Here is a 52,927-nt window from a genome sequence, read left to right on the forward strand (position 1 = left end):
GCGTGGCAGACGAGGATGATGTTCGAGCGGTCGCGGTTGGGCGTCCCGTACTGCTCCCACGCGACCGTGATCGGACCGAGCCGCCGCCCGCAGTCGAGCGGCAGCCCCTCCTGACACACCGTCGTGTGCTCTGTCGTGACCAGGCCTATTCCCGCCGCATCGTGCGCGTTCATCTCTCCATCCCTCCCCAGGTCTGCGCGTGCCCCCGGCGTCCCTGGCAGTTCATCCGACTGCCTACCCCACGAGCAACAACGGCCTCCGATCGGCCGTCGCCTTCTGCGACGCCGTGATGGCCTGATCGAGGTCGTCGAGGATGTCGGCGATGTCCTCGGTGCCGATCGACAGGCGCACGAAGTCGTCGGTCACGCCGGTTGAGGCGCGTTCCTCGGCCGACAGTTGCTGATGCGTGGTGGACGCCGGGTGGATGATCAGGCTCTTGGCGTCGCCAATGTTCGCGAGATGGCTGAACAGCTTCACCGAGTCGATCAGTTTCACGCCCGCCTCGAGACCACCGCGGATGCCGAAGCCGATGATGGCGCCCGCCCCGTTCGGCAAGTACCGCCTCGCGCGCTCGTAGTCGGGGTGATCGGGCAGCAGGGGATAGCTGACCCAGGACACGTGCCGGTTGCCCTTCAGCCACTCGGCGACCGCAAGCGCGTTGCGGCAGTGCGCCTTGATTCGGAGCGGGAGCGTTTCAAGTCCCTGGATGAACTGGAACGCATTGAACGGCGAGAGGCAGGGGCCGAGGTCGCGGAGCAATTGCACGCGAGCCTTGATGATGTAGGCCGCGCCGCGGAGCACCGCGCGATCGTGCAGGCCGAACGCGTCCCAGAACACCAGACCGTGATAGGAGGGGTCGGGTGCCGTGAATTCCGGGAACTTGCCGTTTGCCCAATCGAACCGGCCGGAATCGACGATGGCGCCACCAATCGAGGTTCCGTGGCCGCCGATGAACTTGGTCAGGGAATAGACGACGATGTCGGCGCCGTGATCGAAGGGCCGGAAGATCATCGGGGACACGGTATTGTCCACGATGAATGGAACGGCGTGGTCGTGGGCGATCTTCGCGATCGCCTCGAAGTCGTCGACGTTGTTCTTCGGGTTGCCGATCGACTCGGTGTAGACGAGCCGCGTCCTGCCGTCGATGGCTCGGGCGAAGGCCGACGCGTCCGACGAATCGACGAAGCGCGTCTCGATCCCGAGTCTCGCGAATGTGTGCTTGAACAGGTTGTAAGTGCCGCCGTAGAGCGCGCTCGTCGAGACGATGTTGTCGCCGGCGCGGGCGATGTTCAGGACGGCAACCGTGATCGCCGCCTGGCCAGACGACACCGCGAGGGCACCCACTCCGCCGTCGAGTCTTGCCAGCCGCTCCTCGAGCACAGCGGTCGTGGGGTTCGTGATTCGCGTGTAGATGTTCCCGAACTCCTTCAGCGCGAACAGGCTGGCGGCCTGCTCCGCCGATTCGAACACGTACGACGTCGTCTGGTAGATCGGAACCGCACGCGCATGGCTGGCCGCATCCGGCGTGTGGCCCGCGTGGATCGCGAGGGTCGAAGGGCGATAGCTGGTGGTGTCGGACATGATTCAGTGTTCCTTTCTCCGGTGTCTATTGAACCTGCGGCCAGGCGGGCACGCCGGCCGTATGCCGTGAACGGTCGCTCTGAAGGACGTTGAGGAACGATGAGGTCGAGCGGGCGCGCGCGATGGCGAGCAAATCGGAGACGACCGCGACGGCCGTGGGATCGCCGCCGGCTCCCTGGCCGGAGAACGCCGTCTCGCCGCCCAGTTCTCCGGTGACGACCACGACGTTCTGGCAGCCCTGCGCGCGGGCGACGGGGCTGTCGAGGGGGACGACGACAGGACCCACCGAGGCGCGTACGTGCGGGCGTGCGCCATCGATGCGCTCGGCACGCGAGACCTGGCGAATCGTCCGGCCGGCAGTGCGTGCGCGGGCCAGGTCGTCGGGGGTGATGTTGGCGATCGACGCGCAATCGATCGCTTGCGGTCGGACGCGGATCTTGAAGCCGACGGCGCAGAGGATGGCCAGCTTGGCACAAGCGTCCACACCGTCCACATCCGCGCGCGGGTCCGCTTCGGCGTACCCGCGCGCCTGCGCCTCGGCGAGGGCATCTGCGAACGACAGGCCCGCCCCGTCCATCCGGCTGAGGATGTAGTTGCACGTGCCGTTGAGCACCGCTTCGATCTTCACCAGGCGGTCGCCGGCGAGGCCATCCTGCACGGCGCGGATGACCGGCACCCCACCGGCCACGGCCCCTTCGAACCGCAGTTGTTGGCGATAGCGCGCTGCGAGGCCGAGCAGTTCCGGCCCGCGTTCCGCCACCAGTTGCTTGTTGGCGGTGACCACGGACTTGCCGGCCCGGATGGCCTTTTCCGCCCAGGTGCAGGCCTCGACAACGCCGCCCACCAGTTCGACAACGACGTCGATGTCGCGGTCCAGGAGGGCGTCAAATCGATCCGTCCACTCGACAGAGGATGCCAACCAGCCGGGTCGCGCACGGCCGTGCCTGGTACAGACGCGTACCAGGCGGAGTCGATGACGGTGTTCGCGGGTGAGCAACCGCGCGACGGCGCTGCCGACCGTTCCGAATCCAATCAATCCAACCCTGGTTGTCATGGCCGTGCTCCTCGTCATCCGCCCCGCATGTCGCCCAGAAAGCAAAAAGGCCGTCGCCCGCGTGTGCTGCGGATGACGGCCCCTTTGTGCTGCTTTGGTTGTGGCCCGGCTACATCATCCGCCTGCACGCCTCCGCATGGACATCGCGGCCATGCTCCGCATGCGCATCGCCATACCCATCGACACCACGGCGCTCACGGCGGTCAGCCGGGCGCTCGAAGACGATGAGTCGAAGATGAAAAGGGTCACTGGAAACGATCCGTGCGCACAAAACAAAACCCGCCGCTGGTTGTCCAGGTCGGCGGGTTCCGGTGTCGTTCGGCTGTTGGTTGGTTCTAGCTGCCGATCGCACACACCCCGCCGACACGCATGCCCATCGACATGGGCATTCGCATCGACATGGTGGTGGTGCGCGGCAACATTGGAGGCAGTATACATGGGGGATCGGGAAAAGTGCAAGGTGCTGGGTGCGAAGTGCCAGGTGCGATACTCTCGCGTATGATTGACCCGGCGACTCGATCACCGGGAGCGCCTGGACGTGCGAAGAGGCGTGGAGGAGTAGGCGATGACATCGAACGACTCAGGGATCACACGACGTCGACTTCTGACGGGCATCCTCGGGACGGCCGCCGCAGCGACGCTGGCGGGTTCGCGTGTCCAGGCGGCGCCGGCCGGCAAGATCCGAGTGGTTCGCGTCGAATCACCGAGGGTGTGGAACGGCGACAGGCGCGATCCGAAGGTCGTCGCAGCCATGCTCGAGCGCGGCATCACCGCGTTCACGGGCCAGAAGCGGGCCGACGATGCCTGGCGGCAGTACTTCAAGCCGGGCATGCGCGTGGGCCTCAAGATCAACCTGCTCGGACGCCCGCTCGTCTACACGGCGCGTGAGTTGACCGAGGCGGTGGCGGCGGGGGCGCTCTCGGCGGGCGTGAAGCCGTCGGACATCGTCGTGTGGGATCGTCACGCGGACCATTTCGGCCCGACCGACTACAAGCCGGGCACGGGACGGCTCGGCGAGCGCATCCAGACGGGCGGCCGCTACGACCAGACGAAGGTGCTGAAGGCGTCGGGAGGCCACGCGCCGCTCGACACGACGGTTGCCGAGACCGACGTCACCATCAACCTGCCCGTTCTGAAGGACCATGGCGGAGCGGGCGTGACGCTCGCGCTCAAGAACATCGCGTTCGGCTGCTACAGTCATCACCGGTCGGCGCATGGCGGCAACTGCGACCCGTACATCGCGGAGGCGTACGAACACTACCTCACGCAGACCAAGGTGCCGCTGATCGTCCTCGACGCGACGAACGGCTGCTTCGACGACGGCCCGCAGCCGCGGAATCCGGATGGGATCTGGCGGGAGAATGCGATCTACATCGCGGCCGACCCGGTGGCGCTCGATGTCGTCTGCCGGCAGGTGATCCTCGACAAGCGCCGCGCGGCCGGGCTGAGCGACAAACTGCGTCAGAGCCGGCACATCGAAACCGCCGCCGAGAAGCGCCTGGGCGTTGGCGACCCGGGGAAGATCGAGCTCGTGACGATGAGGGTCTGAGGCTGCGGTTCCGGTGCGCCACGTTCCTGTCATGACGTCTCGTCGATTCACACCGTGCCGGGGGGCCGCGAGCGGCCTCCTGGCGATCCTCGTCGTCCTCGGCGGGGCCACCGCTGCGCGGGGGGCGGATACGGTCCACCCGCTGCGTGCCTCGACGCCGCCCATCATCGACGGCCGGCTGGACGAGGTCCTCTGGCAGAACGCGCCGAGCGCGTCCAATTTCAAGACCTGGCTCCCGGACTACGGCGCCGACCTCTCCGAACGCACGATCGTCTACTACGCCTACGACGCGGAGAACCTCTACTTCGCCATCCGCGCCTTCGACCGCGAGCCGTCGAGGATCAAGGCATCGATGGCCAGCCGCGACAACACCCGTCAGGACGACTGGATCTGCATCAACCTCGACTCGTTCAACGATCAGCAGGCGCTCTACAGTTTCTACGTGAACCCGCTCGGCATCCAGTCCGACAGCCGGTTTGCCGCGAACAAGGAGGACCTCGGCTTCGATGCCGTCTGGTACAGCGCTGGTCGAATCGACGAGCAAGGGTACACCGTCGAGGTTCGCATCCCGTTCAAGAGCATCCGCTATACCCGCAAGAACCCGGTCACGATGGGAGTCATCGTCGAACGCATGATCAGCCGGAAGTCCGAGGACGGGACGGTTCCCGGGCTGGACCCGAGGATGGGGATGAACTTCGTCATCCAGACGCAGCCGATCGAGTTTGCGGACATCAGGCACTACACGCTGCTCGAGGTGTTGCCTGCGGCCACCTACAGCCGCCAGCACGCCGCACAGGCGGGCCAGTTGCGGCAGACGTCGTCAGGGGCGGACGTCGGCGTGACGGCCAAATTCGGCATCACCGCGGAGTTGACGGTTGACGGCACCTACAACCCTGACTTCAGTCAGGTGGAGGCGGACGCTGGCCAGATCGACGTCAACCTGCGAGCGCCGCTGTACTTCCCTGAGAAGCGTCCGTTCTTTCTCGAGGGCCAGGATGTCTTCAATCTCGGCGGGCCGGCGCAGACCGGGCCGCTGCAGGCGGTGGTCCACACGAGGACGATAGGGGACCCGTTGACCGGCGTGAAACTCAGCGGCAAGGTGAGCCGCCGCGACACGCTGTCCGTTCTCTACGCCGCCGACGAACTGGCGGCGACCGGAGGGTCCCCTCGACGCCCGGGTGCGGAACCCGATTACGCCCACGTGACGGTGCTCCGCTACAAGCACGCGCTGAACCAGGACGCCTACCTGGGCGGGTTCGTGACCGACCGCGAGCAAGGGTCGGCGTTCAACCGCGTGGCGGGTGGCGACGGCACGATTCGGCTGAGCGATTCGGCGGCGCTCGGGTTCTACGCCCTGGGGTCGGCCACCGGAGTCGACAACGAGCCCAGCGCCGCGGCCGGGCGCGCGGTCGGCGTGGAGTATTTCCGCGACACGCGGAACCTCGCGCTCACGTTCGGAGGAAACGACATCTCGCGTGAGTTCGCCACCGAGACCGGCTACCTGACGCGCAACGGCGTGACCAGCGTCCGTGCCATTGTCGGACCAAAGTTCTATCCCAGCCGAGGGATCGTGCGGCGCATCGAGACGTCGTTGACGACCGAGCAGACGCGCGACGCGTTCAGTGGCATCTGGGAGACGTTCAATCAGGCGTCCGCCACCGTACGCTTCCGCGGGGCCATCTCGTGGCAATCGGCCTACCACCTGTCGAGCGAAGTGTTCTCGGGAAAGAAGTTCGGCACGTCTGGATTCTCGACGACCGTGTCGGCGCAAGTGACCAAGCGGGTGCGGCTGAGCGGGAGCGTGGCCGGACGCGACGCCATCTACTACTCGACCGAGCCGTTCGGCGGGCATACCGTGCAGGCTGTCGCGGCCGTCGTCTACCAGCCGTCGGAACAATGGTACCAGCAGGTGTCGGTCACCTACGCCAACTTCGATCGCGCCTCGGGTGGCGAGCGGCTGTACGACTACGCGATCGCGCGCAGCAAGACCAGCTTCCAACTGAATCGCTTCCTGTTCTTCCGTGCGATTCTCGAGTACAACTCGTTCCGCCGGCAGTTGCTCACCGACTTTCTCGCGTCGTTCACCTACATCCCGGGAACCGTGCTCTTCGCCGGTTACGGGTCGCTCTACGAGCGGACCAGGTGGGACGGTCTCGAGAACGTGCGCGTCCAGTCGTTGCGCGAGGTTCGCCGCGGCCTGTTCCTCAAGGCATCGTACAACTGGCGCCTGTAGATCGAGGCGTCGTCGCGCCTCTCGCGCAACCGGCCACGGGCGCGACGCTCCTTCGGAAAGCCACTCGACGGACCGCCAAGGGCACGTGGACTGCACGAACACGACCGACTGGCGGTCGTCCGAACCGGCGATCGAGCCTGTGCGGCCTCTGCGGGTTCGGGGATAGAATTTCGAGTTTCCGGCTCAGGAACGCCCGGCGTCTTTCGGGGGCGCGGCCTGGAACCCCGTGGCGCGCCGCCCGAAGCCGGCGTCGACGAGGTACGGCGCCAGCGGGTGGCGCGTCGCGTCCACACCATCGATCTCGCCAATCAACATCCCATCGCGTTCGCTGCCGCCGGTGGCGAGCGCGTAGAGCATGCGGGCGACCTCGCGCGCCACGAGCGTGCGTGATGGCTCGTCCTCGGGCAGGAACGTGAGGAACTGGCGATCCGCCCTTCCGACGTACGCCGCGAGGCTGCCGTTGACGAGCGCGACGCCCGCGCCGGCCGAGCGCGTCGGACCGCGCCGCGCCTCGCGTCCCGGCTCCGTCGCCGACGGCCACCGCAGGATGGCACCATATGGATTCGCGGGATCGGTCGCAGCCAGATAGACGGTCTGCGGCACGTCGGGTTCGTCGCCTACCGAGCGCAGGAGGTCCACCGCCCCCGGCAACGCGAACTGGGTGGCGCCCAGGTTGCCCACGAAGTAGCCGCGCCGGATCCGACCGGCTTCTTCCATCGCCTTGAAGACGTCGTACACCGCGCTGAACCCGCCGGGAAGGTACTCGACCGCCACCGCCTCGCGTGTGACGACCCCGTGACGGGCGAGCAACTGCTCCGCGACGGCCGCCGCCCATTCGGTCGGTGACGCGGGCCTTCCGACGCAAGACGCGACGAGCGACCACCGCCCCTCAGCGGTGGGCGGCGTCAGCCTGCGCGACCGAAATGCGCGGGAGCCGTCTCGTCGGCGCTGACGGGGTGGGGGCTGCGTGAACGCCCGGAGCGCATGGAAGGTGTCGTTCGTCACGACGCCGCGCCAGGTGAGATCCCACAGCGTCTCGACCGTGTCCCCCGGGTATCCGCCTCCACACGCCGCGTGAATGGCTGCGAAGAAGCATGCCCCTTCGCGTCGGAGGTGCTCGATGATCGTGCGCGCCCGATCGTCGGGCTCAGCGGCGAGGCCCACGGCGGGCGGCGACAGACGGGCCAAGTGATCGGTCAGGTACAGGGCGATGCGGCCGTCGCGCTCGCCGATCGGATCGAGGCCGGTCCACACGATTTCGCCGGCGCCAGCCAGAAGGTCGAGGTCCGATGGGCGGTAGCCGTCGAGCCGCGCGGGCAGGATGTCGCGCTCGAGCAGCGAGGCGACGAGCGGCGCGCCCTGCAGTTGCTCGACGACATCGAGCAGCGCGTCCACGCCGCGGCGGCGCAGCGCCAGGCCGTGCCACGTCACGGCCAGCCGCCCGAGCGCAGCGGCACTGACCGGCTCGACCTGATGGCGAAGGCGCGCGAGCGACCGTTGTCGAATCTGACGGAGGGCGTCGGCCTCACACCACTCGTGGCCGACGCGCCCGGGGCGGAACGCGCCCTGGAGCAGGCGGCCGCGGGCGGCCAGCCGTCCCAGCGCAAGGGCGGCCGTGCCGGGCGCCAGGCCGAATCGTGCGGCCAGTTCCTCGGTGGTGAAGGGACCGTGCGTGCGCGCGTAGCGCAGCGCGAGATCGCCGAGCGGGTCGGCGACCGGCTCGAGCAGCGCGTCGGGGAGGCCGGCCGGCAGCCGAACCCCCAGCGCGTCGCGGTAGCGTGCCGCGTCTTCGACCGCAATCAGGCGGGCATGCCCCGCCACCCTCAGTTCGACTGCACGGCGTGCATCGAGGAGCGACCGGGTCGCGCGCACGACCACCTCCGACATCGCACGCGCCCGAATCTCCGGCACGCTGAGATCCCCCACACGAAGCAGCAGATCGTGCAGGCCATCCGCGTGACGCACACGATACCGTTCGTCGGTGTGCTGCAACTGCTGCTCGACCTCATCGATCACCGCGGGGTCGAGCAGTTCCCGCAGTTCGATGTTACCGAGCAGGTCCTTGAGTTGCGTCTGGTCGACGAGCAGCGCCTGCGCCCGTCGTTCGGCGAGCGGCGCGTCGCCGTCGTAGATGAAGTTGGCGGTGTAGGAGAAGAGCAACGACGCCGCGAACGGCGACGGCGCCTCGGTATCGACGACCGCCACGCGCATGGTCCGGTTGGCGACGCGGGCCAGCACGTCGGCGAGCGCCGGCACGTCGAACTGGTCGCGAAGGCACTCGCGATAGGTCTCGAGCAGCGCAGGAAACGACCCGAAACGAGCCGCCACCGCCAGGAGATCGGAGGCCCGCTTTCGCTGCCGCCAGAGCGGGGTCCGGGCGCCGGGCCGCCGTCGCGGCAGGAGCAGGGCACGCGAGGCCACCTCCCGGAAGCGCGCGGCGAAGAGCGCCGTGCCGCCGAGTTGCTGCAGCAGCAGCCGCTCCGCCTCGTCGGGAGACGGCAGCAACAACGCCGGATCCGGGGGCTGGTCCGCGTCCGGAAACCTCACGACGAAACCGTCGTCGGACCACATCGTCTCGACGTCGAGGTCGCGCTGCTCGCGGATCCTCGCCTCGGCCACCATGGCCCAGGGAGCCAGGACCTGGCCGCCGAACGGGGCCAGCAGGCACACGCGCCAGTCGCCCAGTTCGTCGCGGTAACGTTCGATCACGATCGTCCGGTCGTCCGGGACCGCCTGCGTGGCCCGCTCCTGATCGCCCAGGTACTGCAGCAGGTTCTCGGCGGCTGTGCGGTCGAGGTCATGGTCGCCAATCAGCCGGGACAGCGCAGCGCCACGAGACATCCCGCGCAGTTCCCGAACCAGGCGGCCGATGCCCAACCCGAGTTCGAGGGGCCGCCCGGGACGGTCGCCGTGCCAGAACGGCATCTTGCCCGGTTGGCCGGGCGCGGGCGACACGAGCACCCGGTCGTGGGTGATCTCCTCGATCCGCCAGGTGGACGCGCCGAGCACGAACGTCTCGCCGACGCGCGACTCGAACACCATCTCCTCGTCGAGTTCGCCCACGCGCGCTGCCTTCTTGCCGGCGCCGGCGAGGAAGACGCCGTACAAGCCACGGTCGGGAATCGTCCCGCCGTTCGCGATCGCCACACGCCCCGCGCCCTGCCGTGTCGTGAGGGCGCCGCCGATCCGGTCCCATGTCAGGCGAGGGCGCAACTCCGCGAACTCGTCCGACGGATACCGGCCGGAGAGCATGTCGAGCACGCTTTCGAACATCGGCCGGGAGAGCGCCGCAAACGGCGCCGCGCGGCGAACGACGGCGAACAGATCGGCGATGGGCCACGGTTCGACCGACACCATGGCGACGATCTGCTGCGCCAGCACATCGAGCGGGTTCCGGGGGTATCTGGTCGCCTCGACCCGCCCCTCGTGCATCGCCCGCGTGACGGCAGCGCAGGCCACGAGGTCCGCGCGAAACTTCGGAAAGATGATGCCCTCGCTGACCGCGTTCACCTGGTGGCTGGCCCGGCCGATGCGCTGCACGCCGCTTGCCACTGACGGCGGCGCCTCGATCTGGATCACCAGGTCGATCGCCCCCATGTCGATGCCGAGTTCGAGCGACGAGGTGGCCACGAGCGCCGGGATCCGCCCGGCCTTCAGCGCCTCCTCGATTTCGACGCGCTGCTCTCGGGCCAGCGACCCGTGGTGCGCCCGGGCGATCGTCTCGCCGGCCAGTTCGTTGATTGCGCCGGCAAGCCGCTCGGCCAGGCGCCGGCTGTTCGCGAACAGCAGCGTGCTGCGGTGCGCCCTGATGAGTTCGAGCAGGCGCGGGTGAATGCTCGACCAGATCGACGGCGCCGCCGGACCCTGAGCGGTCGGACCGCTCGGGATGTCGCCCGGCCTCGCGAGCTTCGCGAGATCCTCGACCGGCACCTCGACCGTCAATTTGAGCGGCTTCGGCTGCTGCGCATCGACGGTCGTGACCGGACGGTAGCGGACGGTCGGCTCGTCACCACCCGGCGCACCAGCGACATCCGCCCGGTCGCCATCCGCTCCGCCGAGAAACCGCGCGACCTCTTCGAGCGGCCGCTGCGTGGCCGACAGGCCGATCCGCTGGAGCGAACCCGCGCACACGGCCTGCAGGCGCTCGATCGACAGCATGAGGTGCGAGCCGCGCTTGGTCGGCACCAGGGCGTGGATTTCGTCCACGATGACCGTCTCCACCGATCGCAGAACCTCGCGAGATCGCGACGTGAGCAGCAGGTAGAGCGACTCCGGAGTGGTGATCAGGATATCGGCCGGCTCGCGGAGGAACCGCGCGCGTTCGGACGCCGGCGTATCACCCGTGCGGATCGAGACGGCGGGCACGACATAGGCATCCCCACGCGCGTCGGCAAGGTGCGCGATTCCGGTGATCGGCGAACGCAGGTTGCGCTCCACGTCCACGGCCAGCGCCTTGAGCGGCGAGACGTAGAGGACCCGGCAGCGCCGATCCTTCGGCGGCAGCGGCGCGAACATCACCCGGTTGATCGCCCACAGGAACGCTGCCAGCGTCTTGCCGCTGCCCGTTGGCGACAGGATCAACGTTGAATCACCGCGAGCGATCGCCGGCCAGCCGAGCGATTGTGGCCGGGTCGGCTGGCCGAACGACGAGACGAACCATCTCTGCACGGCGGGGTGGAAGAGCCCGAGCGGACGGGGCGTACGCCTGGTCACGGAGTGATCGTACAGGGACTCACCCAATCTCGAACCGGAGGCACGCTTGACCGATGTAGATCTCGTCGCCCGACTGGAGCTTGGTCCCGCGCGGGCTGCCGCTCGGGAGCGCGATCGTGCGGCCCTCGCGGAAGACTCGCGTGCCGAACGAGCTTCGATCGTCGAAGAGCCGGTATTCGCCGGACGCCGTGACCGTGATGTGAGCGTGCGCTCGCGACACGGTCTGGTTGATGCTGCTGTCGCTGTCGGCAAACACCACCTGGTTGCGGCGGACGACGCGCCTGTCCTTGTCCACCACGTCGGCAATCCGCCCGATGTTCGTGCGCTCGCCGCTGAGCAGATAGCTCCTGCGGGTCGTCTCGCCCTTGACGACCGAGAGATGCGCCGGCCCGGCGGCAACCTGCACCTTCGTCGCGCCGCGCTCCTGCTTCTGGCAGACCACGCGGAAGACGTGGCCGGTTTCCCAGTCGGATCCCGCGCGGCGGACGAACTTCACCTGGACGTCCAGGCCGTGCGGGCGCGGGCAGCCGGCCATGCGCAGCCGCTCTTCGACGGCGGCCGCCAGTCCGGCGTCCTCGCCGAGAACGGCCTCCATCGACGCGCGCTGCCGGGCGTCGCCGGCCACGACTTCGATCGTGACCCGGTCGTACGGGAACACGTGACGCGACCGGCCGGCCGGCTGTACCTGCTCCTCGACGTGGTCGAGCGCCGCCTTCCGGATCTCGATCGGCTGCAGCGCGATATTGCTGCGCGATGCGAGCCGCTCCAACCGCTTCTCGACCTTCGCCACCTTGTCCAGGATGCCCATAGCTACCTGATCACTTCCAGCTTCTTCGCGGCCGTCACGATGTTTCCCGCGATCGGCGCCGCGGCGGTTCCGCCGTGGCCGCCATGTTCCACGAGCACGGCAAACGCGATGCGACTGAACGTTCGCGGTGGAGCCGTCGCCGGTGCTGCGGTCGCGGGGGGTGCGGCGCTCGTCGCCGGCACCGCGACTGGGATGCTCGCCGGCCCGCCGAACGGCGCGAAGCCGATGAACCACGCGTGCGCCCCGGCGTCCTGCACTTCGGCCGTGCCGGTCTTGCCCGCGATGGGCGGCTGCAGGTCCTTGAGGCTCCGGCCGGTCCCTTCCAGCACCACGCGCCGCATGGTGTGGCCGAGGCCCTGCGCCAGCGGCGCCGTCAGCACCGGGCGCGGAGCATCCGTGCGACGATTGGTCTCGTCGACGATCCATCGGCCCTGCGGCATCGCACCGTCGGCGGCTATCGTCGCCGCCACGCGTGCCATCTTGAAGGGCGTGGCCAGCACCTGCCCCTGTCCGTAGGCCGCGAACGGCAGCGTGTCGCGCACCTGCTTCGCGCTCTCGGGCTGGCCGAGCGAAATCTCGAAGAGCCCGGCCGTCTCCTGCAGCGCCGGCGCGCCGAGCTGCAAGCCGAGCTGCGCAAAGTACGCATTGCACGACACGATGAGGCCGCGCTCCATTTCCGTCGTCCCGTGCGGGGTCTTGTCCGCCGGGTCGTCGCGGATCGGTCGGTTCCAACCCGGGAGCTGCTTGCCCACGCGCCCATCGGGCAGCCGCTCGCACGTGAACGCCTGGTGCGTGAGCGCCGTGTCCTTGCGCAGGGCGGCCGTGGCCGTGACGACCTTGAAGGCCGACCCCGGCGGATAGAGACCGTACCGCGCGCGGTCCAGCAGCCGCTCATCCGGGTCGGTGGTCGTCGTGTCGTTGGCGGGCTTCACGGCAAGACCCGGCGAAACCGACGGCCATGGATAGCTGACCGACGCGAGCAGGTCGCCGTCGGGCGTGAGCACGACCGCCGCACCCTCCTTCTGCCCGGCCCGGTCGACGCCGGCTTTCAGGATCGAGGCAACCTGGAGCTGCAGCCGGATGTCGATCGCGAGCCGAATGTCGCGTGGCCGCGTCAGGAGGCGCTGCACCGTTTCGTCCTGCGGCTGATACCGATGACGGAGCAGCGGCAGCAGTTCGGTGAGATCCCTCCGGATGACCTTGGTCACCTTTCCGGTTCGCGAGTCCGTCACGTCCACGACCCGGGCATGGTCGTTGTACCCGCGCAGCCGTGCGTCGCTGTCGCGTTCGATGAACGACGTGTTCCCGGCCGCCCAGTTCACCTGGCTGCGCCAGTCGCCGAGCAGATGGAAGGTCACCCCGCCGAACGGGTAGCATCGCGACGTGGTGGCCGGGCAGACGTCGGTTGGCGCGATGCCGAGCGCCGTCAGTTCCGTGGCGTGCGCCTGGAGGTCCGCCACGCGGCTCGTGGCCAGCGGAATCCCGTTGCGGTCGGTGATCGTCCCCCGCACGATCTGCTGCGCGGCGGCCAACAAGCGCGGGTTGTACTCGAAGCGCCGGACGCCGTCGGCCTGAACGGTCAGCGCGGTGGCGGCCACCGTGCGGTCGGCCGCGAACGTCTGCAGGAAGCCGACCCGAACGACCACGGCGATGAGCACCGCGGCCATGGCCCCGGCCACCCACCAGACCGGCCGCGCGAACTCCGGCTTGTCGTCGTGAACGGCGCTGCCCGCGCTGATCGAGAGCAGGATGCCGAACGCGAGGAAGTTGGCAATCATCGACGAACGGCCGTAGCTCAGGAACGGCGTCGCGACGCCCGTGAGCGGCATCAGACCGAGCAGCCCCGCCGAGATGAGCAGCAATTGCAGGAAGATGCCGAGCGTCAGGCCGAGCGCCAGGAAGCACGTGTAGTCGCCGGGCGCCCGCAGGGCTATCCGCAGCGAGCGATAGGCGAGCACGCCGTTGAGCACGAACACGACCGCGAGTCCGACGAGCCCAAGTTCCTCGCCCACCGCCGCGAGAATCAGGTCCGTGTGGCCCGCCGGAATGACGTGCGGATCGCCCAACCCGAGCCCCGTGCCAGTCGCCGCGCCGGTGCCGAGTGCCCAGAGCGCATGGGCGATCTGATCGCCGCCGCGCACGGGGTTGTCCCACGGCGACAGCCACATCTGGATCCGCTGCACGACCGTGTGCGGATAGCCGAGCGCGTAGCCGCACGCAAAACCGGCGGCGAGCAACAGCAGGCCGATGGCGACCATCGTGACGCGGCCGCGCGCGACGCCGTACATCGCCAGGAACACGCAGGCGAGCACGAGTGCCGGCCCAAGATCCTTCTGCAGGAAGAAGAAGAGCAGGACGAGGCCCATGCCGATCAGCACGGGCAGCACGTAGTCGAATCGTGGCACGTCGAGGCCGAGCCGGCCGGCCGCCCCGAGCTTCGGCTCCTTCAGCGCGCGCAGCAGTTCCCACCGGTTCGCGAAGTATCCGGCCAGGAACAGGACCACCAGCACACGAATCGCCTCGACGGGTTGCACGCCCATCAGGTTGACCTTCGCATCGCTGCTGCCCGGCCCGCTGCCGAACGCGATGAGGAGCAGCGAGAGGGCGACGGCGCCGAGGAGGGGCACGTAGCTGAGTTTGCGCAGCAGCGACCGCTGGAAGCTGAACGCCGCGGCCGCCGCCAGGACGAGGCAGCCGACGAGCGTGCCCTGAGCGAAGCGTGCGTAGAATGCCGCGTCGCGCAACGGATCGCGCATCCCGACCATCATGACGAAGCCGATCCCGCACAGGACATGGACGATCGGCAGCAGCACCGGATCGGCGGCGGACCGGCGCAGCCGGAGCCAGGCGTGCGCCAGGTAGAAGCCCGGGAAGAACAGGGCGATGGCGAGCCACAGTTGGCCGCGGTACGAGGCCGGCGTACGGACGACGAGCGCTCGACGCAGCGCCGCGAGCTGTGCCGGCGTGAGCAGGGAGATCTTGACGTCGGGCTGCGCCGGCGTCGGCGCCACGACGGCCGCCAGTTGCGCGCGGCGTTCGGCGAGACGATCGCGGAAGGAGAGCAGGCGGCGCGACGACTTCAGGTCGGTCTCCGTCAGCGCGATCGTGCCGAGCGCGTTCACGCCCTGGATCTGCCGACGCGGGCTGCCGGTCCCGTCTGGCGTGTTGAGCCAACTGGCGAGCCGGTCGGCGACGAAGCGGCGTTCGCCCGCGTCGGCCAGGACTGTTTCGAGCAGCGGGAGCAGTTGTTCCGAGCGATCGACCTCGTTGAGGTTCACGAGGCGGCCCGCAGTCAGCGCGGGCGCGGCGTCCGCCAGGGCGGATCGCTGCGCGGAGTACACCAGCCACAGGCCAGCCACGGCGACGAGCGACGCCGCCAGGAGCCCCACGAGTTCGAAGCCGCGGCCCCTCGCCCGGCGGGTTGCGACCGCCGTCTCCGCCCGCTCGGCCGCCGTGCTGTGCGTCATCCGCATCGGCAATCACACCTTCCAGCCAAAGACGGTCTCCGTGATCACGAACAACGCAGAGTCCGCAGGGGGCGCGGAGACAACGAACGCCGTGGGTTCCAGCTCCGCGTGCCCTGCGACCTCTGTGTCGAAATCGGCTTCCCGTACTTCGCCAGCCGCCTCATCGTCCTGTGTTCTTCGTTCTGCGTTTCCGGTTCAGGATGCGTCACCACACATCCACTGCTAGCCCTCCGTGGGCGCGGTCAGGCCGTCCAGGCGCTTCTGGACTTCGTCCAGTCTGGCCTGCACCTGACGCATCACCGCGCTCACCTCACCAAAACCGATCGCTTTGCCGTAGATCTCCAGCGCGTGGCGATAGTCGTCCGCCGCTTTCTGCAGGCAGTCGCGCTCCTGCGCCAGGCCGCGTACGCTGCCTGCTTCACGACGCATGCGGTCCGCACGGCTGCGATACCCATCGCCGATCTGGACGAGTTCCCGATTGCCGGGACGGTACCCGCGCGTCTCGGCCTCGTGCAACGCGGCGATCGCCTTGTCGAGATCCTCGAGGCCGTAGACATAGGTCCGCGCCAGACCGAGGTACGGATCGGGCCAACGGTTGTCGAGGCGGGCGGCGTCCTCGAAGTCGACGACCGCGTCGTGCAGCGGCTGCGCCGCGGCCTGCCTGCCGCGCTTCCGCGCTTCGCCGGTGATCCGCTGAACCTGGCCTTCGCAGTACCGCAGCCGTGCGGTCAGTCGCTTGTCGCTCGGATCGAGGCGCAACGCGTCGGTCAACCAGCCCGCGGCGTCGCGCCACTGGGCTTCGCGGACGACGGGCGCATCCTGCCGGTAGTCGCCGATCACGCGTTCCGCCTGCTCGAGGAGCCGATCCTTGAGCTGTCCGCGCACGCCGACCAGGCCGATGCCAAGCAGGCTCCGATGCGACAGGTCCTGGTATTCGTTCCAGACGCCGTGCATCTCGGGGGGCTTTGCGGTGGCGACGTCCGCTCGCAGCTTCTTGGCCGCGCTCCAGACGATGGCCTCGTTCCCGACGACGCCGATCGACCCGAGGACGACGGCGATGGCGGCGAACCGTCGCGCGCGCGTCAGGCGCAGAGCCCAGGCGGTTGGCGCGACCGGGACCGCAACCGCTTCGGCGGCCTCACCGCCCGGCCGTGGAACCGGCGGCGGCCCGGCGAGCGTTCTCCGCGTCGCCTCGCTGTCCGCGTCCAGGTCGAGGGCGTGCTCCGGCTCGATCGTCCGGCGCGTGATCTCGGCGTTGGTGTCGAGCGGCGTCCCCTCGAGCACGGTGCGCCGAGTGGCCTCGTGCTCCGACTCGGCGAGCCACTCACGATCCGCCCGTGTTTCCCGGCCTGCCCGGAATGCGTCGAGGTCGGCGCGAATGTCGCCAGCCGATTGGTACCGTCGGTGGAGATCGCCGGCCAGCAGTTTGAGCACCAGGCGGACCAGTGCCGGCGGAACTGAATCGGGCAGCGGTGGAGGAGGCTGGCGCGACCGAATGCGGGCCTCGAGCTTCGAGTTCGTCTCGGCCTCGAACGGCGGGGTGCCGGACAACATCTCGTACAGGAGGATCCCGACCGACCAGAAGTCGACGTGGATGTCCACCTCGCCGCTCTCGAGGCGTTCGGGCGACAGGTACGCCAGGCTGCCGAAGTCGTTGCGCGTGAGCTTGCGACTGAGCGCAAGGCCCTTGGCGATCCCGAAGTCCAGCACCTTCACGTGGCCGGCGAGATTCAGCCGGACGTTCTTCGGCTTGATGTCGCCGTGGATGATTCCGCGCAGCTTCCGATCGTCGAGCGTCGCCTCGAATTCGTGGGCCTTCTGGAGGAATTCGCAGACTTCCGACGCAACCCACGCCGCAGTCTCGGCCGCCAGCGGCCCGCGTTCGATGCGCTCCGCGAGGTCCTCGCCGTCCACGTACTCCATGTCGATGCAGAAATACTCGTCGATCGTCGCGTACGCGTGCACGGCCGGCACGTGGCTGTCGACGCGGCTGAACTGATCCTGCAATGCGGCTCCGCGGCACTCGGCTTCGCAGATCTCGCGCGAATCGCGGTCCGGCTTCTGCTCGACCACCTTGAGCGCAATCTCGACGTTCCGGGCCGTGTCACGGGCCAGGTAGACATCGGCCATCCCGCCCCGCCCAAGGCGGCGAATCAGCCGATACTTGCCGAAATCACGGTCGAGCATAAAGGAGGCTCAAGGCTCGAGGCTCAAGTCCTGGGAGTCCTCGCGCGGGGCGCGGGCGGTGCCGGCTTCTGCGCCGCATCGTCTGCGTTCCGCCGCACGATGTTGTCGCGGAGCACCTCGGCGAGTCTCGCCGGTTGCAGTCCCACGATCTGGTCGGGCCGATTCTGGCCGGTGACGATGTTGCCCGAGAAGAAGGCGTCGGCCCTCTCGCGGATCTCGATGCCGGGCTTGCCGGCGCCCTCCGGCTCGCGGCCGCCTCCCGGTGTCGGGCCGCTCCCGTTGGACGCGACCACGTTGTTGATCAGCCGCGGAAACGCCTCGGGTTCGACGATCACGCCGACGCCTGGATTCGACGCGATCCGACTCCCGCGCAGCACGCCGCGCGATCGGGGCGCGAACACCACCGCCGCGACCTCCGCAGCCGTCACCTCCACATCGCTGACCTCGGCTTCGCCATCCTCGATCCGCACGCCGATGCCGAGCCGGCGTTCGGGGAGGCCGGAGATTCGGAAGCCGACCAGTTGAGCCTGCTCGCGAATCGTCACCGCCGGCGTGTCGAGGGTCAGGCCAGGACGGGGCACCAGGATCGCCTCCCGGGAATCTCGGCTCACGAGTCGAATCCCGCGGTCGAGCACGATGGGCGCATCGTAGACGCCGCGTTCCACCTCGATCGCGTCGCCGCGTTGCGCGCGCTTGAGCGCCGCATCGATCGTCGCGGCGTCCGCGTCCGGCCCGGCGCCGACACGCCACGTCCGGGACCACGACGTCGGCCGCGTGGCCTCGAGCAGCCGGCCGGAGAGGCCGTCGATCGTCGACAACGCCCCGTACGCCGCGGCGAGGCCGATTCCGCACCCGACCAAGACCGCACCCGCGATCCAGCCCCACGGCCATCTCCGTGCCACACGCACTGCGGGCGCGCCAGTACCTCGCCCCGCGCCGCCGATGCGGCCGCGCCGCCGCCGGGCGGTTTCGGCGAACCGCGGTCCCGCGACGAACACCGCCGTCACGTTGTCCTTGCCGCCTTCGTCGTTCGCCGCCTCGATCAGCCGGTCCACCACCGCCTGCGGCTCGGCGGCATTCCCGTACACGATGTCCCCGATGGCCGACGAGGTGACGAGATCGGTGAGGCCATCCGTGCAGATGAGCAGCGCATCATCGTCCGAAAAGGGGCCGTCGAGGACTTCGATGAAATCGTCGTCGCCGGGCTCGTGCGGCTCGGATCCCACGTCGCGGAAGATCTCGTTGCGGCGCGGGTGGCGCATCGCATCGAGTTCGTCGAGTTCGCCCGCGTCCTCGCGCTCGCCGACCGGCGAGTGGTCGTGCGTCACCTTGGTGATCTGCCCGTCGCGGCAGATGTACAGGCGCGTGTCGCCCACGTGGCCGACGGTCAGGCGGCCGTCGCGCACGAGTGCGGCCGTCAGCACACACGCCATCCCGCTCCACGCCGGATCGGATTGCGCGAGGTGGTGCACCTCGTTGTTGGCCAGCGTGATCGCTTCGCGCAGCCGCTCGGCGGGGCTCCCGGTCTCGCGCTCGAGCCGCGCGCGGATCATCGACCGTGCCGTCTCGGCGGCTTTCTCGCCTGCCGCCTGACCGCCGACGCCGTCGATGACGGTGAACAGACCGCGTTCGGCGTCGCAGTGGAACCGGTCCTCGTTGTTCTCGCGGACGAGCCCGGCATGACTCGCGGCCGCCGCGACGAGCGGTGGGCGGGGCGCGATGGTGCTAGGCATCGTTCGACACGGCGCGGAACACGAGACCGCCGGCCACCAGGACCAGCAGCAGCAGATAGACGTAGCGCAGCCAGTGGAGCGATGTCACGATCCGCTCCCGACCTCGAACTCGAGGACGATGGCGTTCGCAAGGCCGATCCGTGCGCGGGACGGCAACGGCACCTCCACACCCTTGTCGCGTTTGCGGCCTTCGACCACCTCGACGCTCGACGGAATTGCCACGCCGTCCACCGTCGTGCCGAGGCTGCTCAGGTCCTTCAGGAAGAACTGGCCCGACACGTCGTCGCGCCGGAGCCGTACGTGCTCGCGTGACACGTCCGGTGACGCGTCCAGCTTGATGTCCACCCAGTACCCGACGCCGCCGCGGCCGATGACGATCGGGCTCCTGGTCACCGGCACCCGCTGGCGTCCCTGCTTATCCTCATACGTCAGCGTGGCATACAGGGTTCCAGCCGAACCGGGCGCGGGCGCCGCCGGCGCGACGACCTCGCGGCTGCTCGTATGCTCGCCTCGGCGCATGGTGGTGATGCGTCGCGTGCGCGAGCCTTCGAACTCCGGCTGCGCGGGCAGCGTCAACTCGGATGCGATCGCGATATCGCCGGGTGCCATCTCGCCGTCCGCGTCGGGCTCGAAGCGGATCTCCCACGATTCGGGCGGTGCGTCGATCGGCGGGTGGGCTTCCTCGCCTCCGAGCAGCTTTCGCGCGAACCCGCCGGATTTCGCCCGCTCGTTCCAGGCGCGGACCTCGTCATCCAGCGCGCGCTTCGCCTGTTCGGCGATCAGCGGGACGATGCCCTCGATCCGCTGGTGATCGGCCGGATGGAGGTAGACGAAGAAGCGGGACGGCGCCACGGTCGTGTAGAGCAGTGGCTCGAGGTTGGCCCGCATCGCACGGACGATCTCCAGGATGATCGCCTTGCCGGTCGCAAGTTTGTCGGTGTCTGGCATGGTGGTCGCTTCACGCTCCGGTCCACTACCTTACACCGTCCGTGGGGAGGAATGGCAATCGGCTCTTCCCATCGTCCCGGCGGGGACGATGCCGGTGGTCCCTCGCCGCGAAGATCCCGAACGCGATGAGCGGGATCACCACGCACGAGCAGCCCACGAACAACGTGACGAAGAGCATGAACAGCACGGACCCTCCATCCGGACCGTCGGCATCGGTCTGGCGCCGAAGCGTCTCGGCGTCCGTCCGCGCGATCGGGGGCTGTCGAGCCCGCGACCCGACACCCATCGACGGTTGAGGATGACTACGCAAGGCGGCGGCCACAATGAAGACCATCTGATCTGTCTTATTTACAGTTAGTTACGTGACTCTCTGTTCATTCGATCCTGCCTGGAACTCTCAGGAGGTGAGAAAAACTCTCAGGTGCGAGTACACTACGAGCCGCATGTCTCGCCAGATCCTGGTTCTCGATACCCCGGCATCGGTGCTGAGCGAACTCCGCGAGGCCCTGGCGACCGTGGTCGATCCGTCCGCGCAGGTGGAGGTGGTGTGCGATGGCGCCGAGGTGGTGCGCCGCCTCGAGCGCGAGCCGCCCGTCGACGTCCTGGTCGTGCCATACCCGGACGGCGATGGGCGCACGGCGGCCGTCGACGTGATTCGCCGCGTGCGCGCGATCGACACCGGGCTGCCGGTGATTGCGGTGGCGGCGCAGGGCGACGTGCGGATTGCCGCGGAGGCGGTCGAGGCCGGAGCGACCGACTTCCTCGTGCGGGGCGACCGGCTGCGCGAGCGCCTGGCGACGCTCGTTGGCAAGGTGCGGCACACGCTGGCGCTCGTCGATCGGAACCGCGCATTGAAAGAGCAGAACGTCAGGCTGCGGCAGCGAGACCGGGAGCGATCGCAAATCGTCGGCGAGTCGCCGCAGATTCTGGAGGTGCTGGAGCGCATCGTGCGGGTGGCCGCGATTCCGCGTCCGGTGCTCATCGTCGGCGAGCGCGGGACGGGCAAGGAGCTCGTGGCCCGTGCGATCCACGCGACGGCGGGCAAGGGCGAGCGGCCGTTCGTGGCGGTGAACTGTGCGGCGTTTCCCGAGACGCTGCTCGAGAGCGAGCTGTTCGGCCACGAACGCGGTGCCTTCACCGGTGCCGAACGCCTGGCCCCAGGGAAGTTCGAGCAGGCCAACGGCGGCACGCTCTTCCTCGACGAGATCTCGAGGATGCCGCTGCCGTTCCAGCAGAAGATCCTGCGCGTGGTCGAGTACGGGACGTTCACCCGCATCGGCGGGACGCAGGAATTGCGGTCGAGCGCGCGGCTGCTGGCGGCGAGCAATGTGGATCTCGAAGCCGGCATTCGGGCCGGCTGGTTTCTCCCCGACCTGTACGATCGGCTGGCCTTCGAGACCGTTCGCGTGCCGCCGCTGCGCGAGCGGCAGGGGGATATTCGCTTCCTCGCACGCCACTTCCTCCGCGAATTCCTCCGCGAAGTGCCGTCGCTCGGTGAAAAGGGCTTTGCCGAGGATGCGCTGGAACTGCTCGAACGCCATTCGTTTCCGGGGAACGTTCGCGAACTGAAGACGACCATCGAGCGAGCGGCCTATCGCGACACGACGCGCGAGATCAACATCGAGGACCTGGCGTTGCCGCTGCCGGCCGCCGCGTCGTCCGCGGGTGGGACGTTCAGCGAGCGCGTGGCGGCTTTCGAGCGCCAGCTCGTGCACGACGCGCTCGAAGCGTCACACGGCAACCAAGCCGATGCGGCGCGCCACCTGGGGCTGGCGTACCACCGGTTCCGGTACTACGCGCACAAGTACCGCTGAGTGGGACCAGACGGCCACCACCACGATCACGCGGGTCACCAAGACGAGTCAGGCTGGCTCGGACACCGGTACTGGCGCTGCCTCCGGCGAGCCCGTCCCATCGCTCTCGGCGGCTGCCGAGGCTGACTCATCCAGGTTCGCCGCGTCCGCGTCGCCCGACCTGGCTTCCTCGACGTCCGGGTCGTCCCACAGGAAGCCGATGCGGCGCCGCTTCTCGTGCGGCTGCTTCGGGATGACCTGCAACATCAGCTGCAGCGCGTCCACGTGGCAGAGCAGGCGATAGCGGCCCGGTTCGTCCGCCGGACCGTCGACGACGACGAGTTCGGAGCCGCGGACACCGATATGTTCCACGCTGAACGCACGGCCTCCCATCATCGCGACGATGTGGAAGTTCTCGTTGTCCTTCAACTGTGCTTCGAATTCCTGCAGACACTGCCGCAACCGCGCCGCGAACGTCTTGGCGGTCTGCGGGGTGGGGATGAGCAGCGCTCCCGACTCGAAACCAACCTTCGGCATATCGCACTCCTCGTCTCGACACGATGGTCGAGCCGGCCTTCTTCTGGGGCCGGTCTACAGAGCAGAGGCGTTGAAGACAATCCAGCAGCCGACGCCAAAGAGCAGAATCCACCGCACCAGTCCGCGCAGTGTGAGGCGCGAGAGCGACAGGGCACACTCGCGGACGAATGCGAGCGGCAGCAGGCCGAACGCGGCCAGCGGTGCGCCACGAAGCCCGATGGGGAATCCGTCCCAGAAGCCGGCACCACCGAGCAGCGCGAGGTAGGGTGTGCGCTGGCGGATGGCCAGGACGAAGGCCCAGCCGCCGTAGATGCCGACGGCCGCCAGCGGCAGCTTCGTCCACCAGGCCTTGAATCCGGGCGGACCGGCGAGGCGCCACGTGGCGAGCAGCGCCAGGGCCAACGTCGCGCCGGCGAGCACGACCGGCGTCGGCTGTCTCAGCACCGTGACACCAAGGCTCACGCCCCCGAGCGTCCACGTGGCCGCCACCAGGAAGAGCAGGAGCAGGAACAACGGGGCGAGCGGATCGGTCAGCCAGCCGCGGCCGCCAATGCGACCGCCCTTCGACAGCACCCAGAGGCTCAGCAGGAAGTAGACGGCCGTGGCGGCAACCACACCGATGCGAATTGGCGAGGGGGAGTTCCACGTTTCGTAGGCGGCATCGATGACGACCGCGTCGAGCGCGAGGCGAACCAGCACGGCGCCGATGCGGATCGCCAGTTGCCGGCGCTTCGATGCGGCCGGAGCGGACGAGGTCTTCACGTCGTTCATCCCAACAGTCCCTTCAGGACCTGCAGGCCGGTGGCGAGCAGGTCGGTCGAGTCCGCGCGGAGTGCCTGCCGGAATCCGTCGGGGTTCTCCCCGGCCTCGGCGAACACCCGCTCGGCGCGGACGCGTTCCATCATGACGCGCAACGGCCAGTCGGGCGCGATTGTCTTCTCTTCCTGATCCGCCGTCCGCAACTCGGCGACCGCTTTCCGCACCTGGTCGGGGTCGAGGATCGCGATCGGCGTGCGGCAGTAGCCACACGCTGCGCCGCGCTCGATGTCCACTGGCGCCCCGCAATTCGAGCAATTGACCTGGCGGATGTGCTTGCGGAGTTCATCGACCTCCGTGACCGCCAGGCTGCGGACGAAGTTCTTCGCCCGAAGGAACTGGTAGTAGGTCAGGAATCGGCCGTGCGCCTCGGGGCATCGGAAGTAGGAGAACCGCGTCGTGCGCTGGAGGTCGTGCACTTCCGTCAGGCGATGCGTGCAGCGCGGGCAGCCGAGTCGCACGGCCAGTTGCACGCGGGCCTGGCTCTCGACCCCGGCAATGAGACCGAGCAACTCCAGCGTGGCTCCCGGCGTCAACTGGAGCAGTTCCTGGTTGTCGAACCAGATGCCCTGACAACCCTGGCACAGGTCAATCGTGATCGGCGGGCCGTAGCGCCGCTCGAACACGCGTGAGGTCATGGCCGCCAGGCAACTCGGACAGTTCAGCGTGTCGCTCATGGAATCTACCGGGGGACGTCAGCTGCGAAATTCTCCCCCGAAGCGCCTCGGCGCGCAACCAGAAGCTCGGCCGAGCGGCCAACCCCTGCAGTTGATCTCTTCGGCCCTCTGCGCTACGGTTGTCGCGGGCTGACGTGGGGGCGCCTATCGCCGACGTCGCTACAACGGATGGGGAGGCACACGTGTCGGCAAGCTGGGTCGAGAGTGGGTTCGTGCCCGAGTCGATTGTGCACCCGGCAACGGGGCCGACAGGTCGCGTCCTCGCCGGCATTCGCCGGAATCTCACCGCCAGGCCTGAGCTGCACGCCGAGCGGGCCGTGTCCGCGACGGCGAGCTACAGCGAGACCGAAGGTGAGCCGCTCGTCATCCGACGCGCCAAGATGATTCGCCGGATTCTCGACGAGCACCCCGTCGTCATCCAGGACGGCGAGATCATCGTCGGGATGAAGACGCGGACGCCGCGCGGCTCACCGGTCTTTCCGGAGATCAACTGCACCTGGGTCGAGCGCGATCTCGATCGCCTGGCCACGCGGTCCGACACGCCGTTCTTCGTCGCCGACGAGACGAAGCGGGCGCTCGGCGAGCACGTGTTTCCCTACTGGCGCGGCCGGCAGGTCTACGACCGGCTGATGGAGGCCGTGCCGCCGGACATGTGGCGCGCCGACGAGCGGGGCGTGCTCTACCACTATTTCCGGTCGCGCACGATCGGCCACATCAACGCCGGGTACGAGAAGGTGCTCCGGAAAGGGATGCGCGGGATCGTGGCCGACGTCGATGGCGTCCGGTCACGGCTTCGCCTGGACGACCCCGAGGATCGGGATCGCGCGCTGTTCCTCGACTCGGTGGCCATGGTGTGCGAGGCGACGGTCGCCTTTGCACACCGCCACGCCGCGGTCCTGCGCTGCCTCGCGGACGGGGCGGACGAGGCGGGGAGGCCGCAGGAACTCCTCCGAATGGCGGACGTGTGCGAGCGAGTCCCGGCAGAACCCGCGCGCACCTTCCACGAGGCGCTGCAGTCGTTCTGGTTCACGCACCTGGTGCTGAACCTCGAGACCGACGGCCACGCGTTCGGACCCGGCCGGTTCGACCAGTACATGAACCCGTACTACCGCTGTTCGCTGGACGCCGGCGACCTGACGCACGACGCGGCGCAGGAACTGCTCGATCTGCTGTGGATCAAGTTCGACGAAATCACACTGGCGAAGGACGCGGGTGAGTCACAGACGAGCAGCTCGTATCCGGATTTTCAGAATTTGAACGTCGGCGGCCTGGCGCGTGACGGTCGCGACGCGACCAACGCGCTGTCGTTCATGTGTCTCACGGCTCTCGAGCACACGCGCCTGCCGCAGCCTGGGCTCTCGGCACAAATCAGTTCGAAGACGACGTCGCGTTTCCTCATGCGCTGCTGTGAGCTGTTGCGTCTCGGCCTTGGCATGCCGGCGATGTTCAACAGCGACACGCTCGTTCTTGGGATGGTCAACCGCGGCAAGACACTCGAAGACGCCCGCGCCAGCAGCCTGAACGGATGCGTGGCCTGCTTCTGCGACGGGAAGGACCGCATGGCGTCGAGCGGGTACTTCAACCTCGCAAAGTGTCTCGAGCTCGCGCTCAACAACGGCGTCGATCGCCTGACGGGCGAACCCCTCGGGCCGCCGACCGGCGACCCGGCCGGCTTCGCGACGTTCGACGAGGTCCTCGAGGCGTTCACCAGGCAGGTGGCGCACTTTGCGGACGCCAAGGTCCGATACGACGACATCGTCCGCGACGCCTATGCGCGACACAGCCCCGTGCCGTTCACGTCGGCCGTCATCGACGACTGCATCGAGCAGGCGCTCGACTGGCACCGCGGCGGCGCCCATTACCGCATTGCGACCGTCTCGGGCGTGGCCATCGGCACCGTCGCCGACGCGCTGTCCGCCATCCGCACGCACGTCTTCGAGCGTGGCCAGTTCACGATGGCGCAGCTCGTGACGGCGCTGGACGCGAATTGGCAGGGCCACGAGGTGATGCGCGAGGTCTTCGTCAACCGGACGCCGCACTACGGCAATGACGACGAGGGCGCGGATGAACTGGCGTCGTTGGCGCAGCGCATCTTCTGCGACGAGATCGAACGTCATCGCGACATCCAAGGGGCCAGGTACTGGGTGGACCTGTTGCCGACGACGTCCCATATCGCCCTCGGTGAACTCACGGGGGCGACGCCAGACGGCCGGTTCGCGGGGACTCCACTGTCGGAGGGTGTATCACCCGTTCAGGGGCACGATCAGCGCGGGCCAACGGCGGCGGCGCGGTCGGTTGCCAGACTCGATCACGCGAGGACGAACGGCACGCTCCTCAACATGCGCGTGAACCCGGACTGCCTGCGAACGACCGAGGACCTGCGCAGGCTGGCGGCGCTCATTCGGGGCTACTTCGACCAGGGCGGCCACCACGTCCAGTTCAATGTCGTGGACCGGGCGGTGCTGCTCGATGCGATGGCGCACCCCGAGCAGCATCGCGATCTGATGGTTCGCGTCGCCGGCTACTCCGATTACTTCGTGCTGCTCAGCCCCGACATCCAGCGCGAGATCCTGTCGAGAACCGAACACGGGCTGTGACACGACGGCGTCAACTGCGCCGAGCCCAGCCTCTCTCGAGGAGCACTCATGAGCCATCACCACGGACAGACCCGGCGGGCGTTTCTTGGTTCGGTGACCGGGGCCGCGACCGTTGCCCTCGCGGCCGTGAACGTGCGGGGCCTGTCCAGGCGCCCCGAGGCCGATGCGGCGACCGGCCGGTCGGCGCGTGCGGCGAACGATCGGATTCAAATTGCGTTGATTGGTGCCGGCGGCATGGGCGTGGAGGATGCCAAGACGGCCCTCACGATCGACGGCGTGCGCCTCGTCGCGGCGTGCGACCTCTACGACGGGCGTCTGCAGAAGGCGCAGGAGATGTGGGGACGCGACATCCTCACGACGCGCGACTACCGCGAAGTGCTGGCGCGCAAGAACGTCGACGCGGTTATCATCGGCACGCCGGACCATTGGCACCAGCGGATCTCGATAGACGCCATGGACGCCGGCAAGGCGGTCTATTGCGAGAAGCCGATGGTTCACGAATTGGGTGAGGGCGACGCGGTGATTGCGGCCCAGCGCCGCAACAAGGCCGTCTTCGAGGTGGGCAGCCAGGGCATGAGTTCGCTCGGCAACGAGAAGGCGAGGGAACTGCTCGCGGCAGGCGCCATCGGCACGCTGAACTACGCCGAAGGGTTCTGGGCCCGCAATTCCCCGGTCGGCGCGTGGCAGTATCCCGTGCCGAAGGACGCGTCGGCGCAGACACTCGACTTCGACCGCTTCCTCGGCTCCTCCCCGAAGCGCCCCTTCGATCCCATCCGCTTCTTCCGCTGGCGCAACTATCGCGACTACGGCACCGGTGTCAGCGGCGACCTGTTCGTCCACCTGTTCTCGAGCCTGCACTTCATCACCGGCTCGATGGGACCGACCACGATCATGGCGTCCGGCGGACTCCGCTACTGGAAGGACGGCCGCGACGCACCCGACATCATGCTCGGCATGTTCGAGTATCCCGAGGCCGCGGCGCACCCGCCCTTCAATCTGTCGCTCCGCGTCAACTTCGTCGACGGGACCTCGGGCAGCACGTACCTGCGCCTGGTGGGTAGCGAGGGCGCGATGGACGTCACCTGGGACGACGTGACGCTCAGGCGCAACAAGAAATGGGATCCGCTGCGCGCCATCCAGGCCGAGTTCAGGGACGACCCCGAACCGGCGTCCCGCCAGCAGATGCTGCCCTCGGCCGTCGTCTACAAGGTGGAGACCGGCTACAAGGGAGCACACTACGATCACTTCAACAACCTCTTCACCGCCATGCGCGGAGGGAAGCCCGTGGCCGAGGACGCGGTGTTCGGCTATCGCGCGGCGGCGCCGGCCCTGGCGTGCAACCAGAGCTACTACGAGAAACGCGTCATCCACTGGGACCCGGTGGGGATGAAGGTCGTGGGATAGGTGAAATCCATGAAGATATCCATCCTCGTTTCGACGGTGCTCGTGCTTCTCGGAGCCGTCGTGTCCGCGCAGGCCCCGTCGCCCAACACGCTGACGCCCGTCGAGCGGTCCGCCGGGTGGCGGCTGCTGTTCGACGGACGCTCGACGAGCGGCTGGCACACATTCGGGAAGGACCGCGTCGTCGGCTGGGAGATTGCCAACGGTGAACTGATCGCTCTCGGCCTGGGCGGCGATCACGCGAACGACATCGTCACGAACGACGAGTTCGAGAACTTCGAACTGGCGGTCGAGTGGAAGCTGTCACCGCGCGCCAACAGCGGCATCTTCTTCGATGTCGTCGAGCAGGGCTACGAGCAGATCTACGCGACCGGTCCCGAGTACCAGTTGATCGACGACGATGGGTGGCCGGACAAGCTGGAGGACTGGCAGCACACCGGGGCGAATTACGCGATGCACCCGCCGTCGCAGAAAGCCTCGAAACCGGTCGGGCAGTGGAACCGGACGCGCATCGTGGTGAACCGCGGCCACGTCGAGCACTACCTGAACGGCGCCAAGGTGGTCGAGTACGACCTGTGGACGCCCGACTGGCAGCAGCGCGTCATGGCCGGCAAGTGGAAGGACTTCCCGGGTTACGGCAAAGCCAGGCGCGGGAAGATCGGCCTGCAGGACCACGGGAACAGGGTGTATTTCAGGAGTATCAAGGTCAGGACGATATAGGGTGCTTCAGGTGCCTCAGGTGCTGCAGGTGCGGCGTGGAGGGTACGAGTAGGTGTGGGACGGACGAGGACGCCCGTCCCACTCACCGTCTGGAGCCTCGAGCCCTACTGTCCGAGCTTCTTCAGATTCCCGCCCAGGCGGCCTGCGTTTGGCGGCGGCATCTGCATCGGTCCCGTCTGCGGCGGGTTCACGCCAACCATCGCGTAGATTTCGTCCTTCGTCCACCCGGCCTTGATGAGCGCCAGGTACATCTGCTGCTTGGCCTCGTCCACGCGCCGCTTCTTCGCCGCGTCGGTCACCACTGGTTCACCCATCGGCGACGATGCCACGCTTTCCCTGGTGGTCAGCAGCAGGCCGTCCGAACCTCCGATGGCGTTCTTCAGGTCGATGAGCTTCGACGCCACGGCCTGCGGGGCCGTCGCGTCGAACTCCACCGACATCAGGACGTTCTTCGTCTTGAGGCGCGTGGCGACCGGCGCCGCGGGCACACTCATCGCGCCCGTCAGGATGAACGGCTTCTTTGCGGCATCCAGCATGTCGTCGAGCAGTTGCATCGACGGGTTGACCAGCGTCACCACGACGCCGCTCGACTCGAACTGATCGAGTGCGGTCCGACCGCGATCCGTGAGGCCGCCGGGGGTGAACCAGGCGCCATCACCGCGTGCGGTCACTTCCACACGGCCGACGCCGAGCAACTTGGCGGCGGTGTCGATGAGCGCGAGGTTCCCGCCGAAGGCCGTCGTGTCGTTGAGCGAGATGTTGAATCGCGGTCCCTGGATCGGTGCGTTCTGGCCGCCGAACATCACGGCACGGCCGCCTGGTCTCACCTCGGCGATGTTGATCGGGTTCAGCCGCATGCCGTTGTAGAGGTGGAGCCGGTCCGGCACGATCATCGCCGTCGTGTTGTCGTTCGCAACGTTGATGAGGCCCTGCAGGACGAACTGTCCGGTCTTGCGGAGGATCTCCGGGTCGATCTTCGCAGCCTTGTCGCCCGCGTCGTGATAGTCCGGGTGACCTGCGCCGCCGCTCGTCATCAAGGCCAGCGACTCGATGCCCTGCTCGATGAAGCCGGAGAAATCGCTGCCGCCTGGGCCGCCGGTGGACGCATCCACCACCTTCGCCACGTCCGGATCCTGGTTCCGCATGATCACGTCGAAGATCGCAGGGAAGTTCAGCGCGCCCGGCGCGTCGATCCGATCACCGAGTCCGACCATGTCGCCGTTGAAGTTGACGACGACGTTCTCCATCTTCACGCCGTCGCTCGGCGTCTTGGTCCAGTAGTTCGAGCCGATGAGCCCCATCTCCTCGCCGCACCACAGCGCGAAGACAATGGTGCGCTTCGGCTTGATGGTCGCCGCGTTCGCCGCCATCAGCCGCGCCATTTCCATCGTCAGCGCCGAGCCCGACGCGTCGTCGTCGGCGCCGTTGTAGACGACGCCGTCGGTCGTGCCGACGTGATCGAGGTGGCCGCCCACGACGATGTACTGCGACTTCAGCCTGGGATCGGTGCCCTCGACCTTGCCGATTACGTTGTGGGAGATGTTGTTCTTGAACCTCTCGCCGTAGAAGGTGACGGAGGCGTAACCCTTGATCAGGGCCTTGACACCCGTCGTCTGCGATCGGGGCTTCTTGTCGCGGATGTCGCGACGCACGTCCGAGATCCGGCTGACGAAGCCGCGCGGGGATTCCTGCTCCAGATTGCGGTACATCACCTGACGGAACACGCGCTCGTTACAGTCGCCGACGACCAGGAACGGGCGGGTGAAGGCTGATGCCTCGACCGCCGGGCGCCCCATGAACGCCGCGATCGCCTGCGCCTGGCTCGGTGCGGCGGCTGGTGCGAACGGGTTCGGCGCCTGCAGCTTGTCCGGGCTGAAGAGGATGATGCCGGCAGCGCCCTTGTCGTAGGCGGTCGCCACCTTTGCGTTGTCGCGCGATTCGTCGGCCCAGGGTTCGGGATTCTTCGGCTGTGGCGGGGCGACGCCGAACATGCCGCGGGCGGGCGGCGCGTCCTTTGGCGATCCCTTGAACGCGAGGACGATCCTGCCCTTCACATCGATGCCTGCGTACTCGTCGAGGCCCTTGGCCGGGGCGGAGATGCCGTACCCGACGAACACGATCTCGCCGCTGGCCTGAGCACCAGGAGTGGACCTGGCGTCGAGCGCGAAATCACTGTCGCGGACATGAAACGCGCGACCGTCGACGACGAGTTCCGGGATGCCGGAGGTCCAGGCGAAATCCGTCCGGGGTCCGGTGATTGGGACATTCTGGAGGAACGTGCCGTTGTCACCCGCCGGCTTCAAGCCCCACTCCTTGAACTTGGCGGCGGCCCATTCGGCCGTCTTCTCGTAGCCGGGAGTCAGCGTCTGGCGGCCCTGCTTGTCGTCTGCGGCCAGGTAGTCGATGTAGCCCTTGATGACCTTCCCGTCCACCTTGATTGATGCGGCAGCGGTTGCCGCGTGCCCGGCCTTCGACTGAGCCGCCATCGGCGCCACGAGGACCGCCGCGAGGATGATGGAGAAGCCGATCGCGAGAGATGTCTTGCGCCGAGTCATACGGTACGTCCTTTCGCGGGTTGAGAGCGCATGGGACTGGCCCGCTACTTTTCCGGGCCGAAGCGGGTGCCGAGTCCGCGCGCCACTGCGCGGCCGTATGCGAGCAGTGCGATCGCCGTGTCCTGCACGCCCACGCCTGTCAGCGCGCACACGGTGATGTCGTCCTCCCGTTCGCGGCCTGCCCGGCGGCCCGACGTCATGTCTCCGAGTTCCCGGACATCCGCGGTTTGGTCGATCGCACGGCTCTGGAGGGCGTGGTAGAACTCGCCCCGCGCAAAGCACTGCGTCTTGAGGTCGCACGCCAGCCGCGTGGCGCGCGCGAGGACGCCGCTCTCGAGTTCCTGTTTCTCGGGGATGTCCGCACCCATCGCGGTGATGTGCAGGCCCGGGTGGAGCCACTCGGCCTTGACGACGGGCTGGCGCGATGGGGTGCACGTCACCACCACCTGGCTTTCCCGCACGAGCAATTCCGGATCCGCGGGCCCGACGGTGACCGACACCCGCCCACCTGTCGCGGCGGCGTCGGCCTCCAGCAGCGCCGGCAGTTCGCGCACGTAGGCATCAACCGCCGCCGGCGACTGGTCGTACACGAGGACGCGGTCGAACGTGCGCACGAGCCTCAGCGCGCGGACCTGGTAGCGCCCCTGGGCGCCGGCGCCCACGACACCGACGGTGCGGACCTCGCGCGGCGCCAGGTGCCTGGCCGCAATCGCGCCGGCCAGCCCCGTGCGGACGTCGGTCAGGTACCCGTTGTCGAGCAGCACCGCCTCCGGAAAGCCGGTGAGCGTGCTGACGACCACCATGAGGCCGCTCGAGTTCGGGAGCCCCCAGAGCGTGTTGTCGAAGAACCCTGACGCGATCTTGATTGCCAGGCTCGGCAGTCCGTGGATATAGGCCGCTTTCACATCCACTTCGCCACGCCGGCTCGGCACGAACAGGCCGACGATCGGCGGGACGTCTGCCAGGCCTCCGGCGAGCCGCGTGAAGGCGTCCTCGACAGCGGCCAGCGCCTCGACGTCGAGCGCGACGAGGCTCCTGATCTCGCGCTCGGTCAGCACGACGATCGGCGCCACCGATGGCGGCGCGGCGTGGTCGGCGGAGGCGTTGCGGCGGGCGCTCCCGCGGTCGTGGGATTTCGTCATTGGGACATGATATACATTGACACCATGAGAATTCCGACTTTCGAGATGGAACGCATGCAGTCGACGTGGGAAAATCTCGTCGACTACGACATGAGCGAGAGCGGGGTCCGGCCGATCACGCTGCGCGAACTCGTCGAGATGGGATTCGACCTCGACGCCGCCATGGACACGCCGCTTGGTTACAGCCAGTCGAATGGCACGCTGCCGCTCCGCGAACTCCTGACGGCGATCTACCCGGGCGCAACCGTCGATCACATCGAGGTGACCAACGGGACCTCTGAGGCGAACTACATCGTCGCGCTGAGCCGGCTCGTCGCGGGCGACGAGGTGGCGATGGAGGTGCCCAACTACATGCAGCTCTGGGGTGTGCCGCACAGCCTCCAGGCGACGATCAACACCTTCAGGCTTCGCCCGGACCGGGACTGGGAGCCCGACTGGGACGAGTTCGAACGCGCCGTGAACCCGAGGACGCGGCTGCTCTATCTCTCCAACCCCAACAACCCGTCTGGCGCCGTCCTCTCCGACGAGGCGATGCGGCGCATTGTCCGACGATGCGAGGAGATGAACACGTTGCTCCTGGCCGACGAGGTCTACCTCGGCGCCGAGATCGAGGACGATCGCACCAAGAGCTTCTGGGGCATGAGCGACAAGGTCGTCGTCACGAGCGGCCTGTCGAAGGCCTACGGGATCCCGGGCGTCCGCATCGGCTGGATCATCGGCCCGCCCGCATTCATCGCCACCTGCTGGAGCCAGCACGACTACCTGACGATTGGCCCCAACAAGCTGTCCGACCTCGTGGCGCGGACCGCGGTCTCCGCGGCCAACCGCGAGAAGCTCTACGCGCGGACGAGGGCCCTGCTGAACGCGAACCTTCCGATCATCAGCGAGTGGGCAGCCCGCTTCGGCGGTCTGCTGAGCTTCAACCGGCCCCGGGCGGGTGCGATGGCGCTCGTTCAGTACCACGCGGACGTGCCCAGCCTCGAGCTCTGCGAGCGCATCCGGAAGACGCAGAGCACCCTCATCGTGCCGGGGAGCCATGTCGGCCTCGAAGGGTACCTGCGCCTGTGGTACGGCGGACGCCAGGAGTACATCACCGAAGGCTTCAGACGCGTCGGGTTGGTGCTCGAGACGTTGCGGTAGACGCAGCACTCTCGACACCTCCACAGACGCCAATCGACCGTGGCGGATCTGTGTGGATAGCGGCGACAATAGTCGCCTTCAGGGGTGTCTTTGTGGCACACGGACGCGCCACGGCTGGTGTCCTCACCACGGTGTTTTGTTCGGCAATGCAGGGCGTTGTGGTCAGACGGCCCGCCTGGAGGCCGTCGTCACCTCGTCGGCACCAGGATTGCTGTTGACGACCACCATGGTCCGTCCGGCCATGGTCGTTCAGGCCGGCACTGTTCAATGGCCCCCAGTCGTGCCACGGTCGTCGAGATCCTCATGAGATACGCTGCAGTTCTTGGGATGGTCCTCGGTCTTCTGGGTCTGGCGCACACGGTGTCGGCGCAGAACGTCTCACCCGGCTGCCTGACGGTGGACCGTACGCAGATTCGCATCGTCGCCAGCGGCGCCGGTTGCCAGCCTTCCGAACTTGCGGTGGCTGTCCGCTGGCCCGCTCCGTCCTCGCAGATTCCCGAAGCGTTGCCCAAGCGGCCCGACTCAACGGGCGAAGCCATGGTCCGGTTCTTCGCCGGCCAACCGGCCGCGGCCGATGTCGCCGTGCCCGTTCAACGCGCGGATGCCGTCACGGCGGTGCCGGTGACGCCGCTGCTCGCCGGCGTGGGCGTCCGGTTGCCGACGCTGGCGGCGTCGCCCTGGAGCTCCCGCTAGCGCGCGTCGCCTCCGCGCCGCTTTACACACAATCGACAGCAGAGCCCTGACGAACCGGCGGCTTGGCGCCGATGCCCACTACGATCGGTTCGCTCTGCATGTTCACTCGTCGTACGCCTTTCCACGTTCTCGACGCTTCGCGCGTGCGCCTGATGGCCGGACTCGTGGTGTGCGTCCACGTGGTTCCAGCCGTCGCCCTCCAACCCAACAAGGCCGTCACCGAGTACAGTCTCCAACAGTGGCAGGCCGATCAGGGCCTGCCGCAGAACACCGTGTCGGCGGTGGCGCAGACTCGTGACGGATACATCTGGGTGGGCACCGACAAGGGCCCGGCGCTGCTCCAGGCCGGTCGCGTCGCCCGGCCGTTCGAGACAGCCGGCTTCGCGGTGCGCGTTCGTCCGCGATCGCGCGGGGGCGCTCTGGATAGGCACGGAAGGAGCCGGTCTCTTCCGATTCGTCAATGGCAGCGTGTCCCGATTGCGGCGCGACGACGGGCTCTCGGACAACGCGACGGTGACGATCCTGGAAGACCGCGAAGGCAATCCCTGGGTCGGCACGCTGGCCGGCGGGCTCAATTGTCTGACCGACGGTCCGTTCGTGACGGTCGGGCGCCCGGAAGGACTCCCTGACGAACTCGTCTGGGCGGTCTTCGAAGACCACGCACGCGACATCTGGGTCGGCACCGGAGGGCGCGGGTTGAGCCGGCTGTCCAACGGTCGCGTCACGACGTTCACGGTGCGCGACGGGCTGCCCGACGTCGTGCTGATGGACATCCAGATGCCGGAAATGAACGGGCTCGAGGCCACGACGTTGATACGGGCCAGAGAGGGGGCCGCCGGACCCCGTACGCCGATCATCGCGCTCACCGCGCACGCGATGGCAGGAGACCGGGAGAAGTGGCTCGCGGTGGGGCTGGACGACTACCTCTCGAAGCCGATCCAGCAAAACGCGTTGGCCGAAGCCATCGGGCGGGTGACAGGTCTCGCCCCGGCGGCGCCGTCACCGCCCGGGGCGTGACCGGCCGCTTCCCGCTACTTCCCGCCGAGCAGCCCCTTCTTCAGGTCCGGTGACACCGGCTTGGGGCCGAGCCAGATCTTCAGCAGCGCATTGGCGAAGTCGTCACCGGCGATGATGTCCTTGGCCTGCCCGCGGACGGTGATCTGGGTGCCCTTCCCCGGCAGGAGGTCGAGCAGGATCGCGTCGCCCCTCTTCGCCTCCTTGGCCGCCGAGAAGATCGCGCTCATCTGCTTGATGCGCGGCTGGAACCCCTGGAACTCCGCGGCGCTCGTGTTCTCCTTCAGCGCCTCGATCAACGACTCCTGCAGCGTGTCGGCGGCGACGTCGCGCAGCATGGCGAGGTGCACGCGACGGGGCGTCGCGGCCGAAATGACCGCGCCGGCATCGCCGGTCTTTTGCGCGACGTAGAGCGCCGCCACGTAGACCTTGGCGAGGCCGAACTTCACGCGGATGCCTCCGCCGTTGAGCACCAGGTCCGATCCGCCGACCTGCGCGCGATCGGGCAGATTCACGCCGCCGATCTCCGTCGCGGTCACGGCGGTGATTGCCGCCAGGATGAATGCCGCCGCTGCCAGCCATCTCTTCATGATCTCGGTCTCCTTGTCGGGTTGCCCGGCTGTAGGTGGAGGGCGCCATCATACCCGATGAGCGGCCGCCGGCCCTACACGCCGGCCGCGAACCGGCAACTGCTGCCGCCGCCGCGCAGGTGCACGCCGTCCTTGACCCTCGGGTCGGGCCGAGGATAGGCTCCAGTCATGTTGCACCGCAGGCGCCTGTCGCTCTCCACGGGTCTTCTTCTCACTGTTGCGGCGCTCGCCGCGTCACCGGACCTCGGGGCATCCGGCCAGAAGGCCGCCACCGCGGAGCGGATTGACGCGGCATCCGTCCGTGCCGCGCAGGGAATCGACGCGTTTCTGCCGCCCACCGCGGGTTCGATCGGCCGCGCCCTCGGCAGCCGTTTCGATCCGAAGCGTGCCATGGACCTCGTGACGTTCATGGATCAGTACTGGCGGCTCGCCGGAAATCCCGGCTACGACGCCTCGATGGGACGCATCAGGGCCGGTCTCGTGGACGCCGGCTACCGGGATGGTCGAACGCCCGCCGACGGGTCGAGCGCGCTCTGGGTCGAGGAGTACCCGAACGGCGGGAACGGCTGGGAGCTCGTGCGCGCGGAGATGACCATCGTCGATCCCGCGCGCGGGACGGCCATCGAACCGGTGTTCGATCCGGTGGTGGACTACATCGCGCTCTGCATGAACTCGTTCTCGACGCCGGCCGGAGGAATCACGGCTCCGCTGGTCTACGTCGGGGTGGGCGCGGACGAGGCGAGCTACGCGTCGGTGGACGTCAAGGGCGCCGTCGTGCTCGGCGACGGCAGCTCGCGGGTCCTCTGGGAGCAGGCGGTGCGTCAGCGCGGCGCAATCGGCATCCTCACCGCAGCCCCGCCGGCGAGGTACACACGGCCGGACCAGACGCCTGAGGTATTTCAGTGGGGCGCCGTTCCCTACGACGAGAAGCTGCACGCCTTCGCGTTCAAGGCGAGCCGGAAGGTGGCCGACAGGCTGAAAGCCCGGTTGAAGGAAGGGCCGGTCACCGTGAAGACCGTCGTCGAAACGAAGTTCCGGCCCGCGTCGCCGGGGCGGCTGCTCGTGGCGGAGATTCCCGGGCGGGTGAAGCCGGACGAGCACGTCGTCATGGTTGCTCACGTGCAGGAGCCCGGCGCGAACGACAACGCGAGCGGCTGCGGGACATTGCTCGAACTGGCCCGCGCGCTGCAGTCGGCGATTGCGGCCAAGGCGATCCCTCCTCCAGCCCGAACGCTCACGTTCGTCTGGGGCGACGAAATGCGGGCCAGCCGCGAGTGGCTCCGGGCCGATCCGGCACGCGGGGCGGCGACGCGCTTCATGTTCTCGCTCGACATGACCGGCGAGGATACGTCGAAGACCAGCGGCACGTTTCTCATCGAGAAGGAGCCGGATCCCTCCGCCGTCTGGGCGCGACCGTCCGATCCGCACAGCGAGTGGTGGCCCGGCGATCTCCAGAAGGCCGAGCGGTTGAAGGGCAGCCTGCTGAACGACGTATTCCTGGCCGTCTGCCTGCGCCGCGCCCGCGAGACCGGGTGGGTCGTCCAGACGATCCCGTACGAAGGCGGGAGCGATCACACCATCTTCCTGAATGCGGGTGCTCCCGCGGTGCTGGCCACGCACTTCACCGACCGCTACTACCACACGAACCTCGATCGTGCGGACAAGACGAGTCCGGCGGTGATGGCGCACGTCGGCATCACCGTGGGGACAACGGCGATGGTCCTCGCGTCCGCAAGTCAGGAAGATGCGTTGGCCATCGCTGACCTCGTCGGAGCGGCGGCCACGCGTCGCCTGGAGCTCGAGGCCAGACAGTCCGCGGCCATCGTCGCCCAGGCACCGGATCGTGCGGCCGCGGAGGCCATCGAGCGCGCGGTCATGGACGGGTGGAAGGCCTGGTACTCGCGTGCGCTCGAGAGCGTGCTCACGCTGCCAGCGACGCCGGCCGGTGAGTCGCTGCGTCGGCGCGTGCAGGCCGCCAGGGACAGGCTGGGACCTGGAGGAACGGACGGAATCAGTCGATGAGTGGGGTCAGTCGACACTGATGCGGCTCAGTCGGCGGCCTCGGATCGGCCGACGGGTGCCTGTCTGTCGGCGAGCGGCCGTGAACCGGCGGATCCCCGACTACCGGACATCCCCGACCGACGGACATCCCCGACTGACGGACGTCACCGACTCGCAGTGCGGCGCAGTCGTTCGGTGACGATGGTGAGCTCCTTGCGGAACAGCGGGTTCTCGGGGAACTCCTGCACGAGGCCCGTGAGCAGTTGCTCCGCGTCGGCGATCTTCTTCTCGCGCAGCGACACGACGACCAGTAGAACGCGTGCGAAAGGGCCGTAGTAGCGGCCGTGGCGCGCCGCCAGCTTCAACTCCTCGATCCCCCGCCGCTTGTTTCCCTCGATCCCGTCGTAGTGCACGAGCCACCTGATGAAGAACGGCAGGTCGCCCACGATGTACTCGAGGGCGCCGAAATTCAGATAGGCGTCGTAGGCCGGCGGAGTCCGAGCGAGCAGTCGGCGGGCGGGTTCGAGGGCGGCGGGCGCCAGCTTGATGCTCCGCCACGTGCGGCGATCGACGAGCGCCGTGTAGTCGGTTTCGACACCCGCGCTCATGCACAGCGCGAGCAGCGCGTCCCCATCGTCGGGGCTGCCGGCGAGCCTCGCCTTGGCCAGCGTCCTGGCGTTGGCGAGGGCCGCGAACAAACGGGTGCGCACGACGGGATCTGGTACGAGGCGCGAGGCTCCGTCGACCATGTTGCTGTTGTTCATGAAGAACCGCGCTTCGAGGATCTTCAGGCGGTCGAGTTCCATGAACAAGTACGTGCCGGCGCGGACGGAGGGGAGCAACGGGTTCTGCGGGTCGGCCTGCGCCGCGGTGTCGAGAATGGAGAGGCTGGCCGTGAAGTCGAAGTTGTACAGCCGCTGGAAGGCCTGATCGACTGGTCCGAGTGCGATCGGTTGGTCGGACGGCCCGACGGGGCCTGGACTCACGATGGCGGCGGCCAGGGCCGCCATCACGACGAGCCGGATCACGACCGCCACCGGGAGTACAACGTCTCGCCCTTGTCCCGGTCGTACACGAGCAGGTACCAGTCGCGATACGTGAGCCCCTGTGCGACTGATCCCGAGAGGAAACCGCAGAGGCCGGGTCCGGCGACGCCGCAGGAGTAAAGGAGTGCCATGATCCCGAGACAGTAGAGCCAGTGGTGGACGTGCAGGTAGTAGCGGCCGACAGGAATCCGGAGCGATCGTTCGAGCCGATCTCCCTCGAACCGTCCCGCGATCGCATTCCAGAACACGACGCCCGCGGCGCCGCCCGCCACGAAGAGCACGAGGGTCATGGGCGCATCAGGAACCGAACCGTTACCAACGCCCCACGACCAAGTACTGTTGCCGAGGGCGACCACGTGGCCCTGCAGAGGCCGGCGAAAATCGGAGTGGGCTGACCGGACAACGCAACCGTCCACCACGCTCCGCGTTCTGCGTCGTCGGTCGAGGATGCTCGTTCGAGCCCCATGCTTAGTATCGGCAGAGTCGACGGGTTGTCAAGCGCGAACTCCTTTCCCACTGCCCCCGGGCCGGGCGACAGCCGGGCCGCGGCTGTTTGACATCCCTCGCGGACCCCGGTAGAGTCACCGCCGGTTCGGCAACCGGATGGCAGGCCGCTGACGAGCGGCGAGCGGGAGGATGACGAGATGACGAGGGCCGCTGGTTTGGTAGCGTTCATCGTGGCGGTTCTCGGGTCCGCCGCAGGCGCCGCGCAGACACCATCGGACGTGAAGGACGGCAGGGTGGCCGTCATCGGCGAGAACCCCGGCATCCGGCTGGTGGTGAAGGACGGCGCTCCGCCTTCGACGAGCGTCAGCTTCTGGCGCGTCTTCCAGAGCCCGGCGGGCCCGGGGCACGTCTGCTTCGTCACGAGCGACATCTCCGGCGATGGGCCGACGCCCGACGACGTTCGCCTGGCGTTCTCGGACAACGAAAAACTGGCTGAGTACGTGGCGACCCAGTTGATGACGGCCTTCGACAAGACGTACAGCGACAAACCGTTCCCGGTCCGCATCGCGAGGTTCGAGCGGAGCGGCGACACGATCACGGCGTGGAAGGAAACGATCAGAGCCGACGGATTTGTCATCGATCTGGTGTGGCGCGATTTCCATCAGCCCTTCGCGATCGAGAGTCGCGCCGGCATTCCGCACAACCCCTATACGATCCTCTCGACGTTCGTCCCGGCACGAACCGCGGAGGTCGTCATCAATGGCAAGCGGGCGGCTGGTGCCGCCACGCCGAGGATGCGCGGCGCCAGACAGAGCAGTAGCGCGTTCCTGGCATTTGCAGAGACCTGGCTCAAGTGAGCCTGCTGGAGGATCGACCGATGGACCGTCGGAGCTTCATCTCGGGCGCGGTGGTTGGGGCGGTCGGCGCGGGGCTCGCGGGGTCCGGAACCGTGCTTGCCGCCCGTCAGTGGGCGTCAGGCAGCCTGCCGTCGGTCGCGGACCCCCAGCCCGCGTCGAAGGCCCGACAGTCGTTCGCGCAGATGGGTGAGGACATCGTCCTGTTCCACTTGCTGCGCGACTGGATGAAGGTCCCGTCCCCACTCTATCTCGACATCGGAGCGGCGGATCCGGTGGAGTCGAGCAATACCTACCTGTTGTACTGCACCGGCGGCCGTGGCGTGCTCGTCGAGCCGAATCCCGACTACGTCGTGAAACTGCGACGCGTGCGGCCCGAGGACATCGTCGTCCAGGCTGGCATCGGCATCACCGATGCGAACGCAGCGGATTACTACGTCATGCGCGGCCAGCCAACGCTCAATACCTTCTCACCGGCACAGGTCGAGATGTACCGAAGAAGCGGGCATCCCGACATCGTCGAGAAGGTGGTCAAGATGCCGCTCATCGCGGTGAACCACGTGATCGCCCAATGTCTCGGCAAGGCGCCGGATCTCCTGTCGATCGACGTCGAAGGGCTGGATCTCGACATCCTCCGCACGCTGGACTTCGTGGCGTTCAAGCCGGGCGCGGTCATCGCGGAGACGATCATGATGGGCGGCGGCGCCGCCGACAACACCGAGATCGGTGTCTTTCTCAAGTCGAAGGGGTACGTCGTGCGCGGCGGATCGCTCTACAACACCATCTTCGCAGATCCCTCGCGGTACCGTTGAGGGTCATCATCTCGCAGCGGGATTCAGGTACGACTCCGCCACCTGCTGCAACAACCGCTGGACCGTGGCGCCGCCCACGGCGTCACATGTCTGCGTGAATCGGAACACGTATCCCTCCGGGGAGGCCGGAAGCTTCGGAGGATTCTTGTAGGTCCACATCTCCGCCAGCCGATCGGGCTCCTCCCGGAAGGCCGCGAGGCGATCGTCGGTCGCGAAGTGACTCTCACTGACGACGTTTTTCACGAAGTCCGGCTTGCCAAGGAGCATGTACGTCCGGCCGCAGTCGTTCCAGGTGGCCCCGCCCTCGACGCGGAATCGCTTGTCGGCACGCAAGAGCCGCTGTTCGAACTCGGGGCGGAACACGTCGGGGCCGCCGCCGGCCGGACCCCGGCGACGCCAGAATTCTCCAAGAAATGCCGGGCGGGCGGGGGTCGGCAGTTTCTTGACGGCCTTCTCTTCTCCTCTTGTCATGAACGGTCGCACGTCCTCGACCCAGCGCCTCCACTCTCGCTCGGCGTCCGCCGCCGATTGCGCCGCCGTGGGCAGGATCGGAGCGGCCACCAGGCAGGCGCAGACGATCAGCGCTCGGCGTATGGCATGTCCTCGGATGATCATGGCGCCATGGTGCGCCGAACGGCGGCAGTGGTCAAAGGGGAAATCGGGGGCTGGGATGTTTCGCGCGGCTTCGTGGGCGGCCCGGCATGGACTGAAGAAGAGTGGGATCCGGAGTGGCCAGGTTGTGTTAAGCTCCCGTTCAAATAGCTTTCAATTCCCTGAGGAGGAGTCTACATGAAGCGAGCGGTCGTAGGGATCGTAGTTGCGATTTCGGTGGCATTTTTGACGGGCGGTATCGCCCAGGCTCAGGAGAAGGCGCCCGGAACGGTCATCCTGAAGGGCAACAAGACGATGGGTGGCGTGAAGTTCGACCACGCCGCGCATGCCAAGAAGGTCGGCGACAAGTGCGAGACGTGCCATCACCCGTCGAAGCCCGAGAAGGCAATGAAGGCCAAGCATGAGGCCTGCCAGGGCTGCCACGCCAGCACGATCGCCGCGCCGATGAAGACCAATGCCAAGGCGGCCTTCCACGACGCGATGGCCAAGAAGGGCACTTGCATCGACTGCCATGCGAAGGAAGTGGCGGCCGGCAAGAAGGCCCCGGCCAAGTGCATCGACTGCCACAAGAAGGAAAACGTCTAGCCTGTCTCGAGGGAGCGGGCCCATACCCGCTCCCTGGTCTCTGGCCCCTGATCTCTGGCCCCAGTCGATCAGGCGACCGCGATACTCTCGTCCAGATACACATCCTGAATCAGGTTGAGGAGCTTGACCCCTTCCGCCATTGGCCGCTGGAAGGCCTTGCGTCCCGAGATCAGGCCCATGCCGCCGGCCCGCTTGTTGATGACCGCGGTCGCGGCCGCATCGCCGAAGTCGTTCTTGCCCGACGCGCCGCCCGAGTTGATCAGCCCCGCGCGACCCATGTAGCAGTTCACGACCTGGTAGCGCGTGAGGTCAATCGGGTGGTCGGTGGTGAGCTGGGTGTAGATCCGCTCGTCCAGCTTGCCGTAGCTCGAGGAGCCGGTGTTCAAGGCCTTGTAGCCCCCGTTGTTCTCGGGGAGCTTCTGCTTGATGATGTCGGCCTGGATCGTCACGCCCAGGTGGTTCGCCTGGCCGGTCAGGTCGGCGCTGACGTGGTAGTCCTTGTCCTTCTTGAACTGAGGATTGCGCAGGTAGCACCAGAGCACCGTCGCCAGCCCCATCTCGTGCGCCAGCGCGAACGCCTGCGCCACCTCGACAATCTGCCGGCCGCTCTCCTCCGAGCCGAAGTAGATCGTCGCACCCACCGCGGCCGCGCCCATCTCGGCGACCTGCTCGACCTCGCCGAACATGATCTGGTCGAACTTGTTCGGATAGGTGAGGAGTTCGTTGTGGTTGATCTTCACGATGAAGGGGATCTTGTGGGCGTACTTGCGGGCCACGCTGCCGAGGACGCCGAAAGTCGAGGCCACCGCGTTGCAGCCGCCCTCGACGGCCAGCTTCACGATGTTCTCGGAGTCGAAGTACACGGGGTTCTTCGCGAAACTCGCACCACCCGAGTGCTCGATGCCCTGGTCGACGGGCAGAATCGAGAAATACCCGGTGCCAGCCAGCCGACCGGTCGAGACCAGGCGCTGCAGGTTGCCGAGCACCCGGTTGTTCCGATTCGACACCGTCCAGATGCGGTCGACGAAATCGGGTCCGGGCAGGTGCAGCAGTTCCTTCGGCACCGTCTTGCAGGTGTGTTCCAGCAGGTACGGGGCCTTGTCGCCCAGCAGATCGACGATCTCTCTGTTCATGGTTGCGGTCCTCGTGCTTGGGGGAGCCGGGCCGCTGCGGCGACCCGGATTTCAGCCAACCAGTGTGACACGCTCCGCAGGCGGCCTCAAGATCCCTACTTCTCGTCGAACGACGGCTTCTCGAGCGCGGGCCTCCCACCGATGTAGCGCGACAGCCAGTTCTGCATCTCCCAGTGCCAGTACACGGCGTTCTGGGGGCCGAGCACCCAATGGTTCTCGTTGGGAAACACGACGAGTCGCGACGGCACGTTCATCGCCTGCAGCACGCCGTAGAGTTCGAGGCCGTTGCCGTATGGCACACGATAATCCATCTCACCGTGAAGGACGAGGGTCGGCGTCTTGAAATTCCGCGCGTAGAACATCGGGTTCTGCTTCTGCATGCCATCCAGGTTGTCCCACGGTCTTCCGCCCATGACCTCCGGGAACCCGTGGGGTGCGTCGGTCGCGTACTGCGCGTAGGAGTCGTTCACCCCCGCATGGTCGATGATGCACTGGAACCGGTTGGTGTGCCCGAGCACCCACGCGGCCATGTACCCGCCGTAGCTCGCACCGGCCGCCGCCATCCGCTTCGAGTCGATGTTCGGCAGCCGCTTCAGCAGGTAGTCGGTCGACTTCATGATGTCCTCGAACGGCATGTCCCCCCACTGGTTCAGGATGCTCTGACTGAACGTCTCGCCGAAGCCCGTCGACCCGTGGCGGTCCACCCAGGTGACGATGTAGCCGGGCGCGGCGAAGACGTGAGTATTCCAGCGGTAGCTCCAGCTGTCGCGGTTCATCGTGTGCGGTCCACCGTGCATCAGTTGCACGAGCGGGTACGACTTGGTCGCGTCGTACGCCGGTGGGTAGACCAGCCAGCCGTGGATCTGCTCGCCGTTGGCGCCGGCGAACCAGTAGCTCTCCACCTTGCCCAGGTCGAGCCCGGCGACGATGGTCTCGTTGAAATGCGTGAGCTGGCGGGCGGCACCGGTTGTCGGGTCGAGGGCGAACAGTTCGTTCGGCCGGCTCGTCGTGTCGTTCAGGAAGACGATGCTCGAGCCCCTGATGTCGAGCGCGGTGGACGTCCCGAGCGTGTAGACGGCCGCCAGGCCGGTTCCGTCCGCGTTCAACTTGAACACCGGCACGACACCCTTCTCTTCTCCCGTCACCCACAAGGTCTTGCCGTCGTCCGAGAACTTCACGCTCTCGAACGCATGGTCCAGGTTCTCGGTGACCGGTGAGTTCTTGCCCGTCGCCAGGTCGTGCCTCCACAGCTTGGGGAATTCTCCGCTGTAGTAGGGCGTGTGAAGCCTGCCGAACAGGAGCGATCGCCCATCCGGTGTGAACACCGGGTTGTCATCGTCGCCACGGTTGTCGGACGTGACGTTCTTCATGGTGCCCGAGCCGTCGGTCGGGACCAGGTAGATGTCGTTGTTCAGGTGTTCGCGGTACGGAGGCAGCGTGGAGTTGATGGCCACGGCGATCATCTTGCCGTCCGGCGCCACGTCGAAGCTGACCGTACCGCTGCTCTGGAACAGCCGGTCGAATCTCGGCGTCAGGTCCTTGAGGTCCTTCGTCGTGACGTTGACGAGAATCAGCCGGTTCGCGAGGTTGTCGGTCAGGTAGTGGTCGAAGTAGCGGTACTGCCGATACTCGGTGACCCGCGCGGTGATCTTCGACGCCTGTCGCCGCTTCATCTCCTTCTTGATCGCGGCGAGATCCGTCTTGTTCAGCGTGCCGGCCAGTTCCGGGATCACCGTCGTCGCAACGATGATGGCCGAGCCGTCGGGGAGCCAGTGCGGTCCCGAGACGCCGGACGGAAGTTCCAGGATTTTCTCGGCCTCGCCACCGTCGACGGCCATCACGTAAAGCGATGCGATCTCGTCGTCGCCGCGCTTCGAGACGAAGGCCAGGCGCCTGCCGTCCGGGCTCCACACTGGCGAGCCGTCGTTGGCGTTCGCCGACGTCAGCCGACGTGGCGGGCCGCCGGCGAGATCCACCAGCCAGAGATTGGTCGTGCTCCTGCTCTTCTCGAGCGACCATTCCTGCACCGTGAACACGACGGTCCTTCCGTCCGGGGAGACGGAGGGTGCGCCGAGCCGCTTCATGGACCAGAGATCCTGGGGCGTGATGGGCCGCCGGTCGGCGGCTGCAGCAACCGAGACAAACGTGGCGGCCAACGCGGCCGCAGCGAGAGACGAGAGCAGTCGTTGGCGTGTCATGGTCAGGAATCTTCCCGCCTGTGGCGACCGAAGTCAACGAGTCAGAACCAGGCGTTGGCGTTCGCTGGAAATTCACCGCGCCGTGCTATATGCTGGCGCCTCTCCCCGGCGCGGCGCGTGTCATGTTCACGACACCGATTCCCAGGACCTTCGGTGGAGGCACCGGTGAAGTCCCACGACCGTCCCACGGCAAGACTGGCTGAAGCAGCTGGCTTCCACGCCGCCTGGGCCAGCGGGTTCGAGATCTGCGCGAGCCACGGTGTGCGGGAGCACGCCGGTGAGTGACTCCGGAATGTCGGCATGGTTCCTCGAACTGCTCCTCGATCATGGGTACGACTTCTTCACCGGGGTGCCCTGCTCGCTGCTGAAAGGGCTCATCAGCCGTCTCGAGGCCGACCCTGGCCTCGGCTACGTCAGCGCTGTGCGGGAGGATTCGGCGATCGGGCTAGCCGTCGGCGCCTGGCTGGGCGGGCGACAGCCGGTCGTCCTCATGCAGAACAGCGGTCTTGCCGTCTGCACCAATGCCCTCACCTCGCTCAGCCAGATCTACGACGTACCGGCGCTGCTCGTGGTCAGTTGGCGCGGTCGCGGCGGGAAGGACGCGCCCGAGCATTTGGTCATGGGGCGGATCATGGAGGACTACCTCGCGCTGCTCGAGCTGCCCTACGAGCTCGTCGATCCGGCGCGCCTCGACGAACAGGTGACGTCGATTGCCGGCACCATGCGGCGCACGTCACGGCCGGTCGCGCTCGTCGTGCCGGAGGGAGTGTTCGAGTGACACGCGCCGAAGCCGTGCAGATCGTCCGGGCGGCGACGCCGCTGGAGACGCTGATCGTTGCGTGCAACGGCATGCTCGGACGCGAGCTGCACTCGGCCGGCGATCGCCCCCCCCACTTCTACATGATTGGATCGATGGGGCTCGCCTCGTCGATTGGGCTCGGTCTGGCGTTGTCCCGGCCCGCGCGCGCGGTTGTCGTACTCGACGGTGACGGCAACGTGCTGATGAACATGGGGACGCTGGCAAGTATCGGCGTGGCCGCGCCCTCGAACTTCCATCACATCGTGCTCGACAACGGGATGTACGCCTCGACAGGTGGCCAGCGGACCATCAGCGATCGCGTGCGCCTCGAGCAGATCGCCTTGGCCGCCGGCTACCGGGCCGTCCGTCGCGTCAGCGAACGCGCGGATCTCGAGAGCGCCATCCCGTCAGTCCTCGCGCAGGCCGGCCCGTCGATGCTGCTCGTCGAGGTCGCGCCCGGCAACGTCAAGGGCATCGGCCGAGTGTCGCTCGATCCGCCTGCCATCGCCCGCCGTTTCCGGGAGGCCGCCCTGCGATGACCGTGCAACCGATCCGGCTGAGCCCGGGCCCGTGAGCGTGAGCGACCGCTTCGGGCGGCCGCTCATCGCGGCGGCACGGGTCCTACGGCTCGACGCCGAAGCGCCGCACCAACTGCTCGACCTCGTGGCGCAGGAACGGGAGCGACGGCAGCACGAACAGCAGATCCTGCATCCGCGACGGATCGTAGTCGGTCTCGATGACCTCGCCGGTGACGAACGGCCGCCGCTCGACGTCGGGAGAGAACAGCGAGTTGGGGATCTCGCCGATTGACGAGAGGATGCCCGCGCCGAACACCTTCGCCTCGCCACCTTCCTGGATCAGGCCGAACTCGATCGAAAACCAGCTGAGGCGCTTGAGTGCGAGCACCTGGTCACCGCTCGCCACGGTGACCGCGGCGCGGCCGATGAGCGTCAGCAGCGATGCGTAGTCGGGGTTCAGCAGCGGCGGCACGTGGCCGAGACAGTCGTGGATCATGTCCGGCTCGGGCGTGAACTCGGGCTTCGAGCCGTGGCGAATGAACTGCGTGGACGGAAAGCCACGCTCGGCGATGTACGAGTAGAACGTCCGGTAGGGGATGGGCCCTTCCGCCGGCACGATGTGCATGCCGCTCTCCGACTGCAGGTGATCGCCCAGGTGTCGGAGCTGCGGAATCTCGCGCTCGCTGATCCCCAACTCGCGTTTGGCCCTGAGGTAGATGGCGCTCGCGTGCCGGACGTGCAGTTCATCGAGCCTCGGCGTGACCTCGCGCCAAATGCGTCGTTCCTCGTCGGTGTAGTCGATGAGGGGTGGCGGACGATGCTGCAGGCGGTGGGCGCGACACACCGCGAAGAGATCGCGGCGTCGGCGGATGTAGTCCTCGTCGCCCAGGCCGGGATGGCCGGGTTCGAGCTCGAGGACGTCGATGTCCGGGGGATTCGCGTACACGTCGGTGCTCGCCGAGTCGAGGCTTGGCTGCTCCATGTCGCTCTCCGGGCTCTGTGATGATCGACCCGCTTCCAGACTACCGCAGACAGACCGGGCGGGGCCAGAGCAACCGGCGGGCGGGGCGCGCGCGGCCGTTCATCGGTGATGAGCGGTGCCGCCGCGTTCCGCCGACCACCTGGCTGAGAACGGTTCACTACTCGCAGTAGCGATTCGCGACGAGGCCGGCGCCGACGCGACGCTCGTGAGCGCTGGGGCGAGTGCCGGATACCTGGCACTTCAGCCGCCCGCTCGAATCTCAGCCGGGTTCTCTTCTGCCCTCCGGAGCCGCCCGCGATTTCGTTCGCGTCAGCCTGCGCACACTTTCGTGAGTGTTCGTCGGCGGGGGAGCTCCGTGACCAGTTCTCGTGGCTCCGGAATTCCGTCACCGCAAGTCCTTTTCCGCCACCAGATTGCGGTGCCTCCGATCTGGACCTCCTGCCCCCAAGCTGGGTGGTACTCACTTTGTAGGCTACGGGAATCGGGAACCCCAAGTCCCGTTCGAGAAGCCGCGTCAGGGTTGCACGCGACGCGACCGCGTGCGCACACGTTGGTGTTCGGGCCCCCTTCGCGCTGGCTGCCGGTTGCACGGCGGTCCTTCATCTGATCTCGCCGGAGCCTGCGGCCGGCAACGAAGCGGAGCACTCAACACATGAAACGATGGGCAGCACTCGTCGCAACCGTGGCAGCCGCCACGCTGTCGGTCCCTGTCTCTGCACAGAAGAGCGCCATGCTGGGCGGACTGCACGATGTCCGCGTGGCGGGCAACACCGGCAACCTGTGCGCCGGCTGTCATACGCCGCACTCTGCCAACGTCGCGTACAAAGCGGTGCTCTGGAACCGGAGTTACGTGCCGACAGCGGCCAGCTTCACGTCCTACGACATCAACACGAACCCCGACTTCAAGGGAGGCTCGGTGAGCCTGGGTGCCAGCTCGGCGCTCAGCCTGCTGTGCATGAGCTGCCACGATGGCACGACGGCGGTGAGCGCCGTCATCAGGACGCCGAGCGGGACCACGCTGAAGCCGACAACCGTGGCGAGTACGCTCGGCAGCGATCTCTCCAACGACCACCCGGTCGGCTTCAGCTATGACGCATCGATCACGGGGCAGGGCACGCCCGCCAAGCTGGTGCAGACGCCCGACGCCACCAAGGTCAAGCTCTTCGGAACCGCTGGCGCACGCCGCGTGGAATGCGGGAGTTGTCACGACGCGCACACGAACGCAGCAGGCTTCCTCCGCTCTCCAAACACCAACAGCGCGCTCTGCCTGGCCTGCCATCTCTAGCATCGGCGTCGCGCCGCTCCCGGCCGCGTCCAGGGAACGGCGCGACTCGCATCCACTTTCATCGCGGCTCGAGGAGACAGGGTTCATCGCATGACCCACCATCGCACTACCGTCGGCGCCGGCTTGCTCGTCGCGCTCGTGGGAGCAATCGGATTCGCCACCTCCGTGGCGTGGCGGTCCGGGCCAACCCGTCGCGAGCCGGCATCCACCGTGGCGCTCGTCGAGGGCCAGGCAATCACGGCGGACGATCTCGACCTGCGTCTGTCCGAGATTCTGCCGATGGCGTCTTACCACGGTCGCATCGAGCCCGCCCGTCTTGTCTCCCTGAAGCGCGCTGCGCTCGACGAACTGGTTCTCGACGAACTCATCTACCGCGAGGCGGTTGCCCATGGTCAGCACCCGGCGTCGGATGCAGTGGACACCGAGGTTTCTGCCGCCAGGGCGCGCTTCGACAGCGTCGACGAATTCGCCGCGGCCCTCCGAGAGAACGGACTCGACGAGGCCGGGTTCAGGGCACGCGCGGGTCGCTCAATCCTCGTGCGCGCCGCCCGCGCCGCCCACGCGCGACTCGAGGTGTCCGCGGCGGATATCGCCGCCTACTACCGTGACAATGGTGCGAAGTTCCAACGGCCCGACCAGGTGCACTTGCTGGAGATCCTCTTCCGCGTCGATCCTGCCGACCCGACTTCGCGCGGGCCCGCCGAGAGGAAGGCGCGGGTGGTTCTTGCGCGCCTGCGCCAGGGCGAGAGCTTCGCCGTGTTGGCGCGCGACCTCTCGGAGGACGAGTACCGGGTGAAAGACGGGGACATGGGGCTCGTGCATCGCGGCCGGCTCGATCGGGAATTCGAAGATGCGGTCTTCACCGCCCCCCTCAGGCAACCCGCGCTCGCACGGTCGCTCTACGGGGTCCAGGTGTTCGAGGTGGTCGAGCGTCAGCCGGCAGCACAGCTCACGCTCGACGAGGCGTGGCCGGACATCGGCGTGCGCCTGACGCGGCAGCGCCGCAGCGAAGACCTTCGCGCGTGGAAGGCGCATCTGCTCGCCGGTTCGCACGTCGAGATTCGCGACGCGGCACTTCGCGGGGCTCAGCCGGCAGAGTTGGCGATGGACAGTGCGGCGCTCGGGCCTGGTCGCGGCCGCTGGGGCGCGACTGCGGGTCGTCGATGAGCCATCGGGACTCGTTCGTGGCCGATACGTCCCGCGCCGCCCGGCCGGCCGGCGGCCTGAATGCCGCGGACGTGTTCGTCCGCCGGCATGCGTGGCCGATTGCCGCGGTGCTCGTTCTGGCGCTCTCGAGCGACGGCGCCACCGCCTGGGCCAGCGAAGCCGCGCACGTTGGCAGCCGTCCCGCGCCAGTGCTCGAGCGACGTGACGCGCACGCGCAGGTTCTGATCGTCCTTGCGCCCGGGACACCGATCCAGGTCTTCGACCGGGAGCAGGACTGGTGCTGGGTCGTGGTGGCGACCGATAGGTCGGGAGGGACCACGCGTTCGGGATGGATTCGGCAGGCGTGGCTGGTCTCTGGCGCGTCGGTTCCCGCGCCGCCCGCGGAACGGCGGGCGCACACGGAACTCACCGTTCGTCTCGGTCCCGTCACAGTAGGGAACCAGGCACCTTCCTCAATCGAGGTCAACGGCCCGGCGCGGAGGACGAGCGGGCCTTCGGCGGCCGGCGCCCCTCGAGAATTCGTCGAGACGCCCGGCCCCTCGGTCGCTGTGGGGGGGGGCGTTGGCGCGGAACCCCGCACGGCAATCCGCGGCGGTTCATCGGGCACTCCACCCGTGCCCGTGGGCAGCCAGCCCGAGCGTGGCTCCGCGCTGGGCACGTGGTTTCAGCCGCGATCGCTCCGCGGCTCCGTCGGGTTCGGCTACCAGTCCGCGAACGTGGACCAGGCGTCCGGACACCTGGATGAGCGGCTGTTGAACGGCATCGGCACCGTCGCCTCGTCGTTCGCAGTGCTGGACCCCGGCATCCTCACCGTCGACCTGTCCGGCGAGTTTCAGCTGGGTCGGACGACGAGCAGGTCCTCGACGAACGCCTTTCAGGACCGCACGGGTCTCAACAGCTATCGCGTCGAGTTCGGCGTGCTCTCCGTTCGGGCAGCCCCGCTGCGCATCTACACCGACCGCGTGTCGTCGAGGAGCGATCTGCGGTCGGCCGGGGATTCGCTGGATCCGCTCCGGCGCACGCAGGGCGTCCGCACCGCCACAGGGTTCACGTGGGACGTCAACGCGCCACGCCTCCCGCGACTTCAATTGTCCGCGTCGACGGGCGAGCAGCGCGACGAGCGCAATTACCTGTTCGGATACGGCTCGACGAGCCGGGAACAGCGCGCCGAGATTCGGGCGACGGACGATCGCGGTGCCGGACGATTCGACGTGGACTTCACCCACTCCTCGGTCGCCTACGATGTGCCCGATGCCGGCATGCGCAGCGCGACTGGCACCGACCTCCTGCTCGCCAGCGGCCGTGTGATGCCAGGGCCGCGCCTGTCGATGGACCTGCGGGCTCGCGCCTCACGCTTCCGGTTGAGCGCGGGGTCCCAGGGCAGCACGGTCACGGGCCTTGGCGGTGAAGGCAGTGTCCGCTACCAGTTGGCGAAGAACCTCTCCGCGTCGGGTCGCTACGCGGTATCGACCAACGCGTTCGAGGCCGTCCTCTCCGGCCAATTGGGCGCCGGCCAGGTCGGCGTCACCGCTGTCACGGGTCCCTCGCAGTTGACGACCCGCACGGCCTTCCGGGACGGTGAAGCCCGCGTGGAGTATTCGACTCGGCCCTTCACGGCCGCCGCCATTCTGAAGACCGTGTCGTTCGGTGTGCCCGGCGACCAGCCGGCCACCCTGACGGCATTGACGACGGTGGGCGGTCTCGTGCACGCGGAGCGGACGGTGAACGGCCTCACCGTGTCGGCAGGGGGGGACGCGTCTGTCGGCAGGGCGCAGTCGAATCGCAGTGCCGTGCAGCCGTACCGCGACGGGGGCATCCAGTTCAGCGTGTCGGGCCACGCCGGGAAGCTCATGCGATTCGGTACCGACGGCAGCCTTCGGCGTGTCGCCCGCCTCGACTTCTTCCCGGTCAGCCTCGAATCCCGATCTGTCACCGCCCGCCTCGAGATGACCCGTCCGCGCTGGGCGACCGTCCGTGTCGCCGTGACGCAGTACGACACGCTGCGCGATATCGTGTTCTCCGACAGTCGCGACCGGCACGCCGGCTACACGGTCGGCGTGGACTCGCCGTGGTACAACCTCGCGGTGGACATGGGCCAGACCGACACGAACTCGTTGCTCCTGGCTCCATCGGTGCTCGGCAACCGCCCCGACGTTGCCGTGCTGATCGCGTCGCGGCCCGATCTGTTCGGAAGCCTGCTGGCCGCAAGCGACCGGTCCCGTGTCTTCAGCCTCCAGGTCAGGCCGTTCGGCGGCCTGACCATCCAGGCCCGTGTTCGCCGGCAGGACCAACGCTACCCGGGCCTGTTCGGGTTCCAGATTCGCGGCGAACAGGTGTGGGCGACCTACCAGGTGCGGGACGTGCAACTCGAGGTTGGGCTGGAGTCGTTCGACTCGGTGACCTCGTTCGGCCGCGTCCGCGACCGCCGCCTGTTCGTGAAGGTCCGCCGCGACCTGGTGTTCTTCCGATGAACGGAGACGCTGTGACTCCTCGACCGTCCGGGCGACGCCGTTTGGCCCTGGCCTGCGGGACGAGCCTCG

The 52,927-nt window shown here is 67.7% G+C and carries 40 protein-coding genes (1 of these 40 running past the window's edge); 18 read left to right on the plus strand and 22 right to left on the minus strand.

Translation table 11 applies throughout. The features are described from left to right. The 3 genes from VGK32_02270 to VGK32_02280 form a co-directional block, all read right to left on the minus strand. Window positions 1-173, minus strand: the 5' portion of a protein-coding gene (locus VGK32_02270; protein HEY3380560.1) for a homoserine O-acetyltransferase. 1,021 nt of this gene lie to the left of the window's left edge; the window shows 173 of its 1,194 coding nt (coding positions 1-173); its start codon is at window positions 171-173; the stop codon falls past the left edge of the window. A gap of 61 nt (window positions 174-234) precedes the next feature. Continuing rightward, on the minus strand, window positions 235-1,581 hold the full coding sequence (locus VGK32_02275) for an O-acetylhomoserine aminocarboxypropyltransferase/cysteine synthase family protein (protein ID HEY3380561.1): 1,347 nt from the start codon (window positions 1,579-1,581) through the stop codon (window positions 235-237). A gap of 25 nt (window positions 1,582-1,606) precedes the next feature. Beyond that, entirely contained in the window at window positions 1,607-2,635 is a 1,029-nt protein-coding gene (locus VGK32_02280; protein HEY3380562.1) for a homoserine dehydrogenase, read from the minus strand. A 565-nt stretch (window positions 2,636-3,200) separates the two neighbouring features. On the opposite strand from VGK32_02280, the gene VGK32_02285 reads away from it, so the two are divergent. Further along, complete coding sequence (locus VGK32_02285; GenBank protein ID HEY3380563.1) at window positions 3,201-4,184, plus strand: DUF362 domain-containing protein; 984 nt, start codon at window positions 3,201-3,203, stop codon at window positions 4,182-4,184. A 31-nt stretch (window positions 4,185-4,215) separates the two neighbouring features. Next, window positions 4,216-6,417 carry a DUF5916 domain-containing protein gene (locus tag VGK32_02290; GenBank protein HEY3380564.1) on the plus strand — a complete coding sequence of 734 codons (2,202 nt, stop codon included), beginning with the start codon at window positions 4,216-4,218 and terminating at the stop codon, window positions 6,415-6,417. A gap of 183 nt (window positions 6,418-6,600) precedes the next feature. Here VGK32_02290 and VGK32_02295 read toward each other — a convergent pair whose 3' ends face one another. The 7 genes from VGK32_02295 to VGK32_02325 all read right to left on the minus strand — a co-directional run bounded on the left by VGK32_02295 (window position 6,601) and on the right by VGK32_02325 (window position 20,607). Beyond that, window positions 6,601-11,130, minus strand: a complete 4,530-nt coding sequence (locus VGK32_02295) for a DEAD/DEAH box helicase (protein ID HEY3380565.1) — start codon at window positions 11,128-11,130, stop codon at window positions 6,601-6,603. 19 nt (window positions 11,131-11,149) lie between these two features. Then, complete coding sequence (locus VGK32_02300; protein ID HEY3380566.1) at window positions 11,150-11,938, minus strand: FHA domain-containing protein; 789 nt, start codon at window positions 11,936-11,938, stop codon at window positions 11,150-11,152. 2 nt (window positions 11,939-11,940) lie between these two features. Next, window positions 11,941-15,411 (minus strand): FtsW/RodA/SpoVE family cell cycle protein, encoded by a 3,471-nt coding sequence (locus VGK32_02305; GenBank protein ID HEY3380567.1) that lies wholly within the window; start codon window positions 15,409-15,411, stop codon window positions 11,941-11,943. 216 nt (window positions 15,412-15,627) lie between these two features. Beyond that, entirely contained in the window at window positions 15,628-17,592 is a 1,965-nt protein-coding gene (locus tag VGK32_02310) for a protein kinase (GenBank protein ID HEY3380568.1), read from the minus strand. Between the two features lie 23 nt (window positions 17,593-17,615). Then, a complete protein-coding gene (locus VGK32_02315) occupies window positions 17,616-19,325 on the minus strand; it encodes a protein phosphatase 2C domain-containing protein (GenBank protein ID HEY3380569.1) in 1,710 nt (569 codons plus the stop codon). An 84-nt stretch (window positions 19,326-19,409) separates the two neighbouring features. Then, on the minus strand, window positions 19,410-20,273 hold the full coding sequence (locus VGK32_02320; GenBank protein ID HEY3380570.1) for an FHA domain-containing protein: 864 nt from the start codon (window positions 20,271-20,273) through the stop codon (window positions 19,410-19,412). A gap of 25 nt (window positions 20,274-20,298) precedes the next feature. Continuing rightward, entirely contained in the window at window positions 20,299-20,607 is a 309-nt protein-coding gene (locus VGK32_02325) for a hypothetical protein (protein ID HEY3380571.1), read from the minus strand. A 109-nt stretch (window positions 20,608-20,716) separates the two neighbouring features. On the opposite strand from VGK32_02325, the gene VGK32_02330 reads away from it, so the two are divergent. Further along, on the plus strand, window positions 20,717-22,087 hold the full coding sequence (locus tag VGK32_02330; GenBank protein HEY3380572.1) for a sigma-54 dependent transcriptional regulator: 1,371 nt from the start codon (window positions 20,717-20,719) through the stop codon (window positions 22,085-22,087). A gap of 48 nt (window positions 22,088-22,135) precedes the next feature. Here the strand turns inward: VGK32_02330 and VGK32_02335 are convergent, their stop codons facing one another. The 3 genes from VGK32_02335 to VGK32_02345 are packed head-to-tail and all read right to left on the minus strand — an operon-like array spanning window position 22,136 to window position 24,096. Continuing rightward, window positions 22,136-22,603 (minus strand): hypothetical protein, encoded by a 468-nt coding sequence (locus tag VGK32_02335; protein ID HEY3380573.1) that lies wholly within the window; start codon window positions 22,601-22,603, stop codon window positions 22,136-22,138. A gap of 54 nt (window positions 22,604-22,657) precedes the next feature. Beyond that, window positions 22,658-23,374, minus strand: a complete 717-nt coding sequence (locus VGK32_02340) for a hypothetical protein (GenBank protein ID HEY3380574.1) — start codon at window positions 23,372-23,374, stop codon at window positions 22,658-22,660. Next, entirely contained in the window at window positions 23,371-24,096 is a 726-nt protein-coding gene (locus VGK32_02345; GenBank protein ID HEY3380575.1) for a zf-TFIIB domain-containing protein, read from the minus strand. Before VGK32_02345 ends, VGK32_02340 begins: the two co-directional genes overlap by 4 nt. 182 nt (window positions 24,097-24,278) lie before the next feature. Here VGK32_02345 and VGK32_02350 point away from each other — a divergent pair, with 182 nt between their 5' ends. Genes VGK32_02350 through VGK32_02360 form a run of 3 tightly spaced genes read left to right on the plus strand, consistent with a single transcriptional unit; the run spans window position 24,279 to window position 28,814 of the window. Next, window positions 24,279-26,693, plus strand: coding sequence for a formate C-acetyltransferase/glycerol dehydratase family glycyl radical enzyme (locus VGK32_02350; protein HEY3380576.1), 2,415 nt, complete (start codon window positions 24,279-24,281; stop codon window positions 26,691-26,693). Between the two features lie 48 nt (window positions 26,694-26,741). Next, a complete protein-coding gene (locus tag VGK32_02355) occupies window positions 26,742-28,097 on the plus strand; it encodes a Gfo/Idh/MocA family oxidoreductase (protein ID HEY3380577.1) in 1,356 nt (451 codons plus the stop codon). Between the two features lie 9 nt (window positions 28,098-28,106). Then, on the plus strand, window positions 28,107-28,814 hold the full coding sequence (locus VGK32_02360; protein HEY3380578.1) for a DUF1080 domain-containing protein: 708 nt from the start codon (window positions 28,107-28,109) through the stop codon (window positions 28,812-28,814). A gap of 104 nt (window positions 28,815-28,918) precedes the next feature. Here VGK32_02360 and VGK32_02365 read toward each other — a convergent pair whose 3' ends face one another. Both VGK32_02365 and VGK32_02370 read right to left on the minus strand, forming a co-directional pair. Further along, window positions 28,919-31,369: a M28 family peptidase gene (locus tag VGK32_02365; GenBank protein ID HEY3380579.1), complete on the minus strand. Its 2,451-nt coding sequence runs from the start codon at window positions 31,367-31,369 to the stop codon at window positions 28,919-28,921. Window positions 31,370-31,413: 44 nt separating this feature from the next. Then, on the minus strand, window positions 31,414-32,511 hold the full coding sequence (locus VGK32_02370; GenBank protein HEY3380580.1) for a hypothetical protein: 1,098 nt from the start codon (window positions 32,509-32,511) through the stop codon (window positions 31,414-31,416). A gap of 24 nt (window positions 32,512-32,535) precedes the next feature. Between VGK32_02370 and VGK32_02375 the strand changes: the two genes are divergently transcribed. From VGK32_02375 to VGK32_02385, 3 genes are all read left to right on the plus strand, one after another. Next, window positions 32,536-33,651: an aminotransferase class I/II-fold pyridoxal phosphate-dependent enzyme gene (locus tag VGK32_02375; GenBank protein ID HEY3380581.1), complete on the plus strand. Its 1,116-nt coding sequence runs from the start codon at window positions 32,536-32,538 to the stop codon at window positions 33,649-33,651. Window positions 33,652-33,954: 303 nt separating this feature from the next. Next, window positions 33,955-34,344: a hypothetical protein gene (locus VGK32_02380; protein ID HEY3380582.1), complete on the plus strand. Its 390-nt coding sequence runs from the start codon at window positions 33,955-33,957 to the stop codon at window positions 34,342-34,344. Window positions 34,345-34,812: 468 nt separating this feature from the next. Continuing rightward, window positions 34,813-35,361 carry a response regulator gene (locus VGK32_02385; GenBank protein HEY3380583.1) on the plus strand — a complete coding sequence of 183 codons (549 nt, stop codon included), beginning with the start codon at window positions 34,813-34,815 and terminating at the stop codon, window positions 35,359-35,361. A 14-nt stretch (window positions 35,362-35,375) separates the two neighbouring features. Here VGK32_02385 and VGK32_02390 read toward each other — a convergent pair whose 3' ends face one another. Beyond that, window positions 35,376-35,948: a chalcone isomerase family protein gene (locus VGK32_02390; GenBank protein HEY3380584.1), complete on the minus strand. Its 573-nt coding sequence runs from the start codon at window positions 35,946-35,948 to the stop codon at window positions 35,376-35,378. Window positions 35,949-36,116: 168 nt separating this feature from the next. On the opposite strand from VGK32_02390, the gene VGK32_02395 reads away from it, so the two are divergent. Beyond that, window positions 36,117-37,970: a M28 family peptidase gene (locus VGK32_02395; GenBank protein ID HEY3380585.1), complete on the plus strand. Its 1,854-nt coding sequence runs from the start codon at window positions 36,117-36,119 to the stop codon at window positions 37,968-37,970. Window positions 37,971-38,113: 143 nt separating this feature from the next. Here VGK32_02395 and VGK32_02400 read toward each other — a convergent pair whose 3' ends face one another. Then, window positions 38,114-38,986 carry a hypothetical protein gene (locus VGK32_02400; GenBank protein HEY3380586.1) on the minus strand — a complete coding sequence of 291 codons (873 nt, stop codon included), beginning with the start codon at window positions 38,984-38,986 and terminating at the stop codon, window positions 38,114-38,116. Continuing rightward, the gene (locus tag VGK32_02405; GenBank protein HEY3380587.1) at window positions 38,974-39,285 is read right to left on the minus strand and encodes a hypothetical protein; all 312 of its coding nucleotides are present in this window, start codon (window positions 39,283-39,285) and stop codon (window positions 38,974-38,976) included. The genes VGK32_02400 and VGK32_02405 overlap by 13 nt, the downstream gene beginning before the upstream one ends. A gap of 354 nt (window positions 39,286-39,639) precedes the next feature. Between VGK32_02405 and VGK32_02410 the strand changes: the two genes are divergently transcribed. Together VGK32_02410 and VGK32_02415 are read left to right on the plus strand one after the other, a co-directional pair. Beyond that, a complete protein-coding gene (locus VGK32_02410; GenBank protein ID HEY3380588.1) occupies window positions 39,640-40,299 on the plus strand; it encodes a hypothetical protein in 660 nt (219 codons plus the stop codon). A gap of 20 nt (window positions 40,300-40,319) precedes the next feature. After that, the gene (locus VGK32_02415; protein ID HEY3380589.1) at window positions 40,320-41,108 is read left to right on the plus strand and encodes an FkbM family methyltransferase; all 789 of its coding nucleotides are present in this window, start codon (window positions 40,320-40,322) and stop codon (window positions 41,106-41,108) included. A 6-nt stretch (window positions 41,109-41,114) separates the two neighbouring features. Here VGK32_02415 and VGK32_02420 read toward each other — a convergent pair whose 3' ends face one another. Further along, window positions 41,115-41,723 carry a GWxTD domain-containing protein gene (locus VGK32_02420; protein HEY3380590.1) on the minus strand — a complete coding sequence of 203 codons (609 nt, stop codon included), beginning with the start codon at window positions 41,721-41,723 and terminating at the stop codon, window positions 41,115-41,117. A 174-nt stretch (window positions 41,724-41,897) separates the two neighbouring features. Here VGK32_02420 and VGK32_02425 point away from each other — a divergent pair, with 174 nt between their 5' ends. Then, window positions 41,898-42,305, plus strand: a complete 408-nt coding sequence (locus VGK32_02425) for a cytochrome c3 family protein (protein ID HEY3380591.1) — start codon at window positions 41,898-41,900, stop codon at window positions 42,303-42,305. 68 nt (window positions 42,306-42,373) lie between these two features. Here the strand turns inward: VGK32_02425 and VGK32_02430 are convergent, their stop codons facing one another. Together VGK32_02430 and VGK32_02435 are read right to left on the minus strand one after the other, a co-directional pair. Beyond that, window positions 42,374-43,438: a class I fructose-bisphosphate aldolase gene (locus VGK32_02430; GenBank protein HEY3380592.1), complete on the minus strand. Its 1,065-nt coding sequence runs from the start codon at window positions 43,436-43,438 to the stop codon at window positions 42,374-42,376. Between the two features lie 95 nt (window positions 43,439-43,533). Then, a complete protein-coding gene (locus tag VGK32_02435; GenBank protein ID HEY3380593.1) occupies window positions 43,534-45,636 on the minus strand; it encodes a S9 family peptidase in 2,103 nt (700 codons plus the stop codon). 277 nt (window positions 45,637-45,913) lie between these two features. Between VGK32_02435 and VGK32_02440 the strand changes: the two genes are divergently transcribed. Together VGK32_02440 and VGK32_02445 are read left to right on the plus strand one after the other, a co-directional pair. Continuing rightward, window positions 45,914-46,414: a thiamine pyrophosphate-binding protein gene (locus VGK32_02440; GenBank protein ID HEY3380594.1), complete on the plus strand. Its 501-nt coding sequence runs from the start codon at window positions 45,914-45,916 to the stop codon at window positions 46,412-46,414. Further along, on the plus strand, window positions 46,411-46,974 hold the full coding sequence (locus VGK32_02445) for a thiamine pyrophosphate-dependent enzyme (GenBank protein HEY3380595.1): 564 nt from the start codon (window positions 46,411-46,413) through the stop codon (window positions 46,972-46,974). Before VGK32_02440 ends, VGK32_02445 begins: the two co-directional genes overlap by 4 nt. A gap of 82 nt (window positions 46,975-47,056) precedes the next feature. Here VGK32_02445 and VGK32_02450 read toward each other — a convergent pair whose 3' ends face one another. Then, the gene (locus VGK32_02450; protein HEY3380596.1) at window positions 47,057-47,935 is read right to left on the minus strand and encodes a hypothetical protein; all 879 of its coding nucleotides are present in this window, start codon (window positions 47,933-47,935) and stop codon (window positions 47,057-47,059) included. A gap of 652 nt (window positions 47,936-48,587) precedes the next feature. On the opposite strand from VGK32_02450, the gene VGK32_02455 reads away from it, so the two are divergent. From VGK32_02455 to VGK32_02465, 3 genes are all read left to right on the plus strand, one after another. Then, window positions 48,588-49,220 carry a cytochrome c3 family protein gene (locus VGK32_02455; GenBank protein ID HEY3380597.1) on the plus strand — a complete coding sequence of 211 codons (633 nt, stop codon included), beginning with the start codon at window positions 48,588-48,590 and terminating at the stop codon, window positions 49,218-49,220. 90 nt (window positions 49,221-49,310) lie between these two features. Beyond that, window positions 49,311-50,387: a peptidylprolyl isomerase gene (locus tag VGK32_02460; GenBank protein HEY3380598.1), complete on the plus strand. Its 1,077-nt coding sequence runs from the start codon at window positions 49,311-49,313 to the stop codon at window positions 50,385-50,387. Further along, window positions 50,384-52,858, plus strand: coding sequence for a hypothetical protein (locus VGK32_02465; GenBank protein HEY3380599.1), 2,475 nt, complete (start codon window positions 50,384-50,386; stop codon window positions 52,856-52,858). The genes VGK32_02460 and VGK32_02465 overlap by 4 nt, the downstream gene beginning before the upstream one ends. Window positions 52,859-52,927: the final 69 nt, after the last annotated feature.

The organism is Vicinamibacterales bacterium, assembly GCA_036504215.1.
In the GTDB taxonomy this organism is placed as follows: Bacteria; Acidobacteriota; Vicinamibacteria; order Vicinamibacterales; family Fen-181; genus FEN-299.

Excerpts from the sequence above, each read along its gene's own strand:
- VGK32_02415 (HEY3380589.1), top strand. The coding sequence starts at position 40,320 with ATGGACCGTCGGAGCTTCATCTCGGGCGCGGTGGTTGGGGCGGTCGGC.
- VGK32_02310 (HEY3380568.1), bottom strand. The coding sequence starts at position 17,592 with ATGCTCGACCGTGATTTCGGCAAGTATCGGCTGATTCGCCGCCTTGGG.
- VGK32_02340 (HEY3380574.1), bottom strand. The coding sequence starts at position 23,374 with ATGAACGACGTGAAGACCTCGTCCGCTCCGGCCGCATCGAAGCGCCGG.
- VGK32_02300 (HEY3380566.1), bottom strand. The coding sequence starts at position 11,938 with ATGGGCATCCTGGACAAGGTGGCGAAGGTCGAGAAGCGGTTGGAGCGG.
- VGK32_02290 (HEY3380564.1), top strand. The coding sequence starts at position 4,216 with ATGACGTCTCGTCGATTCACACCGTGCCGGGGGGCCGCGAGCGGCCTC.
- VGK32_02275 (HEY3380561.1), bottom strand. The coding sequence starts at position 1,581 with ATGTCCGACACCACCAGCTATCGCCCTTCGACCCTCGCGATCCACGCG.
- VGK32_02410 (HEY3380588.1), top strand. The coding sequence starts at position 39,640 with ATGACGAGGGCCGCTGGTTTGGTAGCGTTCATCGTGGCGGTTCTCGGG.
- VGK32_02355 (HEY3380577.1), top strand. The coding sequence starts at position 26,742 with ATGAGCCATCACCACGGACAGACCCGGCGGGCGTTTCTTGGTTCGGTG.
- VGK32_02435 (HEY3380593.1), bottom strand. The coding sequence starts at position 45,636 with ATGACACGCCAACGACTGCTCTCGTCTCTCGCTGCGGCCGCGTTGGCC.
- VGK32_02405 (HEY3380587.1), bottom strand. The coding sequence starts at position 39,285 with ATGACCCTCGTGCTCTTCGTGGCGGGCGGCGCCGCGGGCGTCGTGTTC.
- VGK32_02395 (HEY3380585.1), top strand. The coding sequence starts at position 36,117 with ATGTTGCACCGCAGGCGCCTGTCGCTCTCCACGGGTCTTCTTCTCACT.
- VGK32_02465 (HEY3380599.1), top strand. The coding sequence starts at position 50,384 with ATGAGCCATCGGGACTCGTTCGTGGCCGATACGTCCCGCGCCGCCCGG.
- VGK32_02345 (HEY3380575.1), bottom strand. The coding sequence starts at position 24,096 with ATGAGCGACACGCTGAACTGTCCGAGTTGCCTGGCGGCCATGACCTCA.
- VGK32_02335 (HEY3380573.1), bottom strand. The coding sequence starts at position 22,603 with ATGCCGAAGGTTGGTTTCGAGTCGGGAGCGCTGCTCATCCCCACCCCG.
- VGK32_02390 (HEY3380584.1), bottom strand. The coding sequence starts at position 35,948 with ATGAAGAGATGGCTGGCAGCGGCGGCATTCATCCTGGCGGCAATCACC.
- VGK32_02365 (HEY3380579.1), bottom strand. The coding sequence starts at position 31,369 with ATGACTCGGCGCAAGACATCTCTCGCGATCGGCTTCTCCATCATCCTC.
- VGK32_02280 (HEY3380562.1), bottom strand. The coding sequence starts at position 2,635 with ATGACAACCAGGGTTGGATTGATTGGATTCGGAACGGTCGGCAGCGCC.
- VGK32_02360 (HEY3380578.1), top strand. The coding sequence starts at position 28,107 with ATGAAGATATCCATCCTCGTTTCGACGGTGCTCGTGCTTCTCGGAGCC.
- VGK32_02430 (HEY3380592.1), bottom strand. The coding sequence starts at position 43,438 with ATGAACAGAGAGATCGTCGATCTGCTGGGCGACAAGGCCCCGTACCTG.
- VGK32_02420 (HEY3380590.1), bottom strand. The coding sequence starts at position 41,723 with ATGATCATCCGAGGACATGCCATACGCCGAGCGCTGATCGTCTGCGCC.
- VGK32_02305 (HEY3380567.1), bottom strand. The coding sequence starts at position 15,411 with ATGCGGATGACGCACAGCACGGCGGCCGAGCGGGCGGAGACGGCGGTC.
- VGK32_02380 (HEY3380582.1), top strand. The coding sequence starts at position 33,955 with ATGAGATACGCTGCAGTTCTTGGGATGGTCCTCGGTCTTCTGGGTCTG.
- VGK32_02460 (HEY3380598.1), top strand. The coding sequence starts at position 49,311 with ATGACCCACCATCGCACTACCGTCGGCGCCGGCTTGCTCGTCGCGCTC.
- VGK32_02325 (HEY3380571.1), bottom strand. The coding sequence starts at position 20,607 with ATGGTCTTCATTGTGGCCGCCGCCTTGCGTAGTCATCCTCAACCGTCG.
- VGK32_02425 (HEY3380591.1), top strand. The coding sequence starts at position 41,898 with ATGAAGCGAGCGGTCGTAGGGATCGTAGTTGCGATTTCGGTGGCATTT.
- VGK32_02375 (HEY3380581.1), top strand. The coding sequence starts at position 32,536 with ATGAGAATTCCGACTTTCGAGATGGAACGCATGCAGTCGACGTGGGAA.
- VGK32_02285 (HEY3380563.1), top strand. The coding sequence starts at position 3,201 with ATGACATCGAACGACTCAGGGATCACACGACGTCGACTTCTGACGGGC.
- VGK32_02455 (HEY3380597.1), top strand. The coding sequence starts at position 48,588 with ATGAAACGATGGGCAGCACTCGTCGCAACCGTGGCAGCCGCCACGCTG.
- VGK32_02330 (HEY3380572.1), top strand. The coding sequence starts at position 20,717 with ATGTCTCGCCAGATCCTGGTTCTCGATACCCCGGCATCGGTGCTGAGC.
- VGK32_02315 (HEY3380569.1), bottom strand. The coding sequence starts at position 19,325 with ATGCCTAGCACCATCGCGCCCCGCCCACCGCTCGTCGCGGCGGCCGCG.
- VGK32_02320 (HEY3380570.1), bottom strand. The coding sequence starts at position 20,273 with ATGCCAGACACCGACAAACTTGCGACCGGCAAGGCGATCATCCTGGAG.
- VGK32_02450 (HEY3380596.1), bottom strand. The coding sequence starts at position 47,935 with ATGGAGCAGCCAAGCCTCGACTCGGCGAGCACCGACGTGTACGCGAAT.
- VGK32_02370 (HEY3380580.1), bottom strand. The coding sequence starts at position 32,511 with ATGACGAAATCCCACGACCGCGGGAGCGCCCGCCGCAACGCCTCCGCC.